The sequence below is a fragment of the Burkholderia aenigmatica genome (genome assembly GCF_048627025.1).
GTDB classification, from domain to species: Bacteria; Pseudomonadota; Gammaproteobacteria; order Burkholderiales; family Burkholderiaceae; genus Burkholderia; species Burkholderia aenigmatica.
Map to the genome: position 1 here is coordinate 1,131,879 of NZ_CP184468.1, position 54,692 is coordinate 1,186,570.

55 protein-coding genes (2 of these 55 cut by a window edge) are annotated in these 54,692 nt (G+C 65.9%); 37 read left to right on the forward strand and 18 right to left on the reverse strand.

What is annotated here, in order from left to right:
• A protein-coding gene (gene ompA, locus ACN8ZM_RS05355) for an outer membrane protein OmpA (protein ID WP_006476579.1) crosses the window boundary here: on the reverse strand, nucleotides 1-322 show its 5' end (the start). It extends 347 nt beyond the left edge of the window; only the first 322 of its 669 coding nucleotides appear in the window; its start codon is at nucleotides 320-322; the stop codon falls past the left edge of the window.
• Between the two features lie 542 nt (nucleotides 323-864).
• Here ompA and gyrA point away from each other — a divergent pair.
• The 16 genes from gyrA (at nucleotide 865) to cysM (ending at nucleotide 18,606) form a co-directional block, all read left to right on the forward strand.
• The gene (gyrA, locus tag ACN8ZM_RS05360; protein WP_089450129.1) at nucleotides 865-3,468 is read left to right on the forward strand and encodes a DNA gyrase subunit A; all 2,604 of its coding nucleotides are present in this window, start codon (nucleotides 865-867) and stop codon (nucleotides 3,466-3,468) included.
• An 83-nt stretch (nucleotides 3,469-3,551) separates the two neighbouring features.
• Nucleotides 3,552-4,151 carry a DUF2059 domain-containing protein gene (locus ACN8ZM_RS05365; protein WP_011351329.1) on the forward strand — a complete coding sequence of 200 codons (600 nt, stop codon included), beginning with the start codon at nucleotides 3,552-3,554 and terminating at the stop codon, nucleotides 4,149-4,151.
• A gap of 155 nt (nucleotides 4,152-4,306) precedes the next feature.
• Nucleotides 4,307-5,389 carry a 3-phosphoserine/phosphohydroxythreonine transaminase gene (gene serC / locus ACN8ZM_RS05370; RefSeq protein ID WP_420210722.1) on the forward strand — a complete coding sequence of 361 codons (1,083 nt, stop codon included), beginning with the start codon at nucleotides 4,307-4,309 and terminating at the stop codon, nucleotides 5,387-5,389.
• A gap of 33 nt (nucleotides 5,390-5,422) precedes the next feature.
• Entirely contained in the window at nucleotides 5,423-6,505 is a 1,083-nt protein-coding gene (gene pheA, locus ACN8ZM_RS05375; protein ID WP_043181854.1) for a prephenate dehydratase, read from the forward strand.
• A gap of 186 nt (nucleotides 6,506-6,691) precedes the next feature.
• A complete protein-coding gene (locus ACN8ZM_RS05380; protein WP_420210723.1) occupies nucleotides 6,692-7,618 on the forward strand; it encodes a prephenate dehydrogenase in 927 nt (308 codons plus the stop codon).
• A gap of 13 nt (nucleotides 7,619-7,631) precedes the next feature.
• Nucleotides 7,632-8,936 carry a 3-phosphoshikimate 1-carboxyvinyltransferase gene (gene aroA, locus ACN8ZM_RS05385; protein WP_420210724.1) on the forward strand — a complete coding sequence of 435 codons (1,305 nt, stop codon included), beginning with the start codon at nucleotides 7,632-7,634 and terminating at the stop codon, nucleotides 8,934-8,936.
• 13 nt (nucleotides 8,937-8,949) lie between these two features.
• On the forward strand, nucleotides 8,950-9,636 hold the full coding sequence (gene cmk / locus ACN8ZM_RS05390; RefSeq protein WP_043181860.1) for a (d)CMP kinase: 687 nt from the start codon (nucleotides 8,950-8,952) through the stop codon (nucleotides 9,634-9,636).
• Nucleotides 9,637-9,777: 141 nt separating this feature from the next.
• Nucleotides 9,778-11,490 (forward strand): 30S ribosomal protein S1, encoded by a 1,713-nt coding sequence (gene rpsA, locus ACN8ZM_RS05395; RefSeq protein WP_043183090.1) that lies wholly within the window; start codon nucleotides 9,778-9,780, stop codon nucleotides 11,488-11,490.
• Nucleotides 11,491-11,512: 22 nt separating this feature from the next.
• Complete coding sequence (locus tag ACN8ZM_RS05400; RefSeq protein ID WP_006486894.1) at nucleotides 11,513-11,836, forward strand: integration host factor subunit beta; 324 nt, start codon at nucleotides 11,513-11,515, stop codon at nucleotides 11,834-11,836.
• 210 nt (nucleotides 11,837-12,046) lie between these two features.
• Nucleotides 12,047-12,340, forward strand: coding sequence for a lipopolysaccharide assembly protein LapA domain-containing protein (locus tag ACN8ZM_RS05405; protein WP_043181862.1), 294 nt, complete (start codon nucleotides 12,047-12,049; stop codon nucleotides 12,338-12,340).
• Between the two features lie 53 nt (nucleotides 12,341-12,393).
• Nucleotides 12,394-13,566 (forward strand): lipopolysaccharide assembly protein LapB, encoded by a 1,173-nt coding sequence (lapB, locus tag ACN8ZM_RS05410; protein ID WP_089450132.1) that lies wholly within the window; start codon nucleotides 12,394-12,396, stop codon nucleotides 13,564-13,566.
• A 90-nt stretch (nucleotides 13,567-13,656) separates the two neighbouring features.
• Nucleotides 13,657-15,057 carry a UDP-glucose dehydrogenase family protein gene (locus tag ACN8ZM_RS05415; protein WP_043181865.1) on the forward strand — a complete coding sequence of 467 codons (1,401 nt, stop codon included), beginning with the start codon at nucleotides 13,657-13,659 and terminating at the stop codon, nucleotides 15,055-15,057.
• A gap of 7 nt (nucleotides 15,058-15,064) precedes the next feature.
• Nucleotides 15,065-16,015 (forward strand): D-glycero-beta-D-manno-heptose-7-phosphate kinase, encoded by a 951-nt coding sequence (rfaE1, locus tag ACN8ZM_RS05420; RefSeq protein WP_051889794.1) that lies wholly within the window; start codon nucleotides 15,065-15,067, stop codon nucleotides 16,013-16,015.
• 63 nt (nucleotides 16,016-16,078) lie between these two features.
• Nucleotides 16,079-17,071, forward strand: a complete 993-nt coding sequence (rfaD, locus tag ACN8ZM_RS05425; protein ID WP_043181867.1) for an ADP-glyceromanno-heptose 6-epimerase — start codon at nucleotides 16,079-16,081, stop codon at nucleotides 17,069-17,071.
• 73 nt (nucleotides 17,072-17,144) lie between these two features.
• Nucleotides 17,145-17,489, forward strand: a complete 345-nt coding sequence (locus ACN8ZM_RS05430; RefSeq protein ID WP_043181868.1) for a ComEA family DNA-binding protein — start codon at nucleotides 17,145-17,147, stop codon at nucleotides 17,487-17,489.
• A 214-nt stretch (nucleotides 17,490-17,703) separates the two neighbouring features.
• Nucleotides 17,704-18,606 carry a cysteine synthase CysM gene (gene cysM / locus ACN8ZM_RS05435; protein ID WP_011351342.1) on the forward strand — a complete coding sequence of 301 codons (903 nt, stop codon included), beginning with the start codon at nucleotides 17,704-17,706 and terminating at the stop codon, nucleotides 18,604-18,606.
• A gap of 78 nt (nucleotides 18,607-18,684) precedes the next feature.
• Here cysM and mltB read toward each other — a convergent pair whose 3' ends face one another.
• Nucleotides 18,685-20,016, reverse strand: coding sequence for a lytic murein transglycosylase B (gene mltB / locus ACN8ZM_RS05440; RefSeq protein ID WP_420210725.1), 1,332 nt, complete (start codon nucleotides 20,014-20,016; stop codon nucleotides 18,685-18,687).
• Nucleotides 20,017-20,059: 43 nt separating this feature from the next.
• Between mltB and ACN8ZM_RS05445 the strand changes: the two genes are divergently transcribed.
• Complete coding sequence (locus ACN8ZM_RS05445; RefSeq protein WP_043181873.1) at nucleotides 20,060-20,983, forward strand: histone deacetylase family protein; 924 nt, start codon at nucleotides 20,060-20,062, stop codon at nucleotides 20,981-20,983.
• Between the two features lie 25 nt (nucleotides 20,984-21,008).
• Here the strand turns inward: ACN8ZM_RS05445 and ACN8ZM_RS05450 are convergent, their stop codons facing one another.
• Complete coding sequence (locus ACN8ZM_RS05450; RefSeq protein WP_420210726.1) at nucleotides 21,009-21,929, reverse strand: lysophospholipase; 921 nt, start codon at nucleotides 21,927-21,929, stop codon at nucleotides 21,009-21,011.
• Between the two features lie 217 nt (nucleotides 21,930-22,146).
• Between ACN8ZM_RS05450 and ACN8ZM_RS05455 the strand changes: the two genes are divergently transcribed.
• The 5 genes from ACN8ZM_RS05455 (at nucleotide 22,147) to ACN8ZM_RS05475 (ending at nucleotide 26,578) form a co-directional block, all read left to right on the forward strand.
• Entirely contained in the window at nucleotides 22,147-23,181 is a 1,035-nt protein-coding gene (locus tag ACN8ZM_RS05455) for a methionine ABC transporter ATP-binding protein (RefSeq protein ID WP_089439505.1), read from the forward strand.
• Nucleotides 23,171-23,824, forward strand: coding sequence for a methionine ABC transporter permease (locus ACN8ZM_RS05460; RefSeq protein ID WP_043181878.1), 654 nt, complete (start codon nucleotides 23,171-23,173; stop codon nucleotides 23,822-23,824). The genes ACN8ZM_RS05455 and ACN8ZM_RS05460 overlap by 11 nt, the downstream gene beginning before the upstream one ends.
• Nucleotides 23,825-23,853: 29 nt before the next feature.
• Nucleotides 23,854-24,648 (forward strand): MetQ/NlpA family ABC transporter substrate-binding protein, encoded by a 795-nt coding sequence (locus ACN8ZM_RS05465; protein WP_043181879.1) that lies wholly within the window; start codon nucleotides 23,854-23,856, stop codon nucleotides 24,646-24,648.
• Nucleotides 24,649-24,876: 228 nt separating this feature from the next.
• Nucleotides 24,877-25,626 (forward strand): electron transfer flavoprotein subunit beta/FixA family protein, encoded by a 750-nt coding sequence (locus ACN8ZM_RS05470; protein WP_175023135.1) that lies wholly within the window; start codon nucleotides 24,877-24,879, stop codon nucleotides 25,624-25,626.
• 16 nt (nucleotides 25,627-25,642) lie between these two features.
• On the forward strand, nucleotides 25,643-26,578 hold the full coding sequence (locus ACN8ZM_RS05475) for an electron transfer flavoprotein subunit alpha/FixB family protein (RefSeq protein ID WP_043181882.1): 936 nt from the start codon (nucleotides 25,643-25,645) through the stop codon (nucleotides 26,576-26,578).
• A 273-nt stretch (nucleotides 26,579-26,851) separates the two neighbouring features.
• Here ACN8ZM_RS05475 and ACN8ZM_RS05480 read toward each other — a convergent pair whose 3' ends face one another.
• A complete protein-coding gene (locus ACN8ZM_RS05480; RefSeq protein WP_043181884.1) occupies nucleotides 26,852-28,138 on the reverse strand; it encodes a D-amino acid dehydrogenase in 1,287 nt (428 codons plus the stop codon).
• A gap of 145 nt (nucleotides 28,139-28,283) precedes the next feature.
• Here ACN8ZM_RS05480 and ACN8ZM_RS05485 point away from each other — a divergent pair, with 145 nt between their 5' ends.
• Complete coding sequence (locus tag ACN8ZM_RS05485; RefSeq protein ID WP_011351353.1) at nucleotides 28,284-28,772, forward strand: Lrp/AsnC ligand binding domain-containing protein; 489 nt, start codon at nucleotides 28,284-28,286, stop codon at nucleotides 28,770-28,772.
• A 90-nt stretch (nucleotides 28,773-28,862) separates the two neighbouring features.
• Nucleotides 28,863-30,050: a PA0069 family radical SAM protein gene (locus tag ACN8ZM_RS05490; protein ID WP_420210727.1), complete on the forward strand. Its 1,188-nt coding sequence runs from the start codon at nucleotides 28,863-28,865 to the stop codon at nucleotides 30,048-30,050.
• 49 nt (nucleotides 30,051-30,099) lie between these two features.
• On the opposite strand, the gene ACN8ZM_RS05495 is transcribed toward ACN8ZM_RS05490, so the two are convergent.
• Both ACN8ZM_RS05495 and ACN8ZM_RS05500 read right to left on the reverse strand, forming a co-directional pair.
• A complete protein-coding gene (locus ACN8ZM_RS05495) occupies nucleotides 30,100-30,567 on the reverse strand; it encodes an NINE protein (protein WP_089450672.1) in 468 nt (155 codons plus the stop codon).
• A 109-nt stretch (nucleotides 30,568-30,676) separates the two neighbouring features.
• Nucleotides 30,677-31,816, reverse strand: coding sequence for a PQQ-dependent sugar dehydrogenase (locus ACN8ZM_RS05500; protein WP_420210728.1), 1,140 nt, complete (start codon nucleotides 31,814-31,816; stop codon nucleotides 30,677-30,679).
• A 152-nt stretch (nucleotides 31,817-31,968) separates the two neighbouring features.
• On the opposite strand from ACN8ZM_RS05500, the gene rpsP reads away from it, so the two are divergent.
• From rpsP to ACN8ZM_RS05530, 6 genes are all read left to right on the forward strand, one after another.
• A complete protein-coding gene (gene rpsP / locus ACN8ZM_RS05505) occupies nucleotides 31,969-32,223 on the forward strand; it encodes a 30S ribosomal protein S16 (protein ID WP_006476550.1) in 255 nt (84 codons plus the stop codon).
• 42 nt (nucleotides 32,224-32,265) lie between these two features.
• Nucleotides 32,266-32,943, forward strand: coding sequence for a ribosome maturation factor RimM (gene rimM, locus ACN8ZM_RS05510; protein ID WP_043181889.1), 678 nt, complete (start codon nucleotides 32,266-32,268; stop codon nucleotides 32,941-32,943).
• 1 nt (nucleotide 32,944) lies between these two features.
• Nucleotides 32,945-33,739: a tRNA (guanosine(37)-N1)-methyltransferase TrmD gene (gene trmD, locus ACN8ZM_RS05515; RefSeq protein ID WP_043181891.1), complete on the forward strand. Its 795-nt coding sequence runs from the start codon at nucleotides 32,945-32,947 to the stop codon at nucleotides 33,737-33,739.
• 133 nt (nucleotides 33,740-33,872) lie between these two features.
• On the forward strand, nucleotides 33,873-34,265 hold the full coding sequence (gene rplS, locus ACN8ZM_RS05520) for a 50S ribosomal protein L19 (RefSeq protein ID WP_043181894.1): 393 nt from the start codon (nucleotides 33,873-33,875) through the stop codon (nucleotides 34,263-34,265).
• Nucleotides 34,266-34,352: 87 nt separating this feature from the next.
• Entirely contained in the window at nucleotides 34,353-35,039 is a 687-nt protein-coding gene (locus tag ACN8ZM_RS05525; RefSeq protein WP_301769072.1) for a CoA pyrophosphatase, read from the forward strand.
• Nucleotides 35,040-35,158: 119 nt separating this feature from the next.
• Nucleotides 35,159-36,097 (forward strand): CobD/CbiB family protein, encoded by a 939-nt coding sequence (locus ACN8ZM_RS05530; RefSeq protein WP_043181898.1) that lies wholly within the window; start codon nucleotides 35,159-35,161, stop codon nucleotides 36,095-36,097.
• 63 nt (nucleotides 36,098-36,160) lie between these two features.
• On the opposite strand, the gene ACN8ZM_RS05535 is transcribed toward ACN8ZM_RS05530, so the two are convergent.
• The 3 genes from ACN8ZM_RS05535 to ACN8ZM_RS05545 form a co-directional block, all read right to left on the reverse strand.
• Entirely contained in the window at nucleotides 36,161-36,478 is a 318-nt protein-coding gene (locus tag ACN8ZM_RS05535) for a putative signal transducing protein (protein WP_021159739.1), read from the reverse strand.
• 66 nt (nucleotides 36,479-36,544) lie between these two features.
• A complete protein-coding gene (gene rsgA / locus ACN8ZM_RS05540; protein ID WP_420210729.1) occupies nucleotides 36,545-37,486 on the reverse strand; it encodes a ribosome small subunit-dependent GTPase A in 942 nt (313 codons plus the stop codon).
• Nucleotides 37,483-38,742 carry a M48 family metallopeptidase gene (locus tag ACN8ZM_RS05545; protein ID WP_043181903.1) on the reverse strand — a complete coding sequence of 420 codons (1,260 nt, stop codon included), beginning with the start codon at nucleotides 38,740-38,742 and terminating at the stop codon, nucleotides 37,483-37,485. Before ACN8ZM_RS05545 ends, rsgA begins: the two co-directional genes overlap by 4 nt.
• Before the next feature lie 117 nt (nucleotides 38,743-38,859).
• Between ACN8ZM_RS05545 and orn the strand changes: the two genes are divergently transcribed.
• Nucleotides 38,860-39,480, forward strand: a complete 621-nt coding sequence (gene orn / locus ACN8ZM_RS05550) for an oligoribonuclease (RefSeq protein WP_031399981.1) — start codon at nucleotides 38,860-38,862, stop codon at nucleotides 39,478-39,480.
• Between the two features lie 16 nt (nucleotides 39,481-39,496).
• Here orn and mog read toward each other — a convergent pair whose 3' ends face one another.
• A complete protein-coding gene (mog, locus tag ACN8ZM_RS05555; RefSeq protein ID WP_051889796.1) occupies nucleotides 39,497-40,117 on the reverse strand; it encodes a molybdopterin adenylyltransferase in 621 nt (206 codons plus the stop codon).
• The gene (yjgA, locus tag ACN8ZM_RS05560; RefSeq protein ID WP_277405077.1) at nucleotides 40,098-40,703 is read right to left on the reverse strand and encodes a ribosome biogenesis factor YjgA; all 606 of its coding nucleotides are present in this window, start codon (nucleotides 40,701-40,703) and stop codon (nucleotides 40,098-40,100) included. The genes mog and yjgA overlap by 20 nt, the downstream gene beginning before the upstream one ends.
• A gap of 127 nt (nucleotides 40,704-40,830) precedes the next feature.
• Here yjgA and pmbA point away from each other — a divergent pair, with 127 nt between their 5' ends.
• A complete protein-coding gene (gene pmbA, locus ACN8ZM_RS05565) occupies nucleotides 40,831-42,201 on the forward strand; it encodes a metalloprotease PmbA (RefSeq protein WP_011351368.1) in 1,371 nt (456 codons plus the stop codon).
• Between the two features lie 83 nt (nucleotides 42,202-42,284).
• Here pmbA and ACN8ZM_RS05570 read toward each other — a convergent pair whose 3' ends face one another.
• Nucleotides 42,285-42,785, reverse strand: a complete 501-nt coding sequence (locus ACN8ZM_RS05570) for a dihydrofolate reductase (protein WP_420210730.1) — start codon at nucleotides 42,783-42,785, stop codon at nucleotides 42,285-42,287.
• A 272-nt stretch (nucleotides 42,786-43,057) separates the two neighbouring features.
• Nucleotides 43,058-43,384, reverse strand: a complete 327-nt coding sequence (locus ACN8ZM_RS05575) for a hypothetical protein (protein ID WP_043181912.1) — start codon at nucleotides 43,382-43,384, stop codon at nucleotides 43,058-43,060.
• Between the two features lie 503 nt (nucleotides 43,385-43,887).
• On the opposite strand from ACN8ZM_RS05575, the gene ACN8ZM_RS05580 reads away from it, so the two are divergent.
• Both ACN8ZM_RS05580 and ACN8ZM_RS05585 read left to right on the forward strand, forming a co-directional pair.
• Nucleotides 43,888-45,285, forward strand: a complete 1,398-nt coding sequence (locus ACN8ZM_RS05580; protein ID WP_043181914.1) for a sigma-54 dependent transcriptional regulator — start codon at nucleotides 43,888-43,890, stop codon at nucleotides 45,283-45,285.
• A gap of 41 nt (nucleotides 45,286-45,326) precedes the next feature.
• Nucleotides 45,327-46,298, forward strand: a complete 972-nt coding sequence (locus tag ACN8ZM_RS05585; protein ID WP_043181915.1) for a thymidylate synthase — start codon at nucleotides 45,327-45,329, stop codon at nucleotides 46,296-46,298.
• A gap of 102 nt (nucleotides 46,299-46,400) precedes the next feature.
• Here the strand turns inward: ACN8ZM_RS05585 and ACN8ZM_RS05590 are convergent, their stop codons facing one another.
• Both ACN8ZM_RS05590 and ACN8ZM_RS05595 read right to left on the reverse strand, forming a co-directional pair.
• Nucleotides 46,401-48,989 (reverse strand): DUF6600 domain-containing protein, encoded by a 2,589-nt coding sequence (locus ACN8ZM_RS05590; protein WP_420210980.1) that lies wholly within the window; start codon nucleotides 48,987-48,989, stop codon nucleotides 46,401-46,403.
• A gap of 162 nt (nucleotides 48,990-49,151) precedes the next feature.
• Nucleotides 49,152-49,859, reverse strand: coding sequence for an ArsR/SmtB family transcription factor (locus ACN8ZM_RS05595; protein ID WP_043181916.1), 708 nt, complete (start codon nucleotides 49,857-49,859; stop codon nucleotides 49,152-49,154).
• A 192-nt stretch (nucleotides 49,860-50,051) separates the two neighbouring features.
• Here ACN8ZM_RS05595 and ACN8ZM_RS05600 point away from each other — a divergent pair, with 192 nt between their 5' ends.
• Both ACN8ZM_RS05600 and ACN8ZM_RS05605 read left to right on the forward strand, forming a co-directional pair.
• Nucleotides 50,052-50,195, forward strand: a complete 144-nt coding sequence (locus ACN8ZM_RS05600) for a hypothetical protein (RefSeq protein WP_420211008.1) — start codon at nucleotides 50,052-50,054, stop codon at nucleotides 50,193-50,195.
• A gap of 130 nt (nucleotides 50,196-50,325) precedes the next feature.
• A complete protein-coding gene (locus ACN8ZM_RS05605; RefSeq protein ID WP_039370920.1) occupies nucleotides 50,326-50,838 on the forward strand; it encodes an acyl-CoA thioesterase in 513 nt (170 codons plus the stop codon).
• A gap of 54 nt (nucleotides 50,839-50,892) precedes the next feature.
• Here the strand turns inward: ACN8ZM_RS05605 and fumC are convergent, their stop codons facing one another.
• From fumC to ACN8ZM_RS05620, 3 genes are all read right to left on the reverse strand, one after another.
• The gene (gene fumC, locus ACN8ZM_RS05610) at nucleotides 50,893-52,287 is read right to left on the reverse strand and encodes a class II fumarate hydratase (protein WP_420210731.1); all 1,395 of its coding nucleotides are present in this window, start codon (nucleotides 52,285-52,287) and stop codon (nucleotides 50,893-50,895) included.
• A gap of 155 nt (nucleotides 52,288-52,442) precedes the next feature.
• Nucleotides 52,443-53,831 (reverse strand): multidrug efflux MATE transporter NorM, encoded by a 1,389-nt coding sequence (gene norM / locus ACN8ZM_RS05615; protein ID WP_205821098.1) that lies wholly within the window; start codon nucleotides 53,829-53,831, stop codon nucleotides 52,443-52,445.
• A gap of 127 nt (nucleotides 53,832-53,958) precedes the next feature.
• Complete coding sequence (locus ACN8ZM_RS05620; protein WP_006486208.1) at nucleotides 53,959-54,177, reverse strand: RNA-binding S4 domain-containing protein; 219 nt, start codon at nucleotides 54,175-54,177, stop codon at nucleotides 53,959-53,961.
• A 270-nt stretch (nucleotides 54,178-54,447) separates the two neighbouring features.
• Between ACN8ZM_RS05620 and ACN8ZM_RS05625 the strand changes: the two genes are divergently transcribed.
• On the forward strand, nucleotides 54,448-54,692 hold the 5' portion of the coding sequence (locus ACN8ZM_RS05625; protein ID WP_420210732.1) for a hypothetical protein. Its footprint extends 157 nt past the window's final position; 245 of the gene's 402 nt are visible here — the first part of the coding sequence; the start codon lies at nucleotides 54,448-54,450; its stop codon lies beyond the right edge, outside the window.

The following is a 54,692-nucleotide window of genomic DNA, read 5'->3' on the forward strand; positions in this document are numbered from 1 at the left end:
GCGTTGCCTTGTCGAAGTCGAACAGTGCGTCAGCTTGATACGTGATCTTCTGGCTCGTGATTGCCGGAGCGACCGGAGCGACCGGCGGCTGCGGTGCCTGGGCGACCAGTGCGCCATCGCACTTCGCGTTGGCGGTGGCCGGCGTCCAGAACGCATCGCGCCAGCAGAGCTCGTTCGTGCCGTTCATCCACACCCATTCGCCCGTGCCGTTGACCCAGTTGTCATTGACGGCTTGACGCGACGCCGGCACCGACTGTGCCGAAGCGGATGCAGCCATAACTGCGGTAGCTGCAATGAACGCGAGCTTTGAAAGTTTATTCATATTTCTCCTCTCGAAATTGAGATTACCGCAGGTTTACTGCGAGCCTGTTGACGGTGACAAGTCATACATTGCTCGAAGTATAACATTGGTGCGGCACAAAAAACGCGGCGCCGCCTCTGTGTAGACTTCGAGCAGCGTCTAACTTTCAGTGCGTTGGCATTTTGCCATATCGTTCCCTTCCTACGAAAAAAAATCCTCCCCACCCCAAGATCGCTTCAACTTTGTGGTGCATGCGCAACACTGACCTGCCGTAACTTTTAGAGATTGTCAAGAGTGTGGCGACGAAATTGCGCCGGTGAATGCAGTTGTTTACTCGTGCGCGAAAAACAAGCGATGTTGCAATCGTCCGTGATGTCGAGTCGGGCGCGATTGCGGTGTGCAATTCCGGCCGATTCGCTGGCGCTGCGATTTTTGCTATTTATATATAGAGGGGGCGGCGAATTGGCGGCTGATGGGCGCATGTTAGAATCTCGCGTTGCGTTGCGCATGCAGCGCCCACGCGAAAGGCGTTCGCCGTCTTCGCTCCGAAACGATACGGATACATGGATCAATTCGCCAAAGAGACCCTGCCCACCTCCCTAGAGGAGGAAATGCGCCGTTCGTATCTCGATTACGCGATGAGCGTGATCGTCGGACGTGCCCTCCCGGATGTCCGCGATGGCCTGAAGCCCGTGCACCGGCGCGTGTTGTTCGCGATGCACGAACTGAACAACGACTGGAACCGCGCGTACAAGAAGTCGGCGCGTATCGTCGGTGACGTGATCGGTAAGTACCACCCTCACGGCGACACTGCGGTCTACGACACGATCGTGCGGATGGCGCAGGACTTCTCGCTGCGCTACATGCTGATCGACGGGCAGGGCAACTTCGGCTCGATCGACGGCGACAATGCCGCGGCGATGCGTTACACCGAAATTCGCATGGCGAAGATCGGCCACGAGCTGCTCGCCGACATCGACAAGGAAACGGTCGATTTCGAGCCGAACTACGACGGCAACGAAATGCAGCCGTCGGTCCTGCCGTCGCGCATCCCGAACCTGCTGATCAACGGCTCGTCGGGTATCGCGGTCGGCATGGCGACCAACATTCCGCCGCACAACCTGAACGAAGTCGTCGACGCGTGCCAGCATCTGCTGGGCAACCCGGAAGCGACGATCGACGAACTGATCGAGATCATCCCGGCGCCGGATTTCCCGACGGCCGGCATCATCTACGGCGTCGCCGGCGTGCGCGACGGCTACCGCACCGGGCGCGGTCGCGTCGTGATGCGCGCGGCCACGCACTTCGAGGAGATCGACCGCGGCCAGCGGATGGCGATCATCGTCGACGAGCTGCCGTATCAGGTGAACAAGCGTTCGCTGCTCGAGCGGATCGCCGAGCTCGTCAACGAGAAGAAGCTCGAAGGCATCTCCGACATCCGCGACGAGTCCGACAAGAGCGGCATGCGTGTCGTGATCGAGCTCAAGCGCGGCGAAGTGCCGGAAGTGGTGCTGAACAACCTGTACAAGGCGACGCAGCTCCAGGACACGTTCGGCATGAACATGGTCGCGCTCGTCGACGGCCAGCCGAAGCTGCTGAACCTGAAGGAAATCCTGCAGTGCTTCCTGTCGCATCGACGCGAAGTGCTGACGCGCCGCACGATCTACGAACTGCGCAAGGCCCGCGAACGCGGCCACGTACTCGAAGGTCTGGCGGTTGCGCTCGCGAACATCGACGAGTTCATCGCGATCATCAAGGCCGCGCCGACGCCGCCGATCGCGAAGGCGGAGTTGATGGCGAAGCCGTGGGATTCGTCGCTCGTGCGCGAGATGCTCACGCGTGCCGAGAGCGAGAATGCGGCGGCCGGCGGCCGTTCCGCGTACCGTCCGGAAGGCCTGAACCCGGCGTTCGGCATGCAGGTCGACGGGCTGTACCGCCTGTCCGACACGCAGGCCCAGGAAATCCTGCAGATGCGTCTGCAGCGCCTGACCGGCCTCGAGCAGGACAAGATCATCGGCGAGTACCGCGAAGTGATGGCGCAGATCGCCGACCTGCTGGACATCCTCGCGCGCCCCGAGCGGATCACGACGATGATCGGCGAGGAGCTGACCTCGGTGAAGGCCGAGTTCGGCGACGCGCGCCGCTCGAAGATCGAGCTGAACGCGACCGAGCTGAACACCGAAGATCTGATCACGCCGCAGGACATGGTCGTCACGATGTCGCATGCGGGCTACGTGAAGTCGCAGCCGCTGTCCGAGTACCGTGCGCAGAAGCGCGGCGGTCGCGGCAAGCAGGCGACGCAGATGAAGGAAGACGACTGGATCGAGACGCTGTTCATTGCGAACACGCACGACTACATCCTGTGCTTCTCGAACCGCGGCCGCGTGTACTGGGTCAAGGTCTATGAAGTGCCGCAGGGCTCGCGCAACTCGCGCGGCCGCCCGATCGTCAACATGTTCCCGCTGCAGGAAGGCGAGAAGATCAACGTCGTGCTGCCGGTCAAGGAATTCTCGGCCGACAAGTTCATCTTCATGGCGACGTCGCTCGGCACCGTGAAGAAGACGCCGCTCGAGGCGTTCAGCCGCCCGATGAAGAAGGGCATCATCGCGGTCGGCCTCGACGAGGGCGACTACCTGATCGGTGCGTCGATCACCGACGGCGCGCACGACGTGATGCTGTTCTCGGACTCCGGCAAGGCCGTGCGCTTCGACGAGAACGACGTGCGTCCGATGGGCCGCGAGGCGCGCGGCGTGCGCGGCATGCAGCTCGAGGACGGGCAGCAGGTCATCGCGCTGCTGGTCGCCGGTAGCGAAGAGCAGACGGTGCTCACCGCGACCGAGAACGGCTACGGCAAGCGCACGCCGATCACCGAGTACACGCGTCACGGCCGCGGCACGAAGGGTATGATCGCGATCCAGACGTCCGAGCGCAACGGCAAGGTTGTGGCCGCAACGCTCGTCGATGCCGAAGATCAGATCATGCTGATCACGACGGCCGGTGTGTTGATTCGCACCCGTGTCTCGGAGATTCGCGAGATGGGCCGTGCTACGCAAGGTGTTACACTCATCAGTCTCGATGAGGGTACCAAGCTCTCTGGCCTGCAGCAGATCGCGGAGGCCGAGGAGGGTGACGGCGAGGCCGACGAGGCGTCGGACGGCGAAGCCTGAAGAACGGATGAGACTCTAGCCGCCGCGGGCGCGAAGCGCCGCGGCCGGCGAGCAACCATTCATATTTCCAAAAGGGAGTGATGATGCAAAAGCAATTCAAGCAACTGGTTCTGCTGGCTGCACTGGTGCCGACGTTCGCGATGGCGCAAGCGCTGTCGAATTCCGCACCGGCAGCTCCGGCAGCAGCTGCGCCGATCGACGCCGACAAGAAGGCAGCGATCAAGGATCTGCTCGACGCGATCGACGCGCCGAAGCTCGTGTCGGCAATCGGCAACAGCGCCGAAATGCAGGCCAAGCAACTCGTCCCGGCGATCCTGTCGGACGCGCTGTCGGAAAACAAGACGCTGAACGACAAGCAGAAGCAGGCTGCCGTTCCGACGCTGCAGAAGAACGCGGTGCCGAAGCTGGTTGACGGCGCAGGCAAGGTGTTCGGCACGCAACAGTTCCAGAACGACGCGATGTCGGCTCAGTACGACGCCTACGCGAAGTACTACAGCACGTCGGAGATCAAGGATCTGACGACGTTCTACAAGAGCCCGACGGGCCGCAAGTTCATCCAGGTTCAGGATCAAGTCGGTCGCGACGTGGTCAACGGCCTGATGCAGAAGTACATGCCGCAAGCTATCCAGGCAACGCGCACGCAGGCTGACAAGGAAGTCGCAGCAGTCAAGCCGGGCAAGTAAAGCCGTCCGGGCACGCCTCCGGCCGTTCGGCCGGGTTTGGCGGGAGCCTGACGACAGTGCGATAATGGCCGTTTGCGCGTGAGCGCAAGCGGCCATTTCTTTTCTGGCGCGTTCTGCCGGCAGCGAGCCGGTCGCGTCCCTCCGAGGTTTTCACGATGCGCGTCTTTAATTTCTCCGCCGGCCCCGCGGCGATGCCCGAGGAAGTGCTGCGACAAGCTGCCGACGAAATGCTCGACTGGCACGGCAGCGGCATGAGCGTGATGGAGATGAGCCACCGCGGCAAGGAATTCATGTCGATCCACGAGGCCGCGCTGACCGACCTGCGCGACCTGCTCGGCGTGCCGGCCAGCCACCGGATCCTGTTCCTGCAGGGCGGCGGTATCGCGGAAAACGCGATCGTGCCGATGAACCTGCTCGGGTCGCGCACGACGGCCGACTTCGTCGTCACGGGTTCGTGGTCGCAGAAGTCGTTCAGCGAAGCGAAGAAATACGGTACGCCGCATCTCGCCGCGACCGGCAAGACGGAAGACGGCTTCACGCGTGCGCCCGCGCGCGCCGAATGGCAGCTGTCGGACGATCCGGCCTACGTGCATCTGTGCACCAACGAGACGATCGACGGCGTCGAGACGTTCGAGATTCCCGATCTCGGCGACGTGCCGCTGGTCGCGGATGTCTCGTCGCACATCCTGTCGCGTCCGATGGACGTCGCGAAGTACGGCGTGCTGTTCGGCGGCGCGCAGAAGAACATCGGGATGGCCGGCGTGACGCTCGTGATCGTGCGCGAGGATCTGCTCGACCGCGCGCTGTCGATCTGCCCGTCCGCGTTCGAATGGAAGACCATCGCCGCGAACAACTCGCTGTACAACACGCCGCCCACCTACGCGATCTACATCGCGGGCCTGGTATTCCAGTGGCTGAAGCGGCAGGGTGGCCTCGAAGCGATCGAGGCCCGCAATATCGAGAAGGCGAAGCTGCTCTACGACACGATCGATTCGAGCAGTTTCTATCTGAACAAGGTCGAGCCGGCAGCACGTTCGCGGATGAACGTGCCGTTTTTCCTGGCCGACGAAACGCGCAATGAAGACTTCCTCGCCGGCGCAAAGGCGCGCGGGCTGCTGCAGCTGAAGGGCCACAAGTCCGTCGGCGGCATGCGGGCGTCGATCTACAACGCGGTGCCGCTCGAGGGTGTGAAAGCGCTCGTCGAGTACATGAAGGACTTCGAGCAGCGCGGCGCCTGACGGCGGCGCTGTTCAAACAGCACGGCAAAACGCATGGACGACGAACTGAATTCCCGCCTGAAACCGCTGCGCGATCGCATCGACGCGATCGATGCGCAGCTGATCTCGCTCCTGAACCAGCGCGCCGCGGTGGCGCTGGAGGTGGGCGAAGTCAAGAAGCATTTCAACGCACCGGTGTTCCGGCCGGAGCGCGAGCTGCAGGTGATCGCGCGGCTGCAGGACATGAGCGCGGGGCCGCTCGCGAGCGAGCACATCAGCGCCATCTGGCGCGAGATCATGGCCGCGAGCCGCGCGCTCGAGCAGACGATCCACGTCGCGTTCCTCGGGCCGGTCGGCACGTACAGCGAGCAGGCGATGCTCGAGTATTTCGGCCAGTCGATCGAAGGGCTGCCGTGCCCGTCGATCGACGAGGTGTTCCGTTCGGTCGAGGCCGGTGCGTCCGCGTTCGGCATCGCGCCGGTCGAGAATTCGACCGAAGGCGCCGTGTCACGCACGCTCGACCTGCTGCTGCAGACGCAACTGTTGATCAGCGGCGAGCTCGCGCTGCCGATCCACCACAACCTGCTGACGCAGAGCGGCACGCTCGACGGTGTGAAGCGCGTCTGCGCGCATGCGCAGGCGCTCGCGCAATGCCAGCAGTGGCTCGCGGCGAATGCGCCGCAGCTCGAGCGGCAGGCGGTGGCGAGCAACGCGGAGGCCGCGCGTCTCGCGGCGGCCGATCCGACCGTCGCGGCGATCGCGGGCGACCGCGCAGCCGCGCACTACGGCTTGCAGATCGCGTTCTCGCTGATCCAGGACGATCCGCACAACCGCACGCGCTTCGTGATCATCGGCAAGCAGCCGGCCGGGCAAAGCGGTCACGACCAGACGTCGCTGATCGTGTCGGTGAAGAACGAGCCGGGCGCCGTGTTCAAGCTGCTCGAGCCGCTCGCGCGGCATGGCGTGTCGATGACGCGCTTCGAGTCGCGTCCGGCGCGCGTCGGCACGTGGGAGTACTACTTCTACATCGACATCGAAGGGCACCGGGACGATGCGGCGGTGGCGGCCGCGCTCGCGGAACTCGGCCAGAAGGCTGCGTTCCTGAAGGTACTCGGTTCGTATCCGCGCGCACGCTGAGGCGCGGCGGCCCGTCGCCTGTTCGAGCAGGCGTTGCGGCCAGGCGGGCAGGGCAGGCCGGTCGGTGCTGCCGAAGGCGGGTTCGGGCGGTGTCCGGCGCAGGTTGCGCCGGATGCGAGCCCGTTGCCCGGAATCTGGAATTCCGCGTGCGGGGTGTCGTCCTGCGCGCGTAACTTGGCTCTTGTCGTGTCAGGCTTTGCATTCAACAAACTGGTCATCTTCGGCGTCGGCCTGATCGGCGGATCGCTGGCCCGCGCGCTGCGCGAGCGCGCGCCGGGCAGCGCGGGCGAGGTCGTCGGCGTGGGCCGTTCGCGTACGTCGGTCGAGCGCGCGCTCGCGCTCGGCGTGATCGATCGCGCGGCAGCGCTCGACGACGACGTGCAATTGCGCGACGCGCTGGCAAGCGCCGATCTCGTGCTGCTGGCGGCACCCGTCGCGCAGACGGGCCCGTTGCTTGCGCGCATCGCGCCGTGGCTTGAAGCGGCGACGATCGTCACCGATGCGGGCAGCACCAAGTCCGATGTCGTCGTGGCCGCGCGCGAAGCGCTCGGCGCGCGTATCGCGCAGTTCGTGCCGGGGCATCCGATTGCCGGTCGCGAGTCGAGCGGCGTCGAGGCCGCGTTGCCGGATCTGTATGTCGGCCGCAACGTCGTGCTGTGTCCGCTGCCGGAGAACCTGCCCGAATCCGTCGCCCGGATCGACGCGATGTGGCGCGAAACCGGCGCCGACGTGCGCACGATGAGCACCGAGCAGCATGATCGCGTGTTTGCGTCGATCAGCCATCTGCCGCACGTGCTGTCGTTCGCGCTCGTCGAGCAGATCCTTGGCGAGGCCGACGCGGAACTGAAATTCTCGTACGCGGCGGGCGGCTTCCGCGATTTCACGCGCATCGCTGCGTCGAGCCCGGAGATGTGGCGCGACGTGTGTGTCGCCAACCGCGCGGCGCTGCTCGACGAACTCGATGGCTACACGCGCGTGCTCACACGGCTGCGCGCGGCGATCGACGCCGGCGACGGCGCGGCGCTCGAAGCCGTGTTCACGCGCTCGCGCGCCGCGCGCAAGGCATGGCAGGAGCGCGGCGGTACGCCCGCTGCCGAACCGGTCAAGAAATAACAGGATGATTCCCATGGACTATCTCGATCTCGGCCCATACTCCAGCGCATCGGGCACCGTGCGCCTGCCCGGCTCGAAAAGCATTTCGAACCGCGTGCTGTTGCTCGCGGCGCTTGCCGAAGGCGAAACGACGATCACCAACCTGCTCGACTCCGACGACACGCGCGTGATGCTCGACGCACTCGGCAAGCTCGGCGTGAAGCTCGCGCGCGATGGCGACACCTGCGTCGTCACGGGCACGCGCGGCGCATTCACCGCGAAGACGGCCGACCTGTTCCTCGGCAACGCGGGCACGGCCGTGCGGCCGCTGACCGCCGCGCTCGCGGTGAACGGCGGCGACTATCGCGTGCATGGCGTGCCGCGCATGCACGAGCGGCCGATCGGCGATCTCGTCGACGGCTTGCGGCAGATCGGCGCGCAGATCGACTACGAGCTGAACGAAGGCTACCCGCCGCTGCGGATCAAGCCCGCGACGGTTTCTGTCGACGCACCGATCCGTGTGCGCGGTGACGTGTCGAGCCAGTTCCTCACGGCGTTGCTGATGACGCTGCCGCTCGTGAAGGCGAAGGACGGCAACACCGTCGTCGAGGTCGACGGCGAACTGATCTCGAAGCCGTACATCGACATCACGATCCGGCTGATGGAGCGCTTCGGCGTGACCGTCGAGCGCGACGGCTGGCAGCGCTTCGTCGTGCCGGCCGGCGTCCGCTATCGCTCGCCGGGCCGGATCATGGTCGAGGGCGACGCGTCGTCCGCGTCGTACTTCCTCGCGGCCGGCGCACTTGGCGGCGGCCCGCTGCGCGTCGAAGGCGTGGGGCGTGCGAGCATCCAGGGCGATGTCGGCTTCGCGAATGCGCTGATGCAGATGGGCGCGAACGTGACGATGGGCGACGACTGGATCGACGTGCGCGGCATCGGCCACGACCACGGCAAGCTCGAGCCGATCGACATGGACTTCAACCTGATCCCCGATGCGGCGATGACCATCGCGGTCGCGGCGCTGTTCGCGAACGGCACGAGCACGCTGCGCAACATCGCCAGCTGGCGCGTGAAGGAAACCGACCGCATCGCCGCGATGGCGACCGAGCTGCGCAAGGTCGGCGCGATCGTCGAGGAAGGCCCCGACTATCTCGTCGTCACGCCGCCGGAAAAGCTCACGCCGAACGCGGCGATCGACACGTACGACGACCACCGGATGGCGATGTGCTTCTCGCTCGTCAGCCTGGGCGGCGTGCCCGTGCGGATCAACGACCCGAAGTGCGTCGGCAAGACGTTCCCCGACTATTTCGACCGCTTCGCCGCGCTCGCCAAAGCCTGACCTGATTGTTCCGATGAAATCGACCCGACCCTTTCACCCGACCCCTGTCATCACGATCGACGGCCCGACTGCTTCCGGCAAGGGCACCGTCGCTGCGCTCGTCGCCGCGCATCTCGGCTTCCACCTGCTCGACAGTGGCGCGCTGTACCGTCTCGCGGCGCTGGCGAGCGTACGCTACGACATCGCGGCCGACGACATCGATGCACTCGTGAAGCTGATCGACGATCTCCACATCACGTTTCGCGAAGGCTGCGCGCAGCTCGACGGCGTCGATGTGTCGAACGACATCCGCGCCGAAGCGGTCGGCAACCGCGCATCGGCGATCGCCGTGCACGGGCCGGTGCGCACCGCGCTCGTCGCGCGCCAGCGCGCGTTCCGCAAGACGCCGGGCCTCGTTGCAGACGGGCGCGACATGGGCACCGTGATCTTCCCGGACGCCGTGCTGAAGGTGTTCCTGACGGCCAGCGCCGAGGCGCGCGCGACCAGACGGCATAAGCAATTGATGCAAAAAGGTTTTTCTGCTAATATAGATGACTTGCTCCGGGATCTTCGTGAACGTGACGCGCGCGACAGCAATCGCGCGGCCGCGCCGCTGAAGCCCGCGGCAGATGCCAAGCTGCTCGATACGTCGGCACTTTCGGTCGATGAAGCCGTCGATCAGGTGCTGCAGTGGTACCGGGCGCTCGGCCAGCCCGCCTGAGAAGGCGGGTAGCGGTAGGTGCTCCGCGCATAAGTGCGGAGCGTGTTTCGAACCCTTAACCCCGTGTGGACCTCGATCTGGCCCTTTCAGCCTGCCATTCCGGCCGGCGTGGCACAGCGATCCATGCACAATCAGATTTTTATGTCCGACCTGCAAACCTCTACCCCGAATACTGAATCTTTCGCGGCTCTGTTCGAAGAGTCGCTGACCCGCCAAGACATGCGCGCCGGCGAAGTGATTTCCGCCGAAGTCGTGCGCGTCGACCACAACTTCGTGGTCGTCAATGCAGGCCTGAAGTCCGAGGCTTACATTCCGATCGAGGAATTCCTGAACGATCAGGGCGAGGTTGAGGTGCAGTCGGGCGATTTCGTGTCCGTCGCGATCGACGCACTCGAAAACGGCTACGGCGACACGATCCTGTCGCGCGACAAGGCGAAGCGCCTTGCATCGTGGCTGTCGCTGGAAAAGGCTCTCGACAACAACGAACTCGTCACCGGCACGATCACCGGCAAGGTGAAGGGCGGCATGACCGTGATGGTCAACGGCATCCGCGCGTTCCTGCCGGGTTCGCTGGTCGACACGCGTCCGGTCAAGGACACGACCCCGTACGAAGGCAAGACGCTCGAGTTCCGCGTGATCAAGCTCGATCGCAAGCGTAACAACGTCGTGCTGTCGCGTCGTGCAGTGATCGAAGCAACCCAAGGCGAAGAGCGCGCGAAGCTGCTCGAGACGCTGAAGGAAGGCGCGATCGTCAACGGCGTGGTCAAGAACATCACCGACTACGGCGCGTTCGTCGACCTCGGCGGCATCGACGGCCTGCTGCACATCACCGACATCGCATGGCGTCGTGTGCGTCACCCGAGCGAAGTCCTGTCGGTTGGCCAGGAAGTCACCGCGAAGATCCTCAAGTTCGACCAAGAGAAGAACCGCGTCTCGCTGGGCATCAAGCAACTGGGCGACGATCCGTGGGAAGGCATCTCGCGCCGTTACCCGTCGGGCACGCGCCTGTTCGGCAAGGTCACGAACATCACCGACTACGGCGCATTCGTCGAAGTGGAATCGGGCATCGAAGGCCTCGTCCACGTGTCGGAAATGGACTGGACCAACAAGAACGTTGCTCCGTCGAAGGTTGTCCAGCTGGGCGACGAAGTCGAAGTCATGGTCCTCGAGATCGACGAAGACCGTCGTCGTATCAGCCTCGGCATGAAGCAGTGCAAGCCGAACCCGTGGGATGACTTCAGCCGCAACTTCAAGAAGGGCGACAAGATCACGGGCGCAATCAAGTCGATCACCGACTTCGGCGTGTTCATCGGTCTGCCGGGCGGCATCGACGGCCTGGTCCACCTGTCGGACCTGTCGTGGAGCGAAGCTGGCGAAGAAGCTGTTCGCAAGTACAAGAAGGGTGACGAAGTCGAAGCAATCGTGCTCGGTATCGACGTCGAGAAGGAGCGTATTTCGCTCGGCATCAAGCAGCTCGAAGGCGACCCGTTCAGCAACTACGTTGCAATGAACGACAAGGGCTCGATCGTCGACGGCGTCGTGAAGACGGTCGATGCGAAGGGTGCGGTCGTCACGCTGACGGGCGACATCGAAGGCTACCTGCGCGCGTCGGAAATCTCGCAGGATCGCGTCGAAGATGCACGCAACGTGCTGAAGGAAGGCGACAAGGTCAACGCGATGGTGATCAACATCGATCGCAAGTCGCGCGGCATCAACCTGTCGATCAAGGCGAAGGATTCGGCTGAGCAACAGGAAGCGATCCGCGGCCTGCAGTCGGACTCCAGCTCGGCTGCGACCGGTACGACCAACCTCGGCGCGCTGCTGAAGGCGAAGCTCGACGGCCAGAACCAGTAAGCCTCACGAGGTCTGCTGAAGTATGACCAAATCCGAGTTGGTCGCGCAGCTGGCATCGCGATTTCCGCAACTTGTCCTCAAGGATGCGGATTTCGCGGTGAAAACGATGCTCGATGCGATGTCTGACGCCCTGGCGAAAGGGCATCGTATCGAAATTCGGGGTTTCGGCAGCTTTGGCCTCAACCGTCGCCCGGCGCGCGTCGGACGCAACCCGAAGTCGGGGGAGAAAGTGCAGGTGCCCGAGAAGTTCGTGCCGCACTTCAAGCCTGGCAAGGAATTGCGTGAACGCGTCGACGGCCGTGCCGGTGAGCCGCTGAAGGCTGACGATCCGGACGACGAGCGTTGAGCGTCATCCGGTTTGCCCGGAACCTATCCGGCGAAGGCTGAAAAGAAAAGCGCCCCTTGCGGGCGCTTTTTTCATTTCCGGCGCGGGCGGCGTAACGGGTGAGCGCAGGATGTGCGCAGCCGCGGAAACGCTTCCTTTACAATACGGGTCGATTCGGTGCGACGAAGGGGAGTCGCGCGCCGCGGCAAACCTCAACAAAGAGAGGGCTTCATGAAGTTTATCGTCTGGCTGATCCGGGTATTGGTGTTCGTACTGCTGCTGGTGCTTGCGCTGGCCAATACGCAAACCGCGACGCTGAATTTCGTTGCCGGCTTTTCATGGCAAGCGCCGCTGATCCTGCTCGGCCTGGCGTTCTTCGGCGTGGGGCTGCTGGCCGGCTTGCTGTCCGCGCTGCCGTCGATCTTCCGCCTGCGTCTCGAGAACGGGCGCCTGAAGCGCGATCTGCGCGCGGCGCGCGAAACGCCGGCCGTCATCGACCAGCCGCCGATGCCGCCCGTCATTTAACACGGACGCCGCGCGATCATCGCGCGGTTTTCGTCTCTGCTTCGATATTTCGCATGGATCTGGATTTCTGGTGGTTGCTCGCGATTCCGGTCGCGTTCGCGCTCGGTTGGGCGGCGTCACGCTATGACCTGAAGAATCTCCTGTCGGAGAGTGCCAACCTGCCGCGATCGTATTTTCGCGGCCTGAATTTTCTGTTGAACGAACAACCCGACAAGGCGATCGACGCGTTCATCGAGGTCGCCAAGCTCGACCCCGAGACGGTCGAGCTGCACTTCGCGCTCGGCAACCTGTTTCGCCGCCGCGGCGAAACCGACCGCGCGATCCGGGTGCATCAGAACCTGTTGAGCCGCACGGACCTGCCGGTCAACGAGCGCGACCACGCGTTGTACGAGCTTGGCCAGGATTTCCTGAAAGCCGGCCTGCTCGATCGTGCCGAGGAGGCGTTCCACAAGCTCGCCGACGGCGATTACGCGCTCGGCGCGCAGCGGGCGCTGCTGACGATCTACGAGATCGAGAAGGACTGGAACAAGTCGATCGATACGGCGAAGCGCATCGAGTCGATGAGCGACAAGCCGCTTGGCGTCGAAATCGCCCAGTTTCACTGCGAACTCGCGCAGGACGCGCTGCAACGCAAGAACGCGGCAGCGGCCGCTGAACAGCTGCGCCTGGCGCTGGCCGTGAACCCGCAGAACGTTCGCGCGACGGTCCTGTCCGGCGACGCGGCGGAAGCGGAGGGTAACCACGCGGCCGCGATCGAGCACTGGAAGCGCGTCGAAGCGCAGAATCCGGCGTATCTGCCGCTCGTCGCCGACAAGCTGATGAAGGCGTATGTCGCGCTCGGCAAGAACGCCGAAGGCGCCGAGCTGCTGATGGGGTATATCGATCGCTATCCGTCGAACGACCTGCTCGACATCGCGTACCAGCACATCGCGGGGTTGCGTGGCCAGGACGCGGCGCACACGCTCGCGCGCACGCAGATGGAGAAGTCGCCGAACCTGTCGGGGATGCTGCATCTGCTCGATGCGCAAATCGCGGCGGCCGACGAACCGCGTCGTAAGGAACTTGAAATGATGCGTGCGCTGATCAAGCAGCGCACGAAGAATCTGCCACGGTATACGTGCCAGAATTGTGGTTTCCGGGCACGGCTTTTCTATTGGCAGTGTCCCGGATGCAGCGGCTGGGAAACCTATGCGCCGCGCCGCGTCGAACCAGCGATGCCGGGCTGATCCCGGCACGCCGAGCCAACGCGCTGCGGTTGTCGCCGGGCTCGTCCCGGCGGCCAAGTTAGTCAATCACCGGGAAGTACCGGAACATCTATGAAAATCACCATCATCGGCACCGGCTACGTCGGTCTCGTCACGGGCGCCTGCCTGGCGGAGATCGGTCACGACGTCTTCTGTCTCGACGTCGATCCGCGCAAGATCGACATCCTGAACAACGGCGGGATGCCGATTCACGAACCGGGGCTGCTGGACATCATCGCGCGCAACCGCGCGGCCGGGCGCCTGCGCTTCTCGACCGACATCGAGGCGAGCGTCGCGCACGGCGAGATCCAGTTCATCGCGGTCGGCACGCCGCCCGACGAGGACGGTTCGGCCGACCTGCAGTACGTGCTCGAAGCCGCGCGCAACATCGGCCGCCACATGACGGGCTTCAAGGTGATCGTCGACAAGTCGACGGTGCCGGTCGGCACCGCGCAGCGCGTGCGCGGCGTGGTCGACGAGGCGCTTGCCGCCCGCGGGCTGGCGGGCAGCGTCGCACACCGCTTCTCGGTCGTGTCGAACCCGGAGTTCCTGAAAGAAGGCGCTGCGGTCGAAGACTTCATGCGTCCTGACCGCATCATCATCGGCGTCGACGACGACGAGACGGGCACGATCGCGCGCGAGAAGATGAAGAAGCTCTACGCGCCGTTCAACCGCAACCATGAGCGCACGATCTACATGGACGTGCGTTCGGCCGAATTCGCAAAATACGCAGCGAACGCGATGCTTGCGACGCGTATCTCGTTCATGAACGAGATGTCGAATCTCGCCGACAAGGTCGGCGCCGACATCGAGGCCGTGCGCCGCGGGATCGGCTCCGATCCGCGCATCGGCTATCACTTCCTGTACGCCGGCGTCGGCTACGGCGGCTCGTGCTTCCCGAAGGACGTCCAGGCGCTGATTCGCACAGCCGGCGAGAACGGCCAGCCGCTGCGCATCCTGGAGGCCGTCGAGGCGGCCAACCATGCGCAGAAGGACGTGCTGATCGGCAAGATCGAGCAGCGCTTCGGTGCCGACCTGACCGGCCGCGAGTTCGCAGTGTGGGGCCTGGCGTTCAAGCCGAACACCGACGACATGCGCGAGGCGCCGAGCCGCCGCCTGATCGCCGCGCTGCTCGCACGCGGTGCGACCGTGCGTGCCTACGATCCGGTCGCGATCGAGGAAGCGCGGCGCGTGTTCGCGCTGGATTTCGGCCATGACGCGAGCGCGCTGGCGCGGCTGCATCTCGTCGACACTCAGGACGTCGCCGTGAAGGGCGCGGATGCGCTCGTGATCGTGACCGAATGGAAAGAATTCCGGAGCCCCGACTTCACGCGCCTGAAGGCTGAACTGAAGGTGCCGGTGATCTTCGACGGGCGCAACCTGTACGAGCCGGACGCGATGGCCGAGCTGGGCATCGACTACTACGCGATCGGCCGGCCGTATGTCGATCCCCAGTCGTCTTCCCGTGGCTGACCGCGCGATGAATACTCTCCGCGAAGTCGTTCCGGTGCCGCGTGCGCAGATCGCGCGCTCGCGCGTGCTTGTCGTCGGCGACGTGATGCTCGATCGTTACTGGTTCGGCAACGTCGATCGCATTTCGCCTGAAGCGCCGGTGCCGGTCGTGCACGTGCAGCGTCAGGAAGAGCGGCTCGGCGGTGCGGCCAACGTCGCGCGCAACGCCGTGACGCTCGGCGGCCAGGCCGGCTTGCTGTGTGTCGTCGGTTGCGACGAGCCCGGTGAACGGATCGTCGAGCTGCTCGCCAGCAGCGGCGTGACGCCGCATCTCGAGCGCGACCCGGCGTTGCCGACCACGATCAAGCTGCGCGTGCTCGCGCGCCAGCAGCAACTGCTGCGCGTCGACTTCGAGGCGATGCCGACGCACGAGGTGCTGCTCGCAGGGCTTGCGCGCTTCGATTCGCTGCTGCCGCAGCACGACGTCGTGCTGATGTCGGATTACGCGAAAGGCGGCCTGACGCACGTCACGACGATGATCGAGAAGGCGCGTGCGGCCGGCAAGTCCGTCCTCGTCGATCCGAAGGGCGACGACTGGGCACGCTATCGCGGCGCGTCGCTGATCACGCCGAATCGCGCGGAATTGCGCGAGGTGGTCGGGCAGTGGAAATCGGAAGACGATCTGCGCGCGCGCGTCGCGAAGCTGCGCGCGGAACTCGACATCGACGCGCTGCTGCTCACGCGTTCGGAAGAGGGCATGACGCTCTTTTCCGCCACCGGTGAACTGCACGCCCCGGCGCTCGCGCGCGAGGTGTTCGACGTGTCGGGCGCGGGCGATACCGTGATCGCGACCGTCGCGACGATGCTCGGCGCAGGCGTGCCGCTCGTCGACGCCGTCGTGCTCGCGAATCGCGCGGCAGGCATCGTGGTCGGCAAGCTCGGCACGGCCACGGTGGACTACGACGAACTGTTTCACTGAGCGCATGCCGTGGCGCGACAAGCGCGCCGCACGCATCGCTCGCACTTTTCAGGCAGGACGATCATGACCCTCATCGTCACCGGCGCAGCCGGTTTTATCGGCGCGAACATCGTCAACGCGCTCAACGCGCGCGGCGAGACGCGCATCATCGCCGTCGACAACCTGACGCGCGCGGACAAGTTCCGGAATCTCGTCGATTGCGAGATCGACGACTATCTGGACAAGACGGAATTCGTCGAGCGTTTCGCTCGCGGCGATTTCGGCAAGGTACGCGCGGTGTTCCACGAAGGCGCCTGTTCGGACACGATGGAAACCGACGGCCGCTACATGATGGACAACAACTTCCGCTACAGCCGCGCGGTGCTCGACACCTGCCTCGCACAGGGCACGCAGTTCCTGTATGCGTCGTCGGCGGCGATCTACGGCGGCTCGACGCGTTTCGTCGAGGAGCGTGACGTCGAGGCGCCGCTGAACGTCTACGGCTATTCGAAGTTCCTGTTCGACCAGGTAATCCGTCGCGTGCTGCCGAGCGCGAAGAGCCAGATTGCCGGTTTCCGCTATTTCAACGTGTACGGCCCGCGCGAGACGCACAAGGGGCGCATGGCGTCGGTTGCGTTCCACAACTTCAACCAGTTCCGCGCGGAAGGCAAGGTGAAGCTGTTCGGCGAGTACAACGGCTATGCGCCGGGCGAGCAGACGCGCGACTTCGTGTCGGTCGAGGACGTGACGAAGGTGAACCTGTTCTTCTTCGATCATCCGGAGAAGTCGGGCATCTTCAACCTCGGCACCGGCCGCGCGCAGCCGTTCAACGATATCGCGTCGTCGGTCGTGAATACGTTGCGCGCGCTCGACAACCTGCCGCCGCTGACGCTCGCGCAGCAGGTCGAGCAGGGGCTGATCGAATACGTGCCGTTCCCCGATGCGTTGCGCGGCAAGTACCAGTGCTTCACGCAGGCCGACCAGACGAAGCTGCGCACGGCCGGTTACGACGCGCCGTTCCTGACCGTGCAGGAAGGTGTCGACCGCTACGTGCGTTGGCTATCCGGCCAGGTTTAAGCGGAAGCGTTGCATCGATAGACTGGGTCCCACGGTCGGCAGCCGCCGGCCGTATTCATCGGAGATCCAGTACATGATCAGGAAATGGTTGGTCGCAGCGGCAATGCTCGGCACGATCGCATCGGCCTGGGCGGCCGTCGATGTCAACACCGCGAACGAGGATGCGCTCGTCGGCATCAAGGGCATCGGCCCGGCACGGGCAAAGGCGATTCTCGACGAACGCGGCGCACGCGGTCCGTTCAGGAATGCGGACGATCTCGCCTCACGCGTGAAAGGCATGGGCGGCCATACCGTCGAGCGGCTTCAGCAGGAAGGCCTGACGATAGGGGCGGCCGGCACCGGTGCCGCGCTGCCGGCCGCGGGCAAGCCGGCGGCCGGCAAGCCCGCGGCTGCGCCCGCCCGCACCGCGCAGAAGTAACACGTCGCGCGAAGTCGACAACGAGCTCCTTCAGTCGCCGTCGTTGCGACGGCTTCCCGCGGCATGCCGCGGGTTTTTTGCGTGGGCACGGCGTACACGGCGGCCACGCATTGCGCGGCAGGCGTATTCCATCGTCGCAATGGGGTTGCCGGCGCGCGCAGCGGCGCTGGTTTACAATCGATTGATTGATCGGCCTCGTACTCACGGTATATCCATGGCTTACAAAACTATCGAAGACACGATCGGCAATACGCCGCTCGTCCAACTGGTCCGCTTGCCGGACGACGAGATTCGCGCGCGCAACAACGTGGTGCTCGCGAAGCTCGAAGGCAACAATCCGGCCGGCTCCGTGAAGGATCGTCCGGCACTGTCGATGATCAGCAAGGCCGAGGCGCGCGGGCGCATCAAGCCGGGCGATACGCTGATCGAGGCGACGAGCGGCAACACGGGTATCGCACTCGCGATGGCTGCGGCGATCCGCGGCTACAAGATGGTGCTGATCATGCCGGAGGATCTGTCGGTCGAGCGCCGCCAGAGCATGGCCGCCTACGGTGCCGAAATCATCCTGACGCCGGTGAAGGGCGGGATGGAGCTGGCGCGTGATCTCGCGGACCAGATGCAACGCGAAGGCAAGGGCGTGATCCTCGACCAGTTCGCGAACCCCGACAATCCGATCGCGCACTACGAAGCGACGGGCCCGGAAATCTGGCGCGATACCGAAGGGCGCATCACGCACTTCGTGTCGGCCATGGGCACGACGGGCACGATCATGGGCACGTCGCACTATCTGAAGGAACAGAATCCGGCGATCGAGATCGTCGGGGCGCAGCCGGAAGACGGTTCGCGCATTCCGGGCATCCGCAAGTGGCCGGAAGCGTACATGCCGACCATTTTCGATCGCAGCCGCGTCGACCGCGTCGAGAACGTGAGCCAGGCCGCGGCGGAAACGATGGCGCGCCGGCTCGCGTCGGTCGAAGGCATCTTCGCGGGCATTTCGTCCGGTGGCGCATGCGAAGTCGCGATGCGCATCGCGCGTCAGGTCGAGAATGCGACGATCGTGTTCATCGTCTGCGATCGCGGCGACCGCTACCTGTCCACGGGTGTGTTTCCCGCCTGAACGCGGGCAAGCGTGCGCAGGGCACGTGCATAAAAAAAGCGCCGCTTGTGCGGCGCTTTTTCTTTGGGCAGGCGGTGCTTACTGCGACTGCGTTTCGGTGGCGCTCGGCGGAAGTGCGCCGCTCGCTTCCATCTGTGCCTTCACGGCCTCGCCAAGCTGGTACACGGTGAGCGCGTAGAAGAAGCTGCGGTTGTAGCGCGTCAGCACATAGAAATTCTTGAGCCCGAGCATGTACTCGGTCGCGCGGCCCGGCGACGGCAGGTCGACGACCGTCACGGGCGTACCGGCTTCGGTCGTGATGTTGACCGTCGGCTCGTTCAGCGTCATGCCCGCGCGCAGCAGTTGCGACAGCGCCCAGTGCGGTTCGGGCTGGCCGTCCGCGGCGGCCTGTGCGATCCCCAGGCTGCCCGTATCGGGCGTGATCTGCCAGACCACCGGGCGATCGGTTTCCCAGCCGTGCTGCTTCAGGTAGTTCGCGACGCTGCCGATCGCATCGACAGGACTGCTGCGCAGATCGACATGGCCCGTGCCGTCGAAGTCGACCGCATATTCGCGGATGCTGCTCGGCAGGAACTGCGGAATCCCGATCGCGCCCGTATACGAGCCGAGCACGGTGGTCGGGTCGAGCTGGTTGTCGCGCGTCCAGACCAGGAAATCCTCGAGGTTCTTGCGGAACGTCGCCTGGCGGCTGTCGCGGTTCGGCGTGTCCGGATAGTCGAACGTGAGCGTCGTCAGCGCGTCGAGCACGCGGAAATTGCCCATGTAGCGGCCGTAGATCGTCTCGACGCCGATGATGCCGACGATCACCTCGGGCGGCACGCCGAATTGCTCGGACGCGCGCTGCAGTGTTGCCTGGTTCGCCTTCCAGAATTTCACGCCCGCATTGATGCGGATCGGCTCGATGAAGCGCGAGCGATAAACGCGCCAGTTCTTGACCGTCGGCGACGGGGCCGGCCTCACGAGCTTGACGGCCGTCGCCGAATAGCTGATGCGCGAGAACAGCGCGTGCAGGCTGGTGGAGTCGAAGCCATTGCGGCTCACCATCTCGTCGATGAACGCGTCGACCTTCGCGTTGTTCGCGTAACGCTGCGGAACGATTTCCTCTTCGAAGGTCTGGCCTTGCTGCGGCTGGGCCTGTGCGACGAGCTTGCCCGCGGACTTCGCGGGTTGCGTCTGCGCGCCGGCGGGCGCGGCGCCGAGGGCCGCGACCACGGCGGCCGCAACGAGCGGGACGCGAACACGGAACAGCGCGGAGAGAAGGGCGGCAGGCTTGCTGGAATTCATGTCGAAGCGGGCGGACAGGGCGATTGGGTTCGGCGCAGTATACCCGACGGATCCGGCGTGCCGGGGCGTGGCGGGCCCCCATTGTGGTAAGTTAGCGGCGAATTCGCGGCAGACGATGGACATCATTGATGGAGACCTGCGGCGCATCGTGCGCCGCGGATGACAGCTTATGGCAACCGCTTTCTATACGCACCCCGACTGCATGCTGCACGAGATGGGGGAATGGCATCCGGAATGTCCGGCTCGCCTGTCGGCGATCCAGGATCAACTGATCGCGAGCCGCATCGACGACCTGATCGTGCACGAAACCGCACCGTTCGCAAGCGAGGTGGCGCTGGGCCGGGTGCACACACAGGCGCACATCGACTACATCCGGAGCATGACGCCCGTCGATGGCTACGTCGAGGTCGATCCCGATACGCTGATGAACCGCGATACGTGGCGCGCTGCGCTGCGCGCGGCCGGCGCGGCGATCGCGGCGACCGACGCGGTGATCGAAGGCCGCTATGCCAATGCGTTCTGCGGCGTGCGTCCGCCGGGCCACCATGCGGAGCCTGCGCGCGCGATGGGTTTCTGCTTCTTCAACAACGTCGCGATTGCCGCGCGGCACGCACTCGACGTACACGGTCTCGAGCGTGTCGCGATCATCGATTTCGACGTGCATCACGGCAACGGTACCGAGGCCGCATTCGCGAACGACGAGCGGGTGCTGATGTGCAGCTTCTTCCAGCATCCGCTGTACCCGTTCTCGGGCGTCGATCACCAGGCGCCGAACATGGTCAACCTGCCGATGCCCGCGCGCAGCAACGGGATGGCGATCCGCGAGGCCGTCGACATGTTCTGGCTGCCGCGCCTCGATGCGTTCAAGCCGCAGATGCTGTTCGTGTCGGCGGGTTTCGATGCGCATCGCGAGGACGACATCGGCAACCTCGGCCTCGTCGAAGCCGACTTCGAATGGCTGACCGCGCAGATCGTCGACGTGGCGCGCCGGCATGCACAGGGCCGTATCGTGAGCTGCCTCGAAGGCGGCTACAACCTGTCCGCGCTCGGGCGCAGCGTCGTCGCACACCTGCGCGTGCTGGCCGGCATCTGATGATCGAGCGACCGGCCGGGCGCGCTCAGCGCGCCGGCACGCGCGCGTGAATCCACGCGATCAGCGCGTCGATCACGCGGTCGCGTTCGAGATCATTCATCGTTTCGTGAAAGCCGCCTTCGTATAGCGTCAGCGTACGATCGGGCGAGCCGACGCGTGCGCCGAACGCGCGGCTGCCGTCGGGCTCGGTCAGCTTGTCCTCGGTGCCGTGATAGACGAGCACCGGAACGCGCAGCCCACCGCGGCCGCTTTCGATGCGCGCCATCGCGTCGAGAATTTCCGCGCCGGTGCGCGCGGGCACCGCGCCGTGATGCACGAGCGGATCGGCGCGGTTGGCCGCGACGATGGCCGGGTCGCGCGACAGCAGCGCTGCATCGATCTTGATCGCGGGGAAGGTCGGCCAGACGCGACTGATGACGCGGCTCACCGCGAGCATCCAGCGTGGCACGTCGCGCCCCGGCGCGAGCGCCGGGCTCGACAGCACGAGGCCCGTCAGCGCGTGACCGCGTGCCGGCGCGCGTTCGATCGCGTACAGCGCCGCGACCGCGCCGCCCATGCTGTGCCCCATCAGGAACAGCGGCGAATTGCCGCGCGCCGCTTCAGCGATCAGCGCATCCGCATCGTTCAGGTAGCCGTCGAAGCGCTCGACCCACGCGCGCTTGCCGGGCGACTGGCCGTGCCCGCGCAGATCGATCGCGAGCACGTCGATGCCGGCCGCGTTCAACCGACTGGCAAGCGCGGCATAGCGGCCCGCGTGTTCGGCAAGGCCGTGCACGAGCGCGATCGTCGCGCGCGGCGGCGTGGTGCCGTCGCCGGCCGGCCAGCGGTACGACGCCAGTTCGAGCCCGTCCGCGGTACGCAGCCGGCCCATGGTCGGCGCGGGCGACGCCGAAGGCGCCGGTCCGGCGGTGGCGGGTGCGGCGGCCGGCGTGGTGGTGGCGGTCATCTGGCGTGTCCCCTGTTCGTTGGCATGTGTTCCGGGATCATAGTCGCGGCATTCCTGCGGCGGGCCAGCGGCGCCCCTCTAATTTCGTGTAGTTATGAAAAGATCGAAATCGATTATTAAGGGGAATGAGGGGTTTGCGGTAAAATCGACGGTTATTCCAGATGCATCGGCGGCCGACTGGCGGGCCAACTCGCCGGCCGGCCGCCGTTTTGTTTACATGATCGAATTACGCAATCTTTCGCAGCGATTTCCCGGGCCGGGCGGCTGGGTCGAGGCGCTGCGCAACATCAACCTGACGATCCCGCAGGGCGAGGTGTTCGGCATCATCGGCCGAAGCGGCGCAGGCAAGAGCACGCTCGTGCGCACCATCAACCTGCTCACGCGGCCGACCGAAGGCAATGTCGTCGTCGGCGGGCGCGATCTCACGCTGCTGCCGGCTGGCGCGCTGCGCGAGGCGCGCCGCGAGATCGGCATGATCTTCCAGCACTTCAACCTGCTGTCGTCGCGCACGGTGTTCGACAACGTCGCACTGCCGCTCGAGCTGGCCGGCGCAAGCCGTGCCGAGATCGAGGCCGCCGTGCTGCCGCTGCTCGACCTCGTCGGGCTGTCCGCGCAGAAGGATCGCTATCCGTCGCAGATCAGCGGCGGGCAGAAGCAGCGCGTCGGTATCGCACGCGCGCTCGCGAGCCAGCCGAAGGTGCTGCTGTCGGACGAAGCGACCTCCGCGCTCGATCCCGAGACCACGCGCTCGATCCTCGACCTGCTGAAGCGCATCAACCGTGAGCTCGGCCTGACGATCGTGCTGATCACGCACCAGATGGAAGTGATCAAGCAGGTATGTGATCGCGTCGCGGTGCTCGATGCGGGGCGTGTGGTCGAGGAAGGCCGCGTGATCGACGTGTTCCTGCAGCCGCATCACGAAGTGACGCGCGCGCTGATCGGCGACGTGATCGCACAGGAGCTGCCGCCCGCGCTGAAGGCACGTGTGGCCGAGCGGCTGAAGACGGGCAGCGGGCATCTGCTGCGGCTCGCGTTCACGGGCTCGGGGGTCGACCAGCCGATCCTGTCGGAGACGATCCGCCGGTACGAACTCGATTTCAACATCCTGCACGGCCAGATCGACGAGATCCAGGGGCAGGCATTCGGTTCGCTCGCGGTGCTCGCGGGCGGCGAGCCGGGCAAGGTCGGGCAGGCACTCGCGTTCCTGCGCGAGCAAGGTGTGGTGGTAGAGGAGCTTTCGTATGTTGAGTGAGATGTTCGATATGTTCGTGCAGTCGTTCTGGGAGACGCTGATCATGGTCGGCATCTCCGGGGTGGTTGGCGCGCTCGTCGGCCTGCCGCTCGGCGTGCTGCTCTACCTGACCGATCGCCAGGGCGTGCTGCAGAACCTCGCTGTGAATCGTGTGCTCGGCGGCATCGTGAATGCCGTCCGCTCGACGCCGTTCATCATCCTGCTGGTCGCGGTGATTCCGTTTACGCGGCTCATCACGGGTTCGTCGATCGGCACGGCCGCGGCGGTCGTGCCGCTGACGCTCGCGGCCGCGCCGTTCATCGCGCGTCTCGTCGAGACGGCGTTGCGCGAAGTCGACCGCGGGCTGATCGAGGCCGCGCAATCGATGGGCGCGACCACGTCGCAGATCGTCTTCAAGGTGCTGCTGCCCGAATCGCTGCCGGGCGTCGTCGCGGGCCTGACGATCACGTTCGTGTCGCTGGTCGGCTATTCGGCGATGGCGGGCGCGATCGGTGGCGGCGGCCTCGGCGATCTCGGGATCCGCTACGGCTACCAGCGCTATCTGCCCGAAGTGATGTGGACGGTGGTCGCGATCCTGATCGTGTTCGTGCAGATCGTGCAGTCGTTCGGCGACTGGCTCGTCCGCCGGCTGAGCCACAAGTAAAACAAGACCGATCGGTCAGGAGACACTCGATGCAACGACGCTTCATGCTGAAATTCGCGGTGGCACTGGGCGCGGCCGCGCTGTTCGCGGGCGCGCACGCACAGGCCGAAACCATCAAGGTGGGTGTGACGGGCGGCCCGCACGCGCAGATCATGGAAGCGGTGAAGAAGGTCGCGGCGAAGAGCGGCCTCGAGATCCGCATCGTCGAATTCTCCGATTACGTGCAGCCGAACGCCGCGCTTGCGTCGGGCGACCTCGATGCGAACAGCTACCAGCACGATCCGTATCTGCAGGCGCAGGTGAAGGACCGCGGCTACAAGCTGATCAAGGTCGCGGATACCGTCACGTTCCCGATGGGCATCTATTCGAAGCGCGTGAAATCGCTGGCCGAACTGAAGCCGGGCGCGCGTATCGCGGTCCCGAACGATCCGACCAACGGCGGCCGTGCGCTGCTGTTGCTGCAAAAGCAGGGCCTGCTGAAGCTGCGCGCGGACGCGGGGCTGAAGGCGACGCCGCTCGATATCGTCGACAATCCGCGCAAGCTGAAGATCGTCGAACTCGATGCGGCGCAGATTCCGCGCTCGCTCGGCGACGTCGACGCGGCCGCGATCAACACCAACTACGCGATGGAAGCGGGGTTGAAACCGAAACAGGACGCGATCGCGATCGAAGGGCCGAATGGCCCGTACGCGAACATCCTGGCGATCCGCGAGGCGGACCGGAACAAGCCGTGGGTCGCGAAACTGGTCGCGGCCTATCATTCGGCCGATGTGAAGCAGTTCATCGAAGGCAAGTTCGGCGGAGCGGTCATTGCCGCCTGGTAACGGGCGAAGCAACGGGCGCCCGGCGAGATTAGAGTCGATGATCGAAAACCCGGGCTTTGCGTCCGGGTTTTTTCTCTTTTAAAATAGAACGACCGTTCGCTATCATTGGCGCGTCGCCAAGAAGCGGTATCCTCGACAACCACGAAGGTTGGGTCCGCTTGGCCGCGCAGTCATGAGGCCTCGCTATAGAATGGCCTCTGGTCGTATTCGTAACTTTGGAGCGTGTGCATGAAAATCCTGGTGCCAGTGAAAAGAGTGGTCGATTACAACGTGAAGGTCCGCGTGAAGTCGGACAACACGGGTGTCGACATTGCGAACGTGAAGATGTCGATGAACCCGTTCGACGAAATCGCGGTTGAAGAAGCGGTGCGCCTGAAGGAAGCGGGCGTGGCGACCGAAGTGATCGCCGTGTCGGTGGGCGTCGCGCAAGCGCAGGAAACGCTGCGTACGGCGCTGGCGATCGGCGCGGATCGCGCGATCCTGGTCGAATCGACCGACAGCGTCGAGCCGCTGGCCGTCGCGAAGATCCTGAAGGCGCTGGTCGACAAGGAGCAGCCGCAACTGGTGATCCTCGGCAAGCAGGCGATCGACGACGATTCGAACCAGACGGGCCAGATGCTGGCTGCGCTGGCTGGCCTGCCGCAAGCGACGTTCGCGTCGAAGGTCACGGTGGCCGACGGTAAGGCAACGGTGGCACGCGAAGTCGACGGCGGCGCGGAAACGCTGTCGCTGACGCTGCCGGCGGTGATCACCACCGACCTGCGCCTGAACGAGCCGCGCTACGTGACGCTGCCGAACATCATGAAGGCGAAGAAGAAGCCGCTGGAGACCGTGAAGCCGGAAGACCTGGGCGTGGACGTCGCGCCGCGTCTGAAGACGCTGAAGGTGGTCGAGCCGCCGAAGCGCGCAGCCGGCGTGAAGGTGCCGGATGTGAAGACGCTGGTCGAGAAGCTGAAGACCGAAGCCAAGGTGCTGTAAGAGGGAGCGGAAAGAAATGACGATTCTGGTGATTGCAGAACACGACAACGCGTCGATCAAGGCCGCGACGCTGAACACGGTGGCGGCGGCGGCGAAGATCGGCGGCGACATCCACGTGCTGGTCGCGGGGCACAACGCGCAAGCGGCAGCGGACGCAGCAGCGAAGATCGCAGGGGTGTCGAAGGTACTCCTGGCCGACGCGCCGCAACTCGAAGCGGGCCTCGCGGAAAACGTCGAAGCGACCGCGCTGAACATCGCGAAGGACTACTCGCACATCCTCGCGCCGGCGACGGCCTACGGCAAGAACATCGCGCCGCGTATCGCCGCGAAGCTGGACGTCGCGCAGATCTCGGACATCACGGCGGTCGATTCGGCCGACACGTTCGAGCGCCCGATCTACGCGGGCAACGCGATCGCGACGGTGCAGTCGAGCGACCCGATCAAGGTGATCACGGTGCGTGCGACGGGCTTCGATCCGGTGGCAGCGGAGGGCGGCAGCGCGTCGGTCGAGAAGATCGAAGCGGCAGCCGACGCCGGCAAGTCGCAATTCGTGAGCCGTGAAGTGACGAAGCTGGACCGTCCGGAACTCACCAGCGCGAAGATCATCGTGTCGGGTGGCCGCGGTCTGGGCAGCGGCGAAAACTACACGAAGGTGCTGGAGCCGCTGGCAGACAAGCTGTCGGCAGCCCTGGGCGCATCGCGCGCGGCAGTCGACGCGGGCTACGTGCCGAACGACTATCAGGTCGGCCAGACCGGCAAGATCGTCGCACCGCAGCTGTACATCGCAGTCGGCATCTCGGGTGCGATTCAGCACCTGGCGGGCATGAAGGATTCGAAGGTGATCGTCGCGATCAACAAGGATCCGGAAGCACCGATCTTCAGCGTGGCCGATTACGGCCTCGTCGGCGATCTGTTCGCGCTCGTGCCGGAACTCGTGGCCGAGCTCGGCTGACGCAGTGTGATGCTTCGGTAAGCACACGAGAAGAGGGGCGCGACGAGCGCCCCTTTTTTTTCGCCATCGACTGAAGAGAGAGGCGACGCACCATGAGCTATCACGCCCCCGTCAAGGACATGCTGTTGTCGGCACGAAGGGCAGCGAGGGCGTGCTCGCGTTGACGGAAGATCAGTTCTGATCGGCCGACGGTTCGATGAAATGAAAAAGGCGCCCCTGGGGGCGCCTTTTTTTCGATGCCGGCTGGCCCGCATGGCTGCGGGCGGCGTCGGCTTATGCGTATGCCGGGCGCGTCTGGCCGGCCACGTCCTTCAGGTAGCGATGCACCGACAGGTCGTCGGCCTGGATCGCGGGCATCTTGCCCGAGATCAGGTCTGCGAGCAGCTGGCCCGAGCCGCACGACATCGTCCAGCCGAGCGTGCCGTGGCCGGTGTTCAGGAACAGGTTCGACACCGGCGTACGGCCGACGATCGGCGTGCCGTCCGGCGTCATCGGGCGCAGGCCCGTCCAGAACGTTGCCTTCGACGTGTCGCCACCACCCGGGAACAGGTCGTTCACGCACATCTCGAGCGTTTCACGGCGCGCGGCGCGCAGATTTTTGTCGAAGCCGACGATTTCCGCCATGCCACCGACGCGGATGCGCTGGTCGAAACGCGTGATCGCGATCTTGTAGGTCTCGTCGAGCACGGTCGACACGGGCGCGGCTGCTGCGTTGACGATCGGCGCGGTGATCGAATAGCCCTTCAGCGGATAGACGGGGATCTTCATCAGGTTCGAGATGAAGCTGGTCGAGTACGAACCGAGCGCGACGACGTACGCGTCCGCGCGCACCGTCTCGCTGCCGCACTGCACGCCGGCGATCTTGCCGCCCGCGATCGCGAGCGCATCGATCGGCGTGTTGTAGCGGAACTTCACGCCGAGCGATTCCGCGAGCGCTGCGAGGCGCGTCGTGAACAGCTGGCAGTCGCCCGTTTCGTCACCCGGCAGGCGCAGGCCGCCCGTCAGCTTGTGCGAGACGGCGGCGAGTGCCGGTTCGGCTTGCTTCAGATCGGCCGGCGACAGCAGTTCGAACGGCACGTTCGCTTCCTGCAGGACGGCGATGTCCTTCGCCGCACCGTCGAGTTGCTGCTGCGTGCGGAACAGCTGCAGCGTGCCGCCCGTGCGGCCTTCGTACTGGATACCGGTATCGGCGCGCAGCGCCTGCAGGCAGTCGCGGCTGTATTCGGCGAGGCGGACCATGCGGCCCTTGTTGACTGCATAGCGCTCGGCCGTGCAGTTGCGCAGCATCTGGTACATCCACTGGAGCTGGAAGCGCGTGCCGTCGAGGCGGATTGCGAGCGGCGCGTGCTTTTCGAACATCCACTTGACGGCCTTCAGCGGCACGCCGGGCGCGGCCCACGGCGCGGCATAGCCAGGGGAGATCTGGCCTGCGTTCGCGAAGCTCGTCTCGAGTGCCGGGCCGGCCTCCCGGTCGATCACCGTGACTTCATGACCGGCGCGCGCGAGGTAATACGCGCTTGCCACGCCCACCACACCGCTGCCCAGAATGACGACTCGCATAGCTGCTCCAGATGGAAGGGACCAGATCGAGGCCGGGCGCACCTGCGTCTCCGTGTAACCTCTAGCTGATCTAGTTTTTTTCGCTATGGTATTGTCGAATGTGTAGGTTTTGTTATCGTATTTTTCAGGTTTTCAGCATAAACAAATGAGAACGCAACGTCAGCCCGTACGCTCGCTCGACAAGCTCGACCGGCGCATCCTGAAACTGCTCCAGGACGACGGCCGGATGGCGATGAAAGACCTCGCGGAACAGGTCGGACTGACCGTCACGCCGTGCATCGAGCGTGTGCGGCGCATGGAGCGCGACGGTGTGATCACCGGCTATCACGCGCGTGTCGATCCGCACCAGCTCGATGCCGCGCTGCTGGTGTTCGTCGAGATCACGCTCGGCCACAAGGGCGGCAACATGTTCGAGCAATTCCGCCGGGAAGTGATGAAGATCGACGAGGTGCTGGAATGCCATCTCGTGTCCGGCGATTTCGACTACCTGATCAAGGCGCGGATCGGCGAGATGGCCGACTACCGGAAGCTGCTCGGCGACATCCTGCTGCAGTTGCCCGGCGCCGTGCAGTCGAAGAGCTATGTCGTGATGGAAGAAATCAAGGAGACGCTGACGATCGCGGTGGGCGACTGACGCGCCTGCCGCAGGCCGTCGAGCCCTTTATCCCGCCCTTGGCATGCTGCGCCCAATACTGTATAAATGTACAGTATTGGGCGCAGGTAAATGGGTGGGCACATGGACGATCGATCCGACAACGAATTTCCGGTAGCGCCGCCCGTGCCCCGCAAGGGGCGCGGCGCGGTCGACAACCTGCAGGGGCGATACGAGATCGCGCAGCGCGAAGCGGTCGACGACGGCTGGACGCACGAGTCGGACGATACCGATTTTCCCGCGCCGTTGCGCACGCAGGTATTCGAGGAGCGCGCGAAGAGCATCCTGACGCACAACCAGTCGCCCGACATCCCATTCAGCGTGTCGCTCAATCCGTATCGCGGCTGCGAGCATGGCTGCATCTACTGCTTCGCGCGGCCGACGCACAGTTATCTCGGCCTGTCGCCGGGGCTCGATTTCGAAAGCCGCATCTATGCGAAGGTCAATGCAGCCGAACTGCTCGAGCGCGAGATTTCGCGCAAGCGCTACGTGCCGGAGCCGATCGCGCTCGGCGTCAACACCGACGCCTATCAGCCGGTCGAGCGCGACCTGCGCATCACGCGCAGCGTGATCCAGGTGATGCACGATCGCGGGTTGCCGTTCGCCGCGATCACGAAGTCGTCGCTGATCGAGCGTGATCTCGACCTGCTCGCGCCGATGGCCGAACGCGGGCAGGTGATGGCGGCGGTCACGATCACGACGCTCGATGCCGACCTCGCGCGCACGCTCGAGCCGCGCGCGGCAACGCCGGCACGACGGTTACGTACGATCCGTGCGCTGAGCGAGGCGGGCGTGCCGGTCGGCGTGAGCATTGCCCCGATGATTCCGTTCGTCACCGAGCCCGACATGGAGCGCGTGCTCGAGGCGTGCGCGGAGGCCGGCGCAACGTATGCGAGCTACATCATCCTGAGGCTGCCGTGGGAAGTCGCGCCGCTGTTCAAGAACTGGCTTGCCGCGCATTTTCCCGACCGTGCGGAGCGCGTGATGAACCGCGTGCGCGACATGCGCGGCGGGAAAGACTACGACTCGGATTTCTCGAAACGGATGAAGGGCGAGGGGATCTGGGCCGACCTGCTGCGGCAGCGCTTCCGCCAGGCCGTCAAGCGGCTCGGGCTGAACGAGCGCACGAACGGCATTCTCGATCTGTCGCAGTTTCGCGGTGCGCCGGTTGCCGCGGCGCCGGTGCCGCACGTTGCGGTTCGTTCGGCCGGCACGCGGTCGACGCAGTCGCGCGACGACATGCAATTGAACCTGTTCTGACCGGTGCGCCAAGCCGGCGCGGGGTGCCGGTGGAGCGCGTTCGTTGCGCTTACTGCGAAATCTGCTTGGCCGCTTCGACCTGCGACTCGAAATACGTCTGGAACGACAGTGCGAGTGCAGTCATCAGCAGGAACGCGCCGATCAGCAGCGAGAAGATCACCACGAAGATCACGGTCCAGCCCGACTTGCTGTGCTTGCCCGTCTCCGCGTTGAATTGCGCGTCCCATTTTTCGTCGGGGCGCAGCCCATAGACGAGCGCGGCGAGGAACGCTGCCAGCAGCGAGATTGCGCCGGGTACCGCGAGCCACCAGCCGAGGCTGGCGCTGCGCTGGGTCGCGGCGAGCAAGAGGAAGCCCGGAATGCCGACGATCGTCGCGAGCAGGTGCGCCCAGCCGTATACGTCGCGAAAGCCATATAGATAGAAGCGGTGCGCGCCGAGCGAGCCGAACAGGAACGCGAGGGCGGCGGTGAGCGTCTTGGAGCGAAAGCGGCGGGACGATGCGGTGCTGCTGGACATGGATGGCGGCGTATTGTCGTTGGCATGGGCGGCCGGTGGGCCGGCGCGGGCGCGCGGCCCGGCACGCATTCTACGATGCCCGGTCGGGCCCGGTCACCCCTGTCCTGCGTCAAGGTGCCGCATAGGTCACGCGGTAGATTGCGCCCGCATAGTCGTCGCTGACGAGCAGCGAGCCGTCCGGCAGCGGCAGCACGTCGGCCGGGCGCCCCCATACCGTGCCGTCGGGCCGCAGCCAGCCCGTGACGAACGGGGTCTGGCGCGCCTGGCTGCCGTCCGCCGAGACGACGACGCGCATCACGCGGTAGCCGACCTTCGTGCTGCGGTTCCACGAGCCGTGTTCGGCGATGAACACGTTATTGCGATACGACGCCGGAAACATCGGTCCCGTATAGAAGCGCATGCCGAGTGCCGCGACGTGCGCGCCGAGTTTCAATACGGGCGGCACATAGCGGCGGCATACGTCGGCGCTGCCGAATTCGGGGTCGGGCGTGTCGCCGCCATGACAGTATGGGAAGCCGAAGTCGAGGCCGGCGCGCGGGGCGCGGTTCAGCTTGTCGTCGGGCACGTCGTCGCCCATCATGTCGCGCCCGTTGTCGGTAAACCACAGCTCGCCCGAATCGGGGTGCCACGCAAAGCCGACCGTATTGCGTACGCCGCGGGCGACGACCTCGCTCCCGCTGCCGTCCGTCTTCATGCGTGCGATGATCGCGTAGCGGCCGCGATCGGCGAGACAGACGTTGCACGGTGCGCCGGTTGGCACGTACAGCTTGCCGTCCGGGCCGAACGCGATGAATTTCCAGCCGTGATGGTGTTCGGACGGCAGCGCGTCGGTGACGACGGTGGGGGCGGGTGGTGCGGCGAGCCGGTCGTCGATATGATCGAGACGCAGGATGCGCGATACGGCGGATATATAGAGTGCGCCGCCACGGTAGGCGACGCCGACGGGCATGTCGAGCCCGGACGCGATCACGTAGCGGGCGCTGATCCGGCCCTCGTGCATCACGAACGCATGCACGCGGCCTTCCCGCGTGCCGACATACAGGATGCCGCGCGGCGACCATGCCATTTCGCGGGCGGTCGGTACCGCGTCGGTCAGCACTTCTATGTGGAAGCCGGGCGGCACGACGAGTTGGTCCACCGGCAACGGCGCGGCAAACGCCAGTGCGGACGCGAGGCAGGCAAGGCCGGCAAGCAGCGCCGCGAAACGGTGCTGCGCGCGGCGCGTCGAGGCGGCGCGAAGGGGCGGCATGACGGTGTGGAACGTCCCGGACACGACGATTGTATGCCCGGCGGACAGGCCGCCCACGGATTTTTTACGCGTAAGTGTTTGTTGTACCTCTGATTTCCGGCTATAATCGCGTGTTTCAGTAGTTTCGAACCCGGTTTTCCGAAGGACATCATATGGTTATCATCCGTCTGGCTCGTGGCGGCTCGAAGAAGCGCCCGTTCTACAACATCGTTGCTACCGATTCGCGTAACCGTCGTGACGGCCGCTTCATCGAGCGCGTCGGCTTCTACAACCCGGTCGCTACGAAGGGCGAATCGCTGCGTATCGCTCAGGATCGCCTGACGTACTGGCAAGGCGTTGGCGCACAACTGTCGCCGACCGTCCAGCGTCTCGTGAAGGAAGCGCAAAAGGCGCAACCGGCTGCCTAACATGGCACGGTGTGCCGGTCGTGCCGGCTGTAAGGAGCATTGATGGCGGGTCACGATTCCGGTAATGCAAGGCGCGGGCGTGCGTCGTTTGGCGCATTCGTCCGCAAGCCGGTCGAGCGCGACGCTGTCGCGAACGCCGGTCAGGCTGCCGAGCAGGGTAGTCTCGAAGTGGCGCAAGCCTGGCCCGACGATGCCGTCGAGGTCGGGGCGGTGGTCGACGCCTATGGCCTGAAGGGTTGGGTCAAGGTGGCGACGCATGCCGACGCCGGTCGCGGCGGCGATGCGCTGCTCAACGCGCGCCGCTGGTGGCTGGAACGCGGTGCGGAGCGGCTTTCCGTCCGCATCATGCAGTCGAAGACGCACAGCGACACCGTCGTTGCGCAACCCGCGGGCGTCAGCGACCGCGATGCCGCGCTGGCTATGCGTGGCTTTCGCGTGTTCGTGCGCCGGGAAGATTTCCCGGCATTGGCCGCGGACGAATTCTATTGGGTCGACCTGATCGGTCTCGACGTCGTCAACGAGCAATCGGTGGCACTCGGGAAGGTGAGCGGGATGATCGACAATGGCGTGCATTCGATCATGCGTGTCGAGTATCCGGCGACCGGCAAAGACGGTCAGCCGACCACCGATGAGCGGTTGATTCCGTTCGTCGGCGTATACGTCAAAACGGTGGATCAGGCGGCGCGTCGCATCGTCGTCGACTGGGAAGCCGATTACTGAAATGAACCAGGTTACCGAGAGCGCGGTGCAGTTCGACGTCGTCACGCTCTTCCCCGAGATGTTCCGTGCACTGACCGACTGGGGGATCACCAGCCGGGCCGTCAAGCAAGGGCGCTTCGGGCTGCGCACCTGGAACCCGCGTGATTTCACGACGGACAACTACCGCACGGTCGACGATCGTCCGTACGGTGGTGGTCCGGGCATGGTGATGCTGGCCAGGCCGCTCGAAGCTGCGATCGATGCCGCGAAAGCGGCGCAGGCAGAACAGGGCATCGCGAGCACGCGTGTCGTGATGATGTCGCCGCAAGGTGCACCGCTCACGCACGATCGCGCGGTGCGGATGGCGCAGGAGCCCGGTGTCGTCGTGCTGTGCGGCCGCTATGAAGCGATCGACCAGCGCCTGCTCGATCGTTGCGTCGACGAGGAAATCAGCCTCGGCGATTTCGTGCTGTCCGGCGGGGAATTGCCGGCGATGGCGATGATGGATGCCGTCGTGCGGTTGCTGCCCGGCGTGCTGAACGATTCGCTGTCGGCCGTGCAGGACAGTTTCGCCGATGGCCTGCTCGATTGTCCGCATTACACGCGCCCCGAGGAATACGACGGCGTGCGTGTACCGGATGTGCTGCTCGGCGGGCATCATGCCGAGATCGAGCGGTGGCGGCGTCAGGAAGCATTGAGGAATACGCTGCGGAAGCGGCCGGACCTGATCGTCCGGGCGCGCCGCGAAAAGTTGTTGAGCCGGGCCGACGAGGCGTGGCTTGCGAACCTCGCACGCGAAGCAAAAAACGCCTCCTGAGGCGGCTGCGCGAGCGGGAATTGGCGGTGCCGCGCATGCGTGTGCGGCGCCTGATGTGAATCCATCCTCTATCGGGGCCAGGCCTGGAAGCAGGCGGGTGCCAACGCCGACACGATGGCATAAGGAGTCAGTAATGAATCTGATCGCAAAACTTGAGCAGGAAGAAATCGAGCGCGCGCTCGCCGGCAAGACGATCCCCGACTTCGCCCCGGGCGATACGGTGATCGTGAACGTGAACGTGGTTGAAGGTAACCGCAAGCGCGTTCAGGCTTACGAAGGCGTCGTGATCGCGATTCGCAGCCGTGGTCTGAACTCGAACTTCATCGTCCGCAAGATCTCGTCGGGCGAAGGCGTCGAGCGTACGTTCCAGACGTACTCGCCGCTGCTGGCAAGCATCGTCGTGAAGCGTCGCGGTGATGTGCGTCGTGCGAAGCTGTACTACCTGCGCGAGCGTTCGGGCAAGTCGGCTCGTATCAAGGAAAAGCTGGTGTCGAAGGATCGCACCGCAGCAGCTTCCCAAGAGTAAGAGCTGTAAGGAAAAAGCACCCACCCGGGTGCTTTTTTCATTCTGGCGCGACAATATGCTCGATACGACACGACCCCGAGAGCCCCATTGAATCGCCGCCCCATCATCGATCCCGAAGTCCTGCCGGTCGAAGGCACCGGTGCCGGCCTGCCGGCCATTGATTCCCGTCTGATGACGCCATCCGGCCTGCGTGACCGTTTCGCGCGCACGCTCGAATGGAGCGTCGAGCCCGGCGAGGCGAGGCTGCAGGAGGGCGTCGATCCACGTAGCGCGGCCGTCCTCGTGCCGCTCGTCGTCCGCGAGTCCGGCCTCACCATGCTGCTGACCCAGCGCGCCGACCACCTGAACGACCACGCCGGACAGATCAGCTTCCCCGGCGGTCGTCGCGAACCGTTCGATCGCGATGCAACTGCCACCGCGTTGCGCGAGGCGAAGGAAGAGATCGGGCTGGCAGACGAGCGTGTCGAGATCCTCGGCGCGCTGCCCGACTACCTGACCGGCACGGGCTTCTGCGTGGCGCCGGTGGTCGGCCTCGTGCATCCACCGTTCACCGTGCAGGCCGACACGTTCGAAGTGGCCGAGATTTTCGAGGTGCCGCTCGCGTTCCTGATGAATCCCGCGAACCATCAGGTCCGTGTGTTCCGCTGGGAAGGCGGCGAGCGTCGTTTTTTTGCGATGCCCTATCCAAATGGCGAACCCGGCGGGCATTACTTCATCTGGGGCGCAACTGCCGGCATGTTGCGCAATCTGTACCGCTTCTTGGCCGCCGGCTGATGCCGTGCGCCGACTGGCGCGCGCGGCCGGCAGCCGGGCGACCGTGCCGGCAATCATGCCAGGCTGACGCTGTGCTATCGTTATGCAAAAAATGACATAACTCCGAAGACGGCACACGCATGACTTTCTTCTCGGTTCTCCTCGCTCTCATCATCGAACAGGTCCGCGCGTTGTCGCCGAACAATCCGGTGTTCGCGCTGTTCCAGTTTCACGCGGAAACCGTCGCGCATGGTCTCGACGCAGGCAAGCAGAAGCATGGCATCCTCGCATGGCTCGCGGTCGTACTGCCGTGGGTGCTGATCGTCGCGCTGATCTATTTCCTGCTGTACAAGGTGAGCTTCGTGCTCGCATTCATCTGGAACGTCGTCGTCGTGTACTTCACGCTCGGCTTCCGCCAGTTCAGCCACTACTTCACCGATATCCACCTCGCGCTCAACAACGACGACGTGCCGCGTGCGCGCGAAATCCTGCACGAGTGGACCGGCATCGACACGGTCGACATGCCGGTCGGCGAAATCGTCCGCCATACGCTGATTCATGCGGTCGTCGCGTCCCATCGCCACGTGTTCGGCGTGTTCTTCTGGTATGTGCTGCCGATCGGCCCGGCCGGTGCCGTGCTGTACCGGATCTCCGAATACCTCGCGCGCAGCTGGTCGACGCCGGGCGACGACCGCACGGCGGCCTTCTCGACGTTCGCGCAACGCGCGTTCTTCGTGATCGACTGGATTCCCGCGCGATTGACCGCGCTCGGCTTCGCGATCGTCGGCAATTTCGAGGACGCGATCTACGCGTGGCGCAACCACACGCGCCAGTGGCCCGATCCGAACGACGGCGTCCTGCTGGCCGCCGGCAGCGGAGCGCTCGGCGCACGCCTTGCGGGCCCGCTCGCGGAACCGTCGAGCCTCGATGCGCTGGCCGTCGGCGACAGCGGCCCGTTGACGGTCGGTGACGATTGCACGCCGCGTACGCTGCAATCCGCGGTTGGCCTTGTCTGGCGTGCGGTGATCCTGTGGATGATTCTGCTGCTGATGCTGACACTCGCCGTCTGGGTGTCGTGACGGGGTAGTGCGGTACCCGATGAAAGGCAAAAGGCCGGCGGATGCCGGCCTTTTTGCTGTGGGTCAGTCGTCGCGCGGGTCGCGTACGGCGCCGCATTGCCAGCATGCGGTGAACTGGGCTTCGAGCGCCTCGCCGCACTGCCGGCAGCGCCACGGCGCGGCGCCGGCCGACGGACCGTGCGACGCGGCATCGAGGAGCCGGCGCGCGAGCGCGTCGTCGCGTTCGTCGTCGAGCCACAGCTCGGGCGTGCACGCGTCGGCGGGCAGGCCGCCGAGCGCGCCGGTCGCGTAGCAGTTATGCAGCTCGCAACCGATGCCGGCCACCTGAAGCACGTTGGCCCAATGCTGCGCCGTCGCGAGATCGGGTGCCTTGAAACGCATCGCGGCTCCTGTCGATGAAAGCCGGCCCGCATGGCACCGGCTGGCCGCCGCGCGCGTGCCGCGCGATCAGCGGACGATCTGGCTCGCCTCGTGCACGAGCTGCGCATAGAGCGCATGCCGCGACGGTGCGATGCGGCCGTCGGTGACGGCTTCGAGAATCGCGCAGCCGGGTTCGTGCAGGTGATGACAATTATAGAAACGGCAGTCGGCGAGCAGTGGCCGGAACTCCGGAAAGGCGCGCTCGAGACGGCCTTCCGTCAGATGGTAGAGACCGAATTCCTGGAAGCCCGGCGAATCGATCAGCGCGCCGCCGCCCTCCAATGGGTAGAGGCGCGTGAACGTCGTCGTGTGACGGCCGCTGTTGAGCGCGGCCGAAATCTCGCGCGTGGCGGCTTCGGCATCGGGAACGAGCAGGTTCACGAGCGTCGACTTGCCCATCCCGGACTGGCCGAGCAGGATCGTCGAATGCCCGACGAGGTGCGGCATCAGCTGCGCGCGCGCGTCGTCGGGCGCGCCCTTCACCGACAGCTCGAGCACGTCGTAGCCGAGCGCGCGGTAGGGCGCGAGGCGCTCGCGCGCGACCGGTAGCGCGGCTTCGACGTCGATCTTGTTCAGCACGACGAGCGGCTTCAGCTGGTTCGCCTCGGCGGCGATCAGCGCGCGGCCGAGGAGATCCTCGCTGAAATAGGGCTCGGTCGCGAGCACGATCAGCAACTGGTCGAGGTTGGCCGCGAACAGCTTCGACTTGAACTGGTCGGAGCGGTACAGCAGGTTGCGCCGTTCGCCGATCTCGACGATCACGCCCTGGTCGGCCGATGCGAGCTCGTACACGACGCGGTCGCCGACCGCGATGTCGCTCTTCTTGCCGCGCGGGAAGCACTGCAGCATCGGGCCGCCGTCGTCGGGCGCGACGATGTAGTGGCGCCCGTGCGCCGCGATCACGCGGCCTTCGACCCGTTGCGCGTTCGACGCGCGCGGGGCCGGCTTGCGGGAAGTCGGGCGGCTCATGCGTGTTGCAGCAGGCGGTCGATCCGCTGCGACGCAGGCGGATGCGAGTAGTAGAAGGCCGTGTAGACGGGGTCGGGCGTCAGCGTCGACGCGTTGTCCTCATAGAGCTTCACGAGTGCGCTGACGAGGTCCTGCGCGTCGGTCTGGCTGGCCGCGAAAGCATCGGCCTCGAATTCGTGCTTGCGCGACGTGAGGCTGCCGAACGGCGTCGCGAAGAACAGGAACACGGGAATCGCGAGGAAGAACAGCACGAGCGCGGCGCCCGCGTTGCTGGTGTCGAGCGACGGCGTGACGCCCAGCCCCGTGTAGAACCACGTGCGTTGCGCAAGCCAGCCGAGCAGCGCGAGCAGCACGAGGCTCAGCACGAACGACACGAGCATCCGCTTCATCACGTGGCGACGCTTGAAATGGCCGAGTTCGTGTGCGAGCACGGCCTCGATTTCCTGGCCGGACAGGCGCGCGAGCAGCGTGTCGAAGAACACGATCCGCTTCGACGCGCCGAAGCCCGTGAAGTACGCGTTGCCGTGCGCGGAGCGGCGGCTGCCGTCCATCACGAACAGCCCCTTGGCCGCAAAGCCGCAGCGCTTCATCAGCGACTCGATGCGTGTGCGGAGCGCGTCGTCCTTCAGCGGCTCGAACTTGTTGAAGATCGGTGCGATGAAGGTCGGGTAGATCAGCAGCACGAGCATCTGGAATGCGACCCAGACGATCCAGGTCCACAGCCACCACAGGCTGCCGGCCTGGTTCATCAGCCACAGCACGACGAACAGCAGCGGCAGGCCGAGCGCGGCGCCGAGCAGCGAGTTTTTCAGCATGTCGGTGAAGAACAGCCGCTTCGTCATCCGGTTGAAGCCGAAGCGCTGTTCGATCCCGAACTGGCGGTAATACTCGAACGGGACGTCGATGACGCCCGTGATCGCGAGCACCGCAGCGACGAGCGCGACCTGCTGCCCGTAGCCGCGGCCGAGCCAGCCGGTGAGCAGCGTGTCGAGCGCGCCGACGCCGCCGAGCAGCGTGAGACCGATCAGCACGGCCGCGCTGACGACGATCTCGAGCATCGTCAGCCGGGTGCGCTCGACCGTGTAATCGGCCGCGCGCTGGTGGGCGGTCAGCGGGATGGTTGCGCTGAACTGCGCGGGCACGCCGTTGCGGTGCGCCGCGACGAAGCGGATCTGCCGCGACGCGAGCCACAGCTTGGTGACGACCATCGCGAGCACGGCGAGCGCGAACAGCAGGGTGAACGAAAAGGGTGACATCGAAGGGGCCAAAGGGTTCTATGCGAGAATTATATGTTCTTGCGGACCGGGCCCGCTGTTGCGATGCCGGCCGCCCGGGCGGCGCCGCGCGCCGTCCGCCATTTTCCAGGATGACTCATGACCGATACCGCCGCTTCCACCAGCCAGCCCGCGCTCGTGCGCAACGAGTTGAATCTCGTCTGGCTCGACATGGAGATGACGGGCCTCGACCCGGATAACGACCGCATCATCGAGATCGCGGTCGTCGTGACCAATTCCACGCTCGACATCGCCGTCGAAGGCCCCGTGTTCGCGATCCACCAGAGCGACGAAACGCTCGCGAAGATGGACGACTGGAACAAGTCGACGCACGGCCGCTCGGGCCTGATCGATCGCGTGCGCGCGTCGACCGTGACCGAGGCGGAAGCCGCCGCGCAGTTGCAGGCATTCCTCGCGCAGTACGTATCGCCCGGCAAGTCGCCGATGTGCGGCAACTCGATCTGCCAGGACCGCCGCTTCATGGCGCGCTGGATGCCCGAATTCGAGCGGTTCTTCCACTACCGCAACCTCGACGTCAGCACGCTCAAGGAGCTGTGCCGCCGCTGGCAGCCCGCGATCTACAAGGGCTTCCAGAAGCGTGCGATGCACACGGCGCTCGCGGACATCCACGAGTCGATCGACGAGCTGAAGTACTACCGCGAGCATTTCCTGATTCCGGCCGCGTCGGCTTCGGCAGGCGAGTCCGCGCCGGCCGCCTGAGCAGGCCGGCACGCGCTCAGCGCGGTGCGCGTTGAGCGCTTTTCGGCCGGAACGCCGCGACCACCGCGGTGTCGGTCTCGATGTACGGGCCGCCGATCAGGTCGATGCAGTAGGGCACCGCGGCGAAGATGCCGGGCACGGTCGACTTGCCGTCGGCATCGCGCAGCCCTTCGAGCGTTTCCCGGATCGATTTCGGCTGGCCGGGCAGGTTGATGATCAGCGCCGCATGGTCGGCCGTCTCGCGGATCACCGCGACCTGCCGCGACAGGATCGCGGTCGGCACGAAATTCAGGCTGATCTGCCGCATCTGTTCGCCGAATCCCGGCATTTCCTTCGTCGCCACCGCCAGCGTGGCCTCGGGCGTCACGTCGCGGCGCGCGGGGCCCGTGCCGCCCGTCGTCAGCACGAGGTCGCATCCGGCGACGTCGACGAGCTCGGCGAGCGTGGCGGAGATCGTGGGCGCATCGTCCTGGATCAGGCGCGTTTCGGCGCGCCACGGCGACACCAGCGCGCCGGCGAGCCACTCCTGCAGTGCGGGAATGCCTTTGTCCTCGTAGACACCCGTGCTCGCGCGGTCGCTGATCGACACGAGGCCGACGACGAGCTCGTCCGGGTGGTTACGCTTCGTCGTCGTCATGGTCGTCTCCGGCGTCGTCCGCCGCTTCGTCGTCCGCATTGGACGTGCCGCCAGCGGTCTTGATCCACTGGAACAGCTCGCGGAAATAGCGCGGCGGCTTGCCTTGCTGCGCTTCCTTGCGTGCGTTGCGGATCAGCGTGCGGCCTTCCTGGATGTCGGCTTCCGGGTGCTGGCGCAGGAATTCGGTCAGCGCGTCGTCGCTCGCGAGCAACTGTTCGCGCGTGCGTTCGATCCAGTGCAGGCGGGCCGTCGCGGCCTTGTTCACGCCGCGTTGCGCGTCGAGCGCGGTGCGCAGCGCGGCCGTCTCGTCGTCGGTCAACGAGCGCATCACGCGGCCGACGTACTGGAGCTGGCGGCGCTTGCCTTCGTGATCGGTGATCCGGCGGGCTTCGCGAACGGCGTCCGCGAGGCTTTCGGGCATCGGCATGCGTTTCAGCGCGTCTTTCGGCAGATCGACAAGGGCCTGGCCGAGCACCTGCAGCTCGTGCATTTCGCGCTTCAACTGGGATTTGCTGGGACGATCGTAGCCATTGTCGTCGTCTTCGACGGCATGCTCGATCGGCTGGATTCGGGTTTTGCGTGTCATGGACGGCATTGTATCGCGCCGCGGACACCCCAAGCTTGTCGGTGTCCGGCCCCGGACCTTGCTATGATCGCGGGATACGCAACATTTTGAACATGCGGGCGCCCGCCCGCCACCGGATATCACGACGATGGCAGCCAATCTCGACGTACAAGCGCGCTATTTCCCGCACACGCAGGACCAGCTCAAAGAAATCGCCTCGGACATCCTTCGCCATGCGAAGGCGCTCGGCGCGACGGACGCCGCGACCGAAATCTCCGAGGGCGACGGCCTGTCGGTGTCGGTGCGCCGCGGCGAAGTCGAAACGATCGAGCACAACCGCGACAAGATGGTCGGCGTGACCGTGTTCATCGGCAAGAAGCGCGGCAATGCGAGCACGTCGGATTTTTCGCCGGGCGCGATCAAGGATACCGTCGCCGCCGCTTACAACATCGCGCGCTTCACGGCCGAAGATGAAGCGGCCGGTCTCGCCGAGGCCGAGCTGCTCGAAACCGACCCGCGCGACCTCGATCTGTACCACCCGTGGGCGCTGACGGCCGACGAGGCCGTCGAGCTCGCCCGCCGCGCGGAAGATGCCGCATTCGCGGTCAGCCCGCAGATCCGCAATTCGGAAGGCGCGAGCGTGTCGGCCCAGCATTCGCAGTTCGTGCTCGCGACATCGCGCGGCTTCCTGTCCGGCTACCCGTATTCGCGCCACTACATCGCCTGCGCGCCGATCGCGGGCAGCGGCCGTCACATGCAGCGCGACGACTGGTATTCGTCGAAGCGCAGCGCGATCGATCTCGCGGCGCCCGAAGCGGTGGGCCGTTACGCGGCCGAGCGTGCGCTTGCGCGAATGGGCGCGCGCCGTCTGGACACCCGCAAGGTGCCCGTGCTGTTCGAAGCACCACTCGCGGCCGGCCTGCTCGGCGCGTTCGTGCAGGCGGTGAGCGGCGGCGCGCTGTACCGCAAGACGTCGTTCCTCGTCGACAGCCTCGGCAAGCCGGTGTTCGCACCGCACATCCAGGTCGTCGAGGATCCGCACGTGCCGCGCGCGATGGGCAGCGCACCGTTCGACGAGGAAGGCGTGCGCACGCGTGCGCGCAGCGTCGTCAAGGACGGTGTCGTCGAAGGCTACTTCCTGTCGACCTATTCGGCGCGCAAGCTCGGCACACAGACCACCGGCAACGCAGGCGGCTCGCACAACCTCGCGCTGCGCAGCTCGAACACGCAGGCGGGCGACGATTTCGACGCGATGCTGAAGAAGCTCGGCACCGGCCTGTTGCTGACCGAGCTGATGGGGCAGGGCGTGAACTACGTGACGGGCGACTATTCGCGCGGCGCGGCGGGCTTCTGGGTCGAGAACGGCGTGATCCAGTATCCGGTCGAGGAAATCACGGTTGCGAGCACGCTGCAGGAAATGTTCCGCCATATCGTCGCGATCGGCGCTGATTCGATCGTGCGCGGCACGAAGGAAACGGGCTCGGTGCTGATCGAGCAGATGACGATCGCCGGGCAGTAAGCGGCGCGCGGCGTCGGCCGTCATCAAACGAAAAAGCCCGACCGGCGTGAGCCGGTCGGGCTTTTTTCATTGCGCGCGACGCGTCAGCCGCGCTTGCGCGCGTAGACGACGAACGCATAGCCGAACGTGTTCGGCGCGGCCGCCTGGTGCGCATCGCGCGATACTTCCTGCCAGTGCGCGGCGTCGGGCGCCGGGAACGATGCGTCACCGTCGAAGTCGGCATCGATCTCGGTGACGACCAGCTTGTCGGCGAGGGCGAGGCCTTCCGTGTAGAGTTGCGCGCCGCCGATCAGGAACGCTTCGGGCACCCCGTCGCGCGCGGCGAGCGCGAGCGCGTCCGCGAGCGACGTGACCGTGTCGCAGCCGTCGAAGCGGCGCGTCGAGTCGCGCGTGACGACGATATTGCGGCGGCCCGGCAGCGGCCGGCCGATCGACTCGTGGGTCTTGCGGCCCATCACGATCGGTGCGCCCATCGTCGTGCGCTTGAAGAAGGCGAGATCCTCGGGAAGTTTCCAGGGCAACTGGTTGTCGCGGCCGATGATGCCGTTGCGGGCACGCGCGACGATCAGGGTCAACGTCGTCATGAAGGTCGGAGAGAGGAAAACCGGAATGGCGCCGATTCTACCGGAACGGCGGCGGGTGCCGGTTCCGGGGGCGCGCATCCGTCTTTCTGCGCTGCGCGCCGCGACGCTCGAAGCAATGCGTCGCGGCGATGGAATGAATAAAAAGAGTGCCCGCCGGGGGACGGAGCACAAAACCGTTTCGTGTTGCGAGATCGATGATGCGGGCTCTGACCGATGCGGTCAGGTCTGCTCAAATCAATATGTCATCCTTATCAAATGGATCGGTCGATGCATTACTGACGCGTCGTGCCTTGCGTGGTGCCTTCCATCGCGTGCTGCACGTCGCCCGGCTGCGGTACCGGGAGCGGCATCGGTAACAGAGGCGGCGGCGGGATCTCGTCCCACAGCGTCACGAAAGTCCTGCCGGCCGGCAGCGGTTGCGGTGACGACACGGTCACGATGCCGAACCCGTTGACGTGCTGCATGTCCGGCGCGTTTGCCGCAAGCAGCATGACGCGATCCGGATTCGTGCTTTCGTCTGCGCGGACGGGCGTGGGCGGGCCGGCGGCCGCGACCGCAATGGCCATCGGCACGAAAGAAAGTAAAAGATGTTTTCGCATGGTCGCTGTCTCCGACGGTTTTCATATTCAGCGAAATGCATGCCATCGCGCCGGGACCATTGTCGAGACTGCGATTCGTGCGCAAGCGTTGCGAATTGTGTCGAAAAACGGCTGAAAATGTTTCAGGCCTGAAACGAGGGGGCTCGGGAATACTGCGGATTCAATCGATACGCTTCAAGGACGAAAATCGCCGCATGTGTTGATGGCAGAGCGTATCGCTGCGCGGGGCTATGTGCAGACGATTGACATGCATCGACCTCCTGAGCGATTCGGCCGCATCGCCCACCGCGCTGAAATCGGATTGTCGTATTCAGTGCCTATAACCAAGCTGTCTGGATCACAAAATAACTGGACGCGAGATAAGCGCCATCATGCGAGGCTTTGTCGTCGCCGCGCATCGGCATGGCGAATCGAGCCACCTTTGGCTGACCCGATTCGATCCTTTTCGCACGTGACGTGGCGTGCACGGCAATCGTTAGACGGTTGATGAACGGGGTGAGCATATGGGAGCCGATCAGCGGCACGTGATCTACTATTCGCGCGAACCGAACGACGCGTTGCGCGGCTATTTCGACGAATGCGGTTGGCGTGTCGATCTCGCGGAGACCGTGCGAGACGTACGGCGCGTCGTGCAGCATGGTGTCGCAACGGCCGGGCTGCTCGATTTTTCGCCGGGCTTCAAACCCTCGGACCTGCGCGAACTCGAATCCTGTCTGAGCATTCAGCACATCGGCTGGATCGCGGCGACGCGCCGCGGCCAGTTGCAGGACGCTACGCTGCGTCATCTCATTCGCGATTACTGTTTCGACTACGTGACGATGCCGTACGAGACGTCGCGGATCGTCGAGACCGTCGGTCATGCGCACGGCATGGTCGCGCTGACCGAACCCGTTGCGCCACCCGTCGGCACCGGACGCAGCGAAGGCGAAATGGTCGGAACCTGCGATGCGATGCTCGGGCTCTTCAGGACGATTCGCCGCGTCGCGGCCACCGACGCGCCGGTGTTCATCTCGGGCGAATCGGGTACGGGCAAGGAGCTGACGGCGGTCGCGATTCACGAGCGGTCGTCGCGCGCGCAGGCGTCGTTCATCGCGATCAATTGCGGTGCGATTCCGTCGACGCTGCTGCAGGCCGAGTTGTTCGGCTATGAGCGCGGCGCGTTCACCGGCGCGAACCAGCGCAAGATCGGCCGCGTCGAGGCCGCCAACGGCGGCACGCTGTTTCTCGACGAGATCGGCGATCTGCCGCTCGAAAGCCAGGCAAGCCTGCTGCGCTTCCTGCAGGAAGGCAAGATCGAGCGGTTGGGGGCCCACGTGTCGGTGCCCGTCGATGTGCGCGTGATCTGCGCGACGCACGTGGACATGGAAGCGGCGCTGCGCGAAGGGCGGTTCCGCGAGGATCTGTACCATCGCCTGTGCGTGCTGAAGATCGAAGAGCCGCCATTGCGTGCGCGCGGCAAGGACATCGAGGTGCTCGCGCGGCACATGCTCGAGCGTTTCAAGGGCGACGCGCATCGTCGCCTGCGCGGCTTTTCCCCTGACGCGGTCGCGTCGCTGTACGGCTATTCATGGCCGGGCAACGTGCGCGAGCTGATCAATCGCGTGCGCCGCGCGATCGTCATGTCGGAGGGCCGGATGATCACCGCGGCCGATCTCGAGCTGAACGACTTCGCGACGCTCGCGCCCGTGTCGCTGCTGGAGGCGCGTGAGGCGGCCGAGCGGCAGGCGATCGAGCAGGCGCTGTTGCGTCATCGGGGCCGTTTCGCGGATGCGGCGCGCGAACTCGGTGTGTCGCGCGTCACGCTCTACCGGCTGATGTGCGCGCACGGCATGCGCGATCGCGGCGACACGCTGGCAGGGTTTTCGGCGCCGTTGCCGGAGCTTCCTCACCACGCTTGCTAAAATTGGCGGGTACGGCCGCCCTCGCGGCCGAAGGAACCCGCATGAAACAGTATCTCGATCTCGTTCGTACCATTCTCGATACCGGCACCTGGCAGGAGAACCGCACGGGGATCCGCACCATCAGCATGCCGGGCGCGATGCTGCGTTTCGACCTGCAGCAAGGCTTCCCGGCCGTGACGACCAAGAAGCTGGCGTTCAAGTCCGCGATCGGCGAGCTGGTCGGCTTCCTGCGCGCGTCGCGCAGCGCGGCCGATTTCCGCGCGCTTGGCTGCAAGGTGTGGGACGCGAACGCGAACGAGAACGCGCAGTGGCTCGCGAACCCGTATCGCCAGGGCGTCGACGATCTTGGCGACGTGTACGGCGTGCAATGGCGCCAGTGGCCGGGCTACAAGGTGCTCGACGCGGGCGCCGACGCGCAGATCGCCGATGCGACGCGCCGCGGCTTCCGGATCGTCACGCGTTTCGACGAAGACGGCGCGCCGAAGGTGCTGCTGTACAAGGCGATCGACCAGCTGCGCCAGTGCCTGGACACGATCATGGAGAATCCGTCCGACCGGCGCATCCTGTTTCACGCGTGGAATCCGGCCGTGCTCGACGAGATCGCGCTGCCCGCGTGCCATCTGCTGTACCAGTTCCTGCCGAATGCGACGACGCGCGAGATCTCGCTGTGCCTGTACATCCGCAGCAACGACGTCGGCCTCGGTACGCCGTTCAACCTGACGGAAGGGGCCGCGCTGCTGTCGCTCGTCGGCCGGCTGACGGGCTACACGCCGCGCTGGTTCACGTACTTCATCGGCGACGCGCACATCTACGAGAACCAGCTCGACATGCTGCAGCGCCAGCTCACCCGCGAGCCTTACGACAGCCCGCGGCTCGAGATCGCCGAGCGTGTGCCGGAATACGCGAAGACGGGCGTCTACGCGCCCGAGTGGCTGGAGCAGATCGAGCCGTCCGATTTCTCGCTCGTCGGCTATCGACACCATGAGCCGCTGACCGCGCCGATGGCGGTCTGATCGCGCGACCCGGGCCGTGCGGATGCATCGATCCGCGCCCGACAGAAACAAGGCCCGACCGGCTGATGCCGGTCGGGCCTTTTTGTTTCACGTTTGCGGCACTTACTGGCGATGCCGCTCTTCGTGACCGCCTTGCGGCGGCGGGTTGCTCGGGCGCGGCGCCTCGACGTGCGGGGCCGGTTGCGGCCGCGGTTCCATGCGCGGTGCGGGCATCGACGGGCGCGGTTCCATGCGTGGTGCCGGTTGCGGCCGCGGCTCCATACGCGGCGCGGGTTGCGGCCGTGGATCCATGCGTGGCGCCTGCGGTTGCGGGCGCGGCATGTCATGCACGGCGGGGGCTGGCGGACGGTACTCGTTCACGCGTGGCGGGGCGATTTCGCGGTGCGGCGCCGGTTGCGCGAATTCCGGGCGCGGTTGCGGCGCGGGCGCCGCGCGTTCCGGTTGCGGTTGCCCATGCTGGGCCGGCGTCTGGAAATCAGGGCGCGGACGCGGCTGCGGAATCTGCGCCGTATTGTCGAGCCGCGGTTGCGGCAGTGCGCGCGGCGCTTCGTTTCGGCCGCCGGGCTGCGCGCCCTGCGGCGTCGTCACGCCCTCCGGATGCGGGACCGCAGCGCTGCGCACGGGCGGCAGCGCATTCTGTCCCGCCGCATGCAGCGCGGTGGGCGGAGCGGGGCGCTGACGCTCCATTGGCGTGTGCGGCTGCATCCACGCGGGCGACGGCGCCTCGGCTGCGTGCGCATTGCCGATGCCCGACGGACCGTTGTTCGCCACCGGTGGATGCGGGACGCCGTTGCCCGGCTCGAAGGCCTGATGCGGCATCGGGTTGCCGCGTGCCTGCGGCATGCCGCCGTTGGCGAAACGCGGTGCGTTGGGGGTTTCGCCGTTCGCCGGCCGCGCGGCATTCGGTATGCCCGGCATCGGTGCTCCCTGCATCGGAGCCCCCGTCCGCCCGGCCTGCGCGGCGACCGGCTGGCCTTCGCGAGACGCGCGAGCCGGCTGCACGACGGGGCCGTGCGGATTCACGAGCTGCACGTTGTGCATCGCCCATGCGCCGTCGCCCGGCTTGCCCGGTACGCGGACCGGACGCGCCGTATAGTCGGCCGGCACGTTCGTCTTCACGACAGGCGCACCGGCGCCTGGCACGCGCCCGCCTTGCTGCGCGAGGTGGGCCGCGGCCTGGTCGCGATACGCGGCTGGCACGGCAGGATTGCGCGTCGCGACGTACGGGTGCTGCGCGATCGCCGCCGGCGGACGGTAGCTCGCATTGCGCAGCCCGCCGGTGAAGCTCTGGCGCACCGGCGCAATGCCGGGCGTACCCGGCGTGACGTGCGCATTGCGCCATTGCTGCGGATCGACGTGCTGCGAGAAGTGCGCGACCGGCTGGCCGTGCACGAACGCGGACGCCGGTACGGCCGTGATCGCGTGCGGCGCGCGGAAGTTCACGTACGTCTTGTTGATGTTGGTGATATTGGTGATGTTCGTCACGTTCACGGTCTTGTTCACGTTGACGTTGTTCACCACGATGTTGCGGTTCACGCGGTCGTAGTAGTGCGGGCTCCAGCCGCCCCAGCCCGGGTGCCACGGTTCGCCCGGGCCGAGCGCGAACCACGCGCAGCCGGCCGCGGCGACGCCGCCCACCGTGAGCGCGACGCTCCAGTCGGGGCCGCCGCCACCGCCCACGAACGCGACGAGTGCCGGCGCATAGACCGGCGGCTGGCTGACGACCAGCGGGCCCGGTACCCAGGCCCAGCTATCGTCCACGTATGCCCAGCGGCCATAGTGATACGGCGCGAAGCCCCACGGCGCGTCGTCGACCCAGGTCCAGCCCCACGGTGCCTGCCAGATCCAGTGGCCGTCGTGATACGGCGCCCAGTCGGCCGGCGTGTCGTTCGGCACCCATACCTGGCCGTAGTTCGGGGTTTCGCGCCACGTGCCGTTCGCGTCGAGATCCTGGTAGCCGGGAATGTCGCGGGACACATAGCGGGCCGACACCGAGCGCTCCTCGGCCGCATCGCGGCTGGCGGCCCACTGGTCGAGCGGATCGGGGCCGGGGGCAGCGGATTGCTGCGCGACCTGCAGGTCGGTGCCCGTGAACACGACCTGCTGCCCCGGTGACAGCGGGTACTGGCCGTTGCTGCCGTAGGCGGTCGCACTGCCGCTGCGCAACGTGACCGTCGTGCTCGCGCCGTTCGGTGCGACGTCGACGCGATAGTCGCCGGGGCCCGTGATGCCGAGCGCGAGGTTCGGCGTGTCGATTTCGTACGTTCCACCGGCCGGCAGATCGCGCACGTGCGTCGATACGGTGCCGAGCCCCACTTTCAGCTGAGTCGTCGAGTCGTCGAGGTTCAGCACCGACAGGCTCGTCGACTCGCCGAGCCGCACCGCGGTCGAGCCGATGTGCAGTTCCGAGCGCGCACCGGCATCGTTCCAGAGCTGGTCGCCGGTCGTCAGCGGCCGGTTCACGGCGGCATACGACCATGTATCGGTGCCGGCCGGTTCGGTCGTCACGGCGCCCGACAGGTAATTGAGCCGCGCGACACGGCTGGGCGGATCGCCGCCCGGTTGCCGTGCCGCAGCCGAATAGGGCGGGGCGTCGGCCGATTGCGCGAATGCGGGGGGCAGTGCCGCAAGCGCAACGAACGCGAGCAGCGTGCAGCGGGCGGTTCGCTTGAGCGTGAACAGGGTGGCCATGGTGAGCGTCTTCGTCATTATCGCGGCGCGTCGATTCGTGCCGTTGAGTTCACAATATCCGCTCGGCCTGTTTCAATGCTCGGTGTTTTGTAAGTTGAATGGCACGCGATGTAACAAAACCTGACGACCGCGCGCCGTTGTCGTGCAGACGCAATCCAGGCGTCAAGCGGACGTAAGCCAGCCGTCGAAAAGCTGCTGTCCGGGCACGGTGACGCGCAGCACGCGCGGTCGTGCGGCGCGCTCGATCCAGCCGTGCGCGCAGAAGCTCTCGAGCAGCGCCGCACCGAGTGCGCCGCCGAGATGCGAGCGACGCTCGCTCCAGTCGAGGCAGCCGCACGCGAAGCGGCGCCGGCGCGTGCGCTGCTGCGCGACGTCGATGCCCCATTGTGCAAGCGCCTGGGTGCCGAGTTCGGTGGCCTCGATCGCGTCGCCGTCGGCAAGTAGCCAGCCGCGCGCAGTGAGCCCGTCGAAGATGCGCACCGCGAGTTCACCGGCCATGTGGTCGTAGCAGGTGCGCGCATAGCGCAGTTCGGCCGGGACCGTGCGGGACGGCGACGGAACCGGGCGATGCGGCGCGGCCGCGCGGGCGACGTTCGCGAGCGCCTCGAGCGAGGCCGCGATATCGGCCGATGCGATCCGGTAGTAGCGGTGCCGGCCGCGCACGTCGAGCGCGAGCAGGCCGCCTTCGGTCAAGCGCGCGAGGTGGGCGCTTGCGGCGGACGGCGACAGCCCCGCGATCATCGTCAGTTCGCCTGCGGGTCGCGCGCTGCCGTCCATCAGCACCCATAGCATCGCGGCGCGCCCGGGGTCGGCGATCAGCGAGCCGATGCGGCTCAGGCCCGGAAAGTGGTGGTCGTCTTGGTCGGTCATCGTCGTGTCTCGTCAGGCGGGATGATCTTCAGTGTAGTGGGCGCGCGCATTCGATGTTTCGCTGTTGGCTGAAATGTCGGATGCGGCGGCGCTGGCGTCGTCGATGCGGCGAACCGGGCTGCGGCCGCTTGCGGCGCGCGCGTAGAATGGCCGAAAGCGGCGGCAGCGGGCTGCCGCATGTGACACGACGCAATGATGAAGACGATTTTCTGTTTGCTGGCGGCCGCGCTCGTCTGTGCAGCCTGTGCGCAGGGCGAGGCGGGCGCGACCGGCGAGCGCGGCGGCAGCATCGAGATGTACGGCACGATCGATCAGGGCATCACGGTGCGCCGCTGACCGGTGCCGGTGGCGTGTGCGCCGGGCACGGCCCTGGCAGCCGCGCCACGCGGGGCGCTCCGCGACGCGTTGCCGCAGCGCAACGTATAATGGCCCGATTACAGCGCCCCTGCCGCCTGGAGCCAACAAGATGTCCCAACCGTCCCCCGTACCGGCCGCCCTCGACCGCACCGAAACCGTCTTCCGCTTCCTCGCCGAGCCGTCGTCCGTGAACTTCGGCGGCAAGGTGCATGGCGGCGCGCTGATGAAGTGGATCGACGAGGTCGCGTATGCGTGCGCGGCCGTCTGGTCGAGCCGCTATTGCGTGACGGTCAGCGTCGGCAACATCCGTTTCCAGCGTCCGATCATGGTCGGCAATCTGGTCGAGCTGAAGGCGCGCGTCGTTGCGACGGGCCGTACCAGCATGCATATCCATGTGTCCGTGCATGCCGGCGATCCGAAGGGCGGCATGCTGCGCCAGACGACCGATTGCCTGGTCGTGTTCGTCGCGGTCGACGAGAACGGCAACCCGGTGCCGGTGCCGCCGTTCGTGCCCGAGACCGACGAGCAGAAGGTGCTCGCGAAATATGCGGCCGACGTGCGGGCCGCGCTCGACAAGATCGTCGAGATGAAGCCGGAAGAAGTCGCGAAGGGCGCGGTCTGACCGGTGCGGGCGCCGCGCATCGCGCCGCGCCCGTCGTCCAGCCTCTTCCTGCCGTTACTGCGCCCCGATCATCTGCTCGGGACGTACCCACGCATCGAATTCCGCCTCGGTCAGGTAGCCGAGCGCGAGCGCGGCCGCCTTCAGCGTCGTGCCTTCCTTGTGCGCCTTCTTGGCGATCTGCGCGGACTTGTCGTAGCCGATGTGCGGATTGAGCGCCGTCACGAGCATCAGCGATTCGTTCAGCAGCAGGTCGATCCGCGAGCGGTTCGGTTCGATGCCCACCGCGCAGTGGTCGTTGAAGCTCTGCGCGCCGTCGGCGAGCAGCCGCACCGACTGCAGCACGTTGTGCGCGATCATCGGCCGGAATACGTTCAGCTCGAAGTTGCCGCTCGCGCCGCCGACGTTCACCGCGACGTCGTTGCCGAACACCTGGCAGCACAGCATCGTCACGGCTTCGGACTGCGTCGGGTTCACCTTGCCCGGCATGATCGAGCTGCCCGGCTCGTTTTCCGGAATCGACAGCTCGCCGAGCCCGCAGCGCGGCCCGCTCGCGAGCCAGCGGACGTCGTTCGCGATCTTCATCAGGCCGGCTGCCACCGTCTTCAGCGCGCCGTGCGCGAACACCAGCGCGTCGGCGGCCGCCATTACCTCGAACTTGCTCGGTGCCGTCACGAACGGCAGTTTCGCGAGCCGGCCGATTTCATCGGCGACGCGCACCGCGAACTCCGGATGCGCGTTCAGCCCCGTGCCGACCGCGGTGCCGCCGAGCGCGAGTTCGTACAGGTGCGGCAACGCCGATTCGACGTGACGGATGCCCTGGTCGAGCTGCGCGACGTAGCCGGAAAACTCCTGGCCGAGCGTGAGCGGCGTTGCGTCCTGCAGGTGCGTGCGGCCGATCTTCACGATGTCGGCGAACGCCTTCGACTTCGCGTCGAGCGTCGTGCGCAGCGTGCGCAGTGCCGGCAGCAGGTGGTTGACGATCGCGTACGCGGCCGCGACGTGCATCGCGGTCGGGAACACGTCGTTCGACGACTGGCCGCGGTTCACGTCGTCGTTCGGATGAACCTTGCGCGCTTCGCCGCGCTCGCCGCCCAGCAGTTCGCTCGCGCGATTCGCGATCACCTCGTTGAGGTTCATGTTGGTCTGCGTGCCGGAGCCCGTCTGCCACACGGCGAGCGGGAATTCGCGCGGATGCTTGCCGGCGATGATCTCGTCGGCCGCGTCGATGATCGCGCGCGCCTTGTCGTCGGCCAACACGCCGAGCGACTGGTTCACGGCCGCCGCGGCGCGCTTGACGATCGCGAGCGCGTGGATCAGCTCGGGCGACTGCTTCTCGGTCGAGATCCGGAAATTCTGCAGCGAGCGCTCGGTCTGTGCGCCCCAGAGCCGGTCGGCCGGCACGGCGATCTCGCCGAACGTATCGCGTTCCATCCGAACTGCTTCGTTCATGATCCACTCCTCCAGGAAAGGGGAAAGGCCGCGCGTGGTCGCGCGGCATCAGACGTAATCAGACGTATCGTGAGGCAGTCGCGCCGCTCGCGCGGCGTCTTGAGATCTTCAACCGACAAGCATAGCGCCGGCCCGGATTTCGCGTCGTGTCGCGCTCAGTGCGGCGACGTAACCAGCGACGCGCTCTTCAGATGAAAGCGCCACGCCATCAGCACGGCCACGCTGGCGAGGCCGGCCGCGAGGCCCCACCAGAGGCCACGGGCACCGAGGCCCACGTGGAACGCGAACCAGTAGCCGGTCGGAAAACCGATGCCCCAGTAGCCGAGGGTCGCCGCGAGCATCGGGATGCGCGTGTCCTTCAGGCCGCGCAGCGCACCCGATGCGACGGTCTGCGCGCCGTCGACGATCTGGAACACCGCTGCGATGCCGAGCAGCGACGCGGCGAGCGACACCGTGGCCGCGTTGGCCGGATCGCCGAGGTTCAGGTACAGGCCGACGATCGCGTGCGGCGCGACGATCAGCACGATGCCCGACAGCGTCATGAACGCGACACCGAGGCCGAGTGCGACGAAGCCCGCATGGCGCGCGGCGACGGGCGCCCCTGCGCCGACCCAGTAGCCGACCCGCACGTTGGCGGCCTGGCCGATCGCGAGCGGCACCATGAACGCCACCGATGCGACGTTCAGCGCGATCTGGTGTGCGGCAAGCGCCGTCGCGCCGAGTACGCCGATGGTCAGGCCGGTGGCGAGGAACAGTGTCGATTCGACCCCGTACGTGATTGCGACCGGCCAGCCGATGCCGATCAGTTCGCCCATCATCGGCAGCTTCGGGCGCGCGGCGGTCACGAAGTGACGGAAGCGCTGCCGGCCGTGCAGCAGCCAGATCAGTGCGAGCGCGGTGAGCCAGATCGTGATGGTCGTCGCCACGGCCGAGCCGAGGAAGCCGAGCCGCGGCAGCCCGAACGCGCCGTGGATCAGCCCGTAGTTGAGCACGCCGTTGACGCCGACGCCGCCGATCGACACCCACAGCAGCCGGCGTGCGGCGCCGATCGCGGGCAGGAAGGCGCGCATCAGCCCGACGCCGATCAGGCTGCCGAGCGCGGCGAAGCGCAGGATGCCCGTGTATTCGCCGACGTGATGCGCGAGCAACGGCGGCTCGTGGAACATCAGCAGGATCGGTTCGGACAGCGACAGCGCGATGATGGCCGGGATCGCGAGCAACACGGACAGCGCGAAGCCGGTCCAGTAGATGTGCGGGACGCGCTCGTCGGCCTTGGCGCCGCGCGCGTGCGCGACGCTGACGCTGACCGACGACAGCACGCCTTGCAGCACGGTCACGATGACGAAGAAGAAGTTCGCGCCGAGCCCGCCCGCTGCGAGCGAATCGGGGCCGAGCGAGCCGAGCAGTACCGTGTCGGTGACGCTCATCGCCATCTGCGAGAGCTGCGCGATCGCGAGCGGCGCGGCGAGGCGCGCGGTATCGGCGGCATGACTGGACAGGGACGGCGGCACGGCGGCCGTCCGTGTAAGACCGGAATGCGACATGGAATGGGCGCTCGCGCGGGTGCGGGCCCGCGCTATATGTATTTATTTTGAGAGACAGCTAGCTTACGGCTTAATTCGAACTGTGTCGAACGCGCGCACCGATGGCCATGTCGCAGGCAGGGGAACGCTAGGCTTCGCGCACGGCAATGCGCGTGTCGCCGAGCAGGACGACCTGGCCCGCGCGGATCTTGCAGGTCTTGCGCAGCTCGACCGCACCGTCGACTTTCACCGCGCCGGACGCGACGATCAGTTTCGCGGTGCCGCCGCTGTCTGCGAGGCCGGTGATCTTGAGAAGGTTGTGCAGCTCGACGTATTCGCCGGTCAGCGTGAAATCCAGATTGGGCATGACGAAGAAGGTGCGCGATGCGCGGGAGGAATCGCCCCGCATCATACGGCACCGCGGGCCGGTGCGCGAGCGCGGTCGGCTGCCGCATGCAGTTGTTAGGGAATGTGAGCCATTCGTCAGCAAATGAAACGGTGGGTAACAGTCTGAGAGATTCGAGAACCGGTCATGCGCGCCGCGGGTCTTTTGTCGTACCTGCTGCGTGTTGCGGCGGGGGACGCCACGGACCGCATCGCTGCGGCTCGGGCTCACAACTTCCTGAGGAGAATTGCCATGTCCAAGATTCGTACGATGCTGATCGGTGCCGCGCTGACGGCGTTCGCCACTTCGGCCGTATTTGCCCAGACGGGCACGGCGGCGCAGGGCGCAGCCGGTGCCGGCATGCAGGCGCAGACGCCGGCAGCGGGTGTCGGTGCAGGCGTGCAGGGTGGTGCGGGTGCGAACGCGTCGGGCAATGCGGTCGGCGGTGCAACCGATGCGGTCGGCGCGGCAGCCGACGGCGCGAAGGATACGGCGTC

What these genes read in the sequence shown, in the direction of transcription:
- fumC (WP_420210731.1), bottom strand. Translation starts at nt 52,287, where the DNA reads ATGAACGAAGCAGTTCGGATGGAACGCGATACGTTCGGCGAGATCGCC.
- gyrA (WP_089450129.1), top strand. Translation starts at nt 865, where the DNA reads ATGGATCAATTCGCCAAAGAGACCCTGCCCACCTCCCTAGAGGAGGAA.
- rfaD (WP_043181867.1), top strand. Translation starts at nt 16,079, where the DNA reads ATGACCCTCATCGTCACCGGCGCAGCCGGTTTTATCGGCGCGAACATC.
- lapB (WP_089450132.1), top strand. Translation starts at nt 12,394, where the DNA reads ATGGATCTGGATTTCTGGTGGTTGCTCGCGATTCCGGTCGCGTTCGCG.
- ACN8ZM_RS05480 (WP_043181884.1), bottom strand. Translation starts at nt 28,138, where the DNA reads ATGCGAGTCGTCATTCTGGGCAGCGGTGTGGTGGGCGTGGCAAGCGCG.
- rpsA (WP_043183090.1), top strand. Translation starts at nt 9,778, where the DNA reads ATGTCCGACCTGCAAACCTCTACCCCGAATACTGAATCTTTCGCGGCT.
- ACN8ZM_RS05605 (WP_039370920.1), top strand. Translation starts at nt 50,326, where the DNA reads ATGTCCCAACCGTCCCCCGTACCGGCCGCCCTCGACCGCACCGAAACC.
- ACN8ZM_RS05445 (WP_043181873.1), top strand. Translation starts at nt 20,060, where the DNA reads ATGGCAACCGCTTTCTATACGCACCCCGACTGCATGCTGCACGAGATG.
- ACN8ZM_RS05430 (WP_043181868.1), top strand. Translation starts at nt 17,145, where the DNA reads ATGATCAGGAAATGGTTGGTCGCAGCGGCAATGCTCGGCACGATCGCA.
- orn (WP_031399981.1), top strand. Translation starts at nt 38,860, where the DNA reads ATGACCGATACCGCCGCTTCCACCAGCCAGCCCGCGCTCGTGCGCAAC.
- ACN8ZM_RS05490 (WP_420210727.1), top strand. Translation starts at nt 28,863, where the DNA reads ATGGGTGGGCACATGGACGATCGATCCGACAACGAATTTCCGGTAGCG.
- ACN8ZM_RS05495 (WP_089450672.1), bottom strand. Translation starts at nt 30,567, where the DNA reads ATGTCCAGCAGCACCGCATCGTCCCGCCGCTTTCGCTCCAAGACGCTC.
- rsgA (WP_420210729.1), bottom strand. Translation starts at nt 37,486, where the DNA reads ATGAGCCGCCCGACTTCCCGCAAGCCGGCCCCGCGCGCGTCGAACGCG.
- ACN8ZM_RS05465 (WP_043181879.1), top strand. Translation starts at nt 23,854, where the DNA reads ATGCAACGACGCTTCATGCTGAAATTCGCGGTGGCACTGGGCGCGGCC.
- ACN8ZM_RS05530 (WP_043181898.1), top strand. Translation starts at nt 35,159, where the DNA reads ATGACTTTCTTCTCGGTTCTCCTCGCTCTCATCATCGAACAGGTCCGC.
- ACN8ZM_RS05585 (WP_043181915.1), top strand. Translation starts at nt 45,327, where the DNA reads ATGAAACAGTATCTCGATCTCGTTCGTACCATTCTCGATACCGGCACC.
- pmbA (WP_011351368.1), top strand. Translation starts at nt 40,831, where the DNA reads ATGGCAGCCAATCTCGACGTACAAGCGCGCTATTTCCCGCACACGCAG.
- ACN8ZM_RS05485 (WP_011351353.1), top strand. Translation starts at nt 28,284, where the DNA reads ATGAGAACGCAACGTCAGCCCGTACGCTCGCTCGACAAGCTCGACCGG.
- ACN8ZM_RS05570 (WP_420210730.1), bottom strand. Translation starts at nt 42,785, where the DNA reads ATGACGACGTTGACCCTGATCGTCGCGCGTGCCCGCAACGGCATCATC.
- yjgA (WP_277405077.1), bottom strand. Translation starts at nt 40,703, where the DNA reads ATGACACGCAAAACCCGAATCCAGCCGATCGAGCATGCCGTCGAAGAC.
- cmk (WP_043181860.1), top strand. Translation starts at nt 8,950, where the DNA reads ATGAAATCGACCCGACCCTTTCACCCGACCCCTGTCATCACGATCGAC.
- mltB (WP_420210725.1), bottom strand. Translation starts at nt 20,016, where the DNA reads ATGATGTCCATCGTCTGCCGCGAATTCGCCGCTAACTTACCACAATGG.
- ACN8ZM_RS05620 (WP_006486208.1), bottom strand. Translation starts at nt 54,177, where the DNA reads ATGCCCAATCTGGATTTCACGCTGACCGGCGAATACGTCGAGCTGCAC.
- ACN8ZM_RS05590 (WP_420210980.1), bottom strand. Translation starts at nt 48,989, where the DNA reads ATGGCCACCCTGTTCACGCTCAAGCGAACCGCCCGCTGCACGCTGCTC.
- ACN8ZM_RS05595 (WP_043181916.1), bottom strand. Translation starts at nt 49,859, where the DNA reads ATGACCGACCAAGACGACCACCACTTTCCGGGCCTGAGCCGCATCGGC.
- ACN8ZM_RS05400 (WP_006486894.1), top strand. Translation starts at nt 11,513, where the DNA reads ATGACCAAATCCGAGTTGGTCGCGCAGCTGGCATCGCGATTTCCGCAA.
- ACN8ZM_RS05575 (WP_043181912.1), bottom strand. Translation starts at nt 43,384, where the DNA reads ATGCGAAAACATCTTTTACTTTCTTTCGTGCCGATGGCCATTGCGGTC.
- ACN8ZM_RS05460 (WP_043181878.1), top strand. Translation starts at nt 23,171, where the DNA reads ATGTTGAGTGAGATGTTCGATATGTTCGTGCAGTCGTTCTGGGAGACG.
- cysM (WP_011351342.1), top strand. Translation starts at nt 17,704, where the DNA reads ATGGCTTACAAAACTATCGAAGACACGATCGGCAATACGCCGCTCGTC.
- ACN8ZM_RS05415 (WP_043181865.1), top strand. Translation starts at nt 13,657, where the DNA reads ATGAAAATCACCATCATCGGCACCGGCTACGTCGGTCTCGTCACGGGC.
- ACN8ZM_RS05535 (WP_021159739.1), bottom strand. Translation starts at nt 36,478, where the DNA reads ATGCGTTTCAAGGCACCCGATCTCGCGACGGCGCAGCATTGGGCCAAC.
- ACN8ZM_RS05450 (WP_420210726.1), bottom strand. Translation starts at nt 21,929, where the DNA reads ATGACCGCCACCACCACGCCGGCCGCCGCACCCGCCACCGCCGGACCG.
- ACN8ZM_RS05470 (WP_175023135.1), top strand. Translation starts at nt 24,877, where the DNA reads ATGAAAATCCTGGTGCCAGTGAAAAGAGTGGTCGATTACAACGTGAAG.
- rimM (WP_043181889.1), top strand. Translation starts at nt 32,266, where the DNA reads ATGGCGGGTCACGATTCCGGTAATGCAAGGCGCGGGCGTGCGTCGTTT.
- rpsP (WP_006476550.1), top strand. Translation starts at nt 31,969, where the DNA reads ATGGTTATCATCCGTCTGGCTCGTGGCGGCTCGAAGAAGCGCCCGTTC.
- ACN8ZM_RS05475 (WP_043181882.1), top strand. Translation starts at nt 25,643, where the DNA reads ATGACGATTCTGGTGATTGCAGAACACGACAACGCGTCGATCAAGGCC.
- ACN8ZM_RS05545 (WP_043181903.1), bottom strand. Translation starts at nt 38,742, where the DNA reads ATGTCACCCTTTTCGTTCACCCTGCTGTTCGCGCTCGCCGTGCTCGCG.
- rfaE1 (WP_051889794.1), top strand. Translation starts at nt 15,065, where the DNA reads ATGAATACTCTCCGCGAAGTCGTTCCGGTGCCGCGTGCGCAGATCGCG.
- rplS (WP_043181894.1), top strand. Translation starts at nt 33,873, where the DNA reads ATGAATCTGATCGCAAAACTTGAGCAGGAAGAAATCGAGCGCGCGCTC.
- ACN8ZM_RS05365 (WP_011351329.1), top strand. Translation starts at nt 3,552, where the DNA reads ATGCAAAAGCAATTCAAGCAACTGGTTCTGCTGGCTGCACTGGTGCCG.
- ACN8ZM_RS05580 (WP_043181914.1), top strand. Translation starts at nt 43,888, where the DNA reads ATGGGAGCCGATCAGCGGCACGTGATCTACTATTCGCGCGAACCGAAC.
- pheA (WP_043181854.1), top strand. Translation starts at nt 5,423, where the DNA reads ATGGACGACGAACTGAATTCCCGCCTGAAACCGCTGCGCGATCGCATC.
- mog (WP_051889796.1), bottom strand. Translation starts at nt 40,117, where the DNA reads ATGACGACGACGAAGCGTAACCACCCGGACGAGCTCGTCGTCGGCCTC.
- norM (WP_205821098.1), bottom strand. Translation starts at nt 53,831, where the DNA reads ATGTCGCATTCCGGTCTTACACGGACGGCCGCCGTGCCGCCGTCCCTG.
- ACN8ZM_RS05405 (WP_043181862.1), top strand. Translation starts at nt 12,047, where the DNA reads ATGAAGTTTATCGTCTGGCTGATCCGGGTATTGGTGTTCGTACTGCTG.
- serC (WP_420210722.1), top strand. Translation starts at nt 4,307, where the DNA reads ATGCGCGTCTTTAATTTCTCCGCCGGCCCCGCGGCGATGCCCGAGGAA.
- aroA (WP_420210724.1), top strand. Translation starts at nt 7,632, where the DNA reads ATGGACTATCTCGATCTCGGCCCATACTCCAGCGCATCGGGCACCGTG.
- trmD (WP_043181891.1), top strand. Translation starts at nt 32,945, where the DNA reads ATGAACCAGGTTACCGAGAGCGCGGTGCAGTTCGACGTCGTCACGCTC.
- ACN8ZM_RS05500 (WP_420210728.1), bottom strand. Translation starts at nt 31,816, where the DNA reads ATGCCGCCCCTTCGCGCCGCCTCGACGCGCCGCGCGCAGCACCGTTTC.
- ACN8ZM_RS05600 (WP_420211008.1), top strand. Translation starts at nt 50,052, where the DNA reads ATGATGAAGACGATTTTCTGTTTGCTGGCGGCCGCGCTCGTCTGTGCA.
- ACN8ZM_RS05455 (WP_089439505.1), top strand. Translation starts at nt 22,147, where the DNA reads ATGATCGAATTACGCAATCTTTCGCAGCGATTTCCCGGGCCGGGCGGC.